This is a genomic window from Stenotrophomonas sp. Y-13 (assembly GCF_046267925.1).
Classification (GTDB): Bacteria; Pseudomonadota; Gammaproteobacteria; order Xanthomonadales; family Xanthomonadaceae; genus Stenotrophomonas; species Stenotrophomonas acidaminiphila_A.
This window is the reverse complement of sequence record NZ_CP176501.1, coordinates 3,286,515-3,340,694: the sequence shown is the minus strand read 5'-3', so window position 1 is coordinate 3,340,694 and position 54,180 is coordinate 3,286,515. Positions and strand designations below refer to the sequence as shown.

Below are 54,180 nucleotides of genomic sequence, written 5' to 3'. Positions count from 1 at the left end.
CGCCGGTGTACCGCGCGCCGCTGGAAGGCGACAGCGACGCCTGGCTGGAGCGGCGCTGGAAGGAGCTGAGCGGCGGCCAGGACGCGCGCGTCGGCAACATCCAGATCGAGGGTCGCAAGATCCCCGTGCGCGGGCGTGGCAAGAGCATCGTCTGGTTCGACTTCGCTGCACTGTGCGAAGGCCCGCGCGGGCCGTCGGACTACATCGAGATCGCGCGCGAGTTCAACACCGTGCTGCTGGGCGGCATCCCGCACTTCGACCGCCTGAACGAAGATGCCGCGCGGCGCTTCGTCAACCTGATCGACGAGCTCTACGACCGCCAGGTGAACCTGGTGTGCACCGCGCAGGACCCGCCGCCGCTGCTCTATTCCGGCACCCGCCTGGCCGGTGCCTTCGAGCGCACCGCCAGCCGCCTGATCGAGATGCAGAGCGCCGAGTACCTGGGTACCGCCCACCGCCTGTAACCCGTGGCCGCGTGCCGGGGCTGCCCCCGGCCGTGGCCCCGCCAACCCCGTTGTTCGCCGTCATCCGTTCTGTTCCGCGCCTGCCGCCGCGGCGGCCCATCCCGCAAGCAACGGAGTACGCAGATGAAGCACGCAAGCATGGCCTTCCGGCGTCCGCCGGTACGTTCGATGGCGTTCGCGCTGACGCTGCTGGCCGGGCTGCCGGCGCTCGCCGGCGAGCCGCGGTGGCCACCACCGGCGCCCGCCCCCGCCGTCGTGCAGCCCGACCTGCAGGCGCCCGTGCCCACGCGCCGGCGCCAGACCACCGCGGATTTCCGCGCGCCGGCAGCCAGCGTGTGCAGCGACATGCCGCGGATGCGCGAGGTGCCGGATCCGCAACCGCCGGCGCGGGTACGCGAGATCCCCACCCTGGTCGGCAAGGTTCCGCATCGCAGGGAACTGCACGAGATGGCGCCGCCGCCGCCGGCCCCCATGATCGCCGTCGACGCGGCGGTCAGGGTATCGGAGGTGGCGGACGCGCGCGCCGCGTCGTCGCCACCGGCGATGCAGCGCCCGGCCACGCCGGTGACCGCCGGCGTGGTCGACGACAACGCCGACTTCGGCGGCTTCCAGCAGTTCCTGCAGCGCCACCCCGAGGCGGCGCGGCTGGGGCGCGACGTGTCGGTGCGCCAGCGCCTGCGGGTGGTCGATGCGCAGGGCCGGCCGGTGCCCGATGCCGAGGTCGCGGTCTCCGCGGCCAATGGCGCGCGCATGTGGGCGCGCACCGATGCCGGCGGCCAGGCCTGGTTGCACCTGAATGCCTTCGACGACCGCGATTCGGCCAACTACCGGGTCGACGTGCGCCGCGCCGGGCAGCAGGCCCAGGCGCAGTTGCGGCGCGGGCAGAAGGACGTGCTGGAAGTGCGCCTGCCCACCGCCGCGGCGATCCCGCGCGCGCGCCTGGACCTGGTGTTCATGGTCGATGCCACCGGCTCGATGGGTGACGAGATCGACAAGCTGCGCGCTTCGCTGCGCGACATCGTGCGCGGCATCGAGCAACTGCCGTCGCGCCCGGACGTGTGCCTCGGCCTGGTCACCTACCGCGACCGCGGCGACGAATACTTCGTGCGCAGCTGGGACCTCACCGGCAACGTCGCCGCGTTCCAGCAGGTGCTCGACGGGGTGCGTGCCGGCGGTGGCGGCGACATGCCCGAGGCGATGAACGAAGCCTTCGCGCATGCGGTGCAGGCGCTGGACTGGCGCGGACCGGCCACCACGCGGCTGCTGGTGTCGCTGGCCGACGCACCGCCGCACATGGACTATCCGCCGCCGCACTACGACCAGACCATGCTGGCGGCGCTGGGCAAGGGCATCAAGGTGTTCAGCGTGGCCGCGTCGGGGCAGGACACCACCGGCGAGATCGTGCAGCGGCAGATCGCCCAGTACACCGGCGGGCGCTTCATCTTCCTCACCTACAAGGTTGCGTCCGACCCGGGCAGCGGGCCGGGTCGCGAAACCGTGCACGATGTGGCCGACTATTCGGTGGATACGCTGGACGCGCTGGTGCTGCGGCTGGTGCGCGAGGAACTGGCGCAGCTGCCGCAGGGGTGAGCGCAGCGCCGTCGGCCGGGGGGATCCTTTTCCCCGCGGGAGAAGCCGCCCGAAGCGCGGATCAGGGGGCGGCGTCGACGACGGTGAACCATCGGCCCTGACCGCCCTCACCCCGACCCCGCTCCCGCGGGGAGAAGGGCTTAGGGCAGCTCGATGCGGTTGTCCGGTGCCTGTTCCTTCGCCATCGGCGCCGTGGCCGGTACCCCGCCGCCGACGTTCATCATCCGCAGCGGCTGGCCGTCGTAGCGGAACTCCAGCGCCGACTGCACCCGGTCCAGCGCCAGGACCTGGGTACACAGGGACTGCACGTGCTGCTCCAGGGCGCGGGCGCGCGCTTCGATCTTCGGCTCCAGCTCCGCTTCCATCTTCCCGGTGCGTTTCTCGATGCGCTCTTCGCCGCCGGTGAGCAGGGTCCACAGCAGGCCGCGGGCGAGGGAGCCCTTGAGCGATTCGGCCGATGCCTGCACGCGCTGTTCGAAACCTTCGCCGAACAGCTCCTGCTCCCAGCGCCCGCGGCCGATGGTGGAGGCGACGAAGCGCTCGGCGTCCCTGCGCAGCGCGCGCACCTTGCGCGAATCGAAGTTGCCGGTCATGGAGCCGTACACCATGTCCAGCACGTCGAAGCTGATGCCCACCGATTCATTGGCGATGCCGGTGACCGCCGGCATCAACTGACGCACCCCGGTCTCCAGTACCCGCAGGCGTTGCGCGTCCGCGGCACTGACCACCTGCATGCGCCCGTCGATGCTCAGCTCGCCATCGTGGAACACGATCTCGCGCGGGCTGGCGTCGCGCTGCCGCAGCCAGATGCCGCCGCCGTCGACCAGCACGTCGTAGTCGGTGCTGACCCCGCACTGGGTGGACGACAGCGCCGGCGGCTTCACCGGGCCGGCCTGCGCGGACAGGCATGGCAGGGCGAGCAGGGCAGCGGCGAGGAGCAGGCGGCGCATGCGGGGAATCCATTCGAAGGGCCGACAGGATCGCCGGCCGCGCCGTGGCCGGGCGCCCGCCGGAAGTCATGGCGCTGCAACTGGGGTATCGGACGATGAATGCGTGAGGCGTTTTCCTACCCGCCAATTGGCCTCCAAAGGGTTGACTGCGCAGTCCTGATGAGCCGTCGGTCCCGTGCCGGCCTGCTGCTCCGGAGGCGATCGCTTGTGCCACAAGGGGGGCGCGGCCATCCACAATATTTGGCGTTGACCTGGCCGGTCACCCCCACTATCTTGTGGCCCGTCGGTTCTGGCGGGTTGCTCCCCGCCGGATTGAAAGGGAAGCCGGTGACGCCTTCAATGGCCAGTCCGGCACTGCCCCGCAGCGGTAATTGGGAACGAACCCGCCACCCAGCACTGAGGCCCGATGCCTTGGGAAGCGGCGGAAGTAGGAGGAGGCCCCCGCCTCCGCGCCCATGAGTCCGAAGACCTGCCGACAGCCGCGCGAAGCACAGCGCGCGGTGCCGGCTGCGGAGTCTTCGAGGGGAAGACGGCTGGCGACGCGGCAGCGCCGGTGGCGACCTCGGGTCGTGCCCGTCGCGGATGCTGCGACGCCGTCCTTCCATGCTTGTCGCCCGCCACCGGCCCCCCTGGTTCCTGCGAGGGCAGGCGCCGCGTGCACCACGCCATGAGGACGCATTGCCGTGACCGCCACCGATACCGCCGTTGCCCCTGCCGAGGCCGGCTTCGAACTGACCCCCCCGCCGACCGCCACCGCCATGAGCGTGACCAAGCGCAATGGCGGCACCGAGCCCGTGGACCTGAACAAGATCGTCCGCGCGATCCAGCGCTGCTGCGACGGCCTGCATGCGGTCGATCCGATGCGCGTGGCCACGCGCACCATTTCCGGCCTCTACAACGGCGCCACCACCCAGGAACTGGACGAGCTGTCGATCCGCACCGCCGCGCTGCTGATCGGCGAGGAGCCCGAGTACGGCCGCCTGGCCGCGCGCCTGCTGGCCAATTTCATCGCCAAGGAAGTATCCGGCCAGGAGATCCACGCGTTCTCGCAGTCGGTCGCCCGCGGCCACGAGGTGGGCCTGATCAACGAGCGCCTGCTCAATTTCGTGCAGGTCAACGCGCGCAAGCTCAACGATGCGGTCAACCTGGGCTACGACCTCAACTTCGACTACTTCGGCCTGCGCACGCTGTACGACCGGTACCTGCTGCGCCACCCGCACACCCGCAAGGTGATCGAGACGCCGCAGCAGTTCTTCCTGCGCATCGCCAGCGCGCTGTCCGAGGACGTGCCCGAGGCGCTGGCGCTGTACCAGCGGCTGGGCAACCTGGACTACCTGCCGTCCAGCCCGACCCTGTTCAACGCCGGCACCAGCCACGAGCAGCTGTCGTCGTGCTTCCTGCTGGATTCGCCGCAGGATTCGCTCGAGTCCATCTATGCCCGCTACGGCGACATCGCGCAACTGTCCAAGTTCAGCGGCGGCATCGGCGTGAGCTACACCCGGGTGCGTTCGCGCGGTTCGCTGATCAAGTCCACCAACGGCCATTCCAACGGCATCGTGCCGTGGCTGAAGACGCTCGACTCCTCGGTCGCCGCGGTCAACCAGGGCGGCAAGCGCAAGGGCGCGGCCTGCGTCTACCTGGAGACCTGGCATGCCGACATCGAGGATTTCCTGGAGCTGCGCGACAACGCCGGCGACGATGCCCGCCGCACCCACAACCTCAATCTCGCCAACTGGGTGCCGGACCTGTTCATGCAGCGGGTGGAGGCCGACCACCCGTGGTCGCTGTTCGATCCGCGCGTGGTGCCGGAATTCACCGACCTGTACGGCGAGGCGTTCGAGCGCGCCTACCTGCAGGCCGAGGCACAGGGCAAGGCGGTCAAGACCGTGCCGGCGCGCAAGCTGTACGCGCGGATGATGCGCACCCTGGCCGAGACCGGCAACGGCTGGATGACCTTCAAGGACAAGTGCAACAAGGCCAGCAACCAGACCCTGCGCGCCGGCAACGTCATCCACCTGTCCAACCTGTGCACCGAGATCCTGGAAGTCACCTCGGCCGAGGAGACGGCGGTGTGCAACCTGGGCTCGATCAACCTCGGCAACCACCTGGACGCGCATGGAGATTTCGATTTCGACAAGCTCGCCGAGACCGTGCGCCTGGCCGTGCGCCAGCTCGACCGCGTGATCGACCTGAACTTCTACCCGATCGAGACCGCGCGCCGCGGCAACCTGCGCTGGCGCCCGGTCGGCCTGGGCTGCATGGGTCTGCAGGACGTGTTTTTCCGCAAGCGCCTGCCGTTCGACTCGGACGCCGCGCGCGCGCTGTCGGCGAAGATCGCCGAGGCGATCTACTACCACGCGCTGGAAACCTCGTGCGAGCTGGCGCAGGAGCGCGGCCGCCACCCCTCGTTCAACGACACCCGCGCCGCCAGCGGCGAGCTGCAGTTCGATGCCTGGGGCGTGGTGCCGGCCGACGCCGCGCGCTGGGACGCGCTGCGCGAGCGCATCGCCCAGCACGGTCTGCGCAACTCGCTGATGATCGCCATCGCCCCGACCGCGACCATCGCCTCGATCGCCGGCTGCTACGAGTGCGTGGAGCCGCAGGTATCCAACCTGTTCAAGCGCGAGACCCTGTCCGGCGACTTCCTGCAGGTCAACCGCTACCTGGTCGGCGAGCTCAAGCAGCTGGGGCTGTGGACGCCGGAGATGCGCGACGCGATCAAGCTGGCCGACGGCTCGATCCAGAACCTGCCGCAGATCCCCGAGGCGCTGCGCGGCGTGTACCGCACCGCGTGGGAACTGCCGATGCGCGCGCTGATCGACATGGCCGCAGACCGCGGCGCCTTCATCGACCAGTCCGCCTCGCTCAACCTGTTCATGGAGAGCCCGAACATCGGCGCGATGTCGTCCATGTACATGTACGCGTGGAAGAAGGGCATCAAGACCACCTACTACCTGCGCTCGCGCCCGGCCACCCGGATCGCCAAGACCACGGTCAGCAGCTACACCCCGGCCGAAGCCGTCGCCTGCTCGCTGGAGAACCCGGAAGCCTGCGAGGCCTGCCAGTGAGGCAGGAGTGAATGAAGAGGAGTGAGGAGTAAGAAGGAGCAACGGCAAAAAGCCACCGTCATTTCATCTTTCTCTCCTTCGTCTGCGCCGCATGCTGGTCAGCATGCGGATGGTTTCCTCGATCAGACCGCGCGCGCCTGTTGTCTGGTCGTGGGGAAACCAATACAGGTCTTCGCACAATGTCAGCAGTGTTTCCACTTCGGACAGTGAGCCGTGTGCTATCGCAAGGAAGTGCGCCTTCTCTGCAGAACTCTCGCGGGTCCAGCCTTCGGCAATGTTGGCAGGAATGGAAATGGCGGCACGGGTGAGCTGGCTCCGCATCCCGTAAACCTCTTCGCGCGGAAGTCCGGGCACCAGCTGGTAGACGGAAAGCGCCAGCTTCATGGCTTTCTGCCAGAGAACAGTTCGTTGGTAATGCATGCGTTCCCGGGGGGCGAATCCGGCCCCAGCTTCGCCTTCCCGGGAAAGCCAAAAAATAAGGAATTTTCTTATGTCCTCGTCAGCCGATACCCTTGCAGTGACCCCTCTCGCTCCTCACTCCTCTTCACTCACTCCTCTTCTTCTCGACCCGGGCTTCGAACTGACCCTGCGCCCGATGCGCTACCCGCAGTTCTATGACATGTACCGCGATGCGATCAAGAACAGCTGGACGGTCGACGAGATCAACTTCCAGATCGACATCACCGACCTGCACCACAAGATGACCGCGGCCGACCGCCACCTGATCCACCGCCTGGTGGCGTTCTTCGCCACCGGCGATTCCATCGTTTCCAACAACCTGGTGCTGAACCTGTACCAGCACCTCAACGCGCCGGAAGCGCGCATGTACCTGTCGCGCCAGCTGTATGAAGAAGCGCTGCACGTGCAGTTCTACCTGACCCTGCTGGACAACTACCTGCCCGACCCGGAAGAGCGCTTCCGGGCCTTCGCCGCGGTGGAGAACATCGCCTCGATCAAGAAGAAGGCCGACTTCTGCTTCAAGTGGATCGACTCGATCCAGGGGCTCAAGCGCATCGAGACCCGCGAGCAGCGCCGCCAGTTCCTGCTCAACCAGATCTGCTTCGCCGCCTGCATCGAGGGCCTGTTCTTCTTCGCCGCGTTCGCCTACGTGTACTACTTCCGCTCGCGCGGGCTGCTGCCGGGGCTGGCATCGGGCACCAACTGGGTGTTCCGCGACGAAAGCTGCCACATGGAGTTCGCCTTCGAATGCGTGCGCACCATCCGCGCCGAGGAGCCGGACCTGTTCGACGCGGCGATGGAACGCCAGGTCTACGAGATGCTGGCCGAGGCCATCGAATGCGAGGTGCAGTTCGCCGAGGACGTGCTGTCCGGCGGCGTGGCCGGTATTTCCACCCGCGACATGCGCCAGTACCTGCAGCACTGCGCCGACAACCATTTCGTCAAGCTCGGCATGGACAAGCAGTACAACGTGCGCAACCCGCTGCCGTTCATGGAGCTGCAGGACGTGCAGGAGCTGACCAACTTCTTCGAGCGCCGGGTCTCGGCCTACCAGGTCGGCGTACAGGGCGAAGTCGCCTTCGACATGAATTTCTGAGGCCGGGCGCCGGGGTGGGGCGGCGGGGCGCAGGCGTCACGCCGCCGGTGCCTGGCGCTGCGTATCATCCGCTCCTGCCCCCTACTGCCGCGACCGTCGCCATGAATGCCACGCCCAGCATCGTCCCGCCCACCGAAGTGCGCATGGTGGAGATCGTCTTTCCCAACCACACCAACCACCTGGGCACCCTGTTCGGCGGCCAGGCGATGGCATGGATGGACAAGGCGGCCTTCCTGGCCGCCGCGCGCTATTCGCGGCGCACCGTGGTCACTGCGCATTCGGACCAGGTGGACTTCAAGCTGCCGATCCGCATCGGCGAGATGGTCGAAACCGTCGGACGGGTGGTCGAGGTCGGGCGCAGCTCGATGACGGTGCAGGTCGAGCTGATCGCCGAGGACCTGCACAGCGGCGAGCGCAAGCTGTGCACGCGCGGGCACTTCGTGATGGTGGCGCTGGATGCCGACGGGCGCCCGACCTCGGTGCCGCCGCTGCCGGCGCAGGCCTGAGCGGAGGGCCGGACCATGGCGGTGCGGCCGGATGACGCCGGCATCCACGTTCCGGGCGCGGCGGATGCGCGGCTGGCGGCATTCGTCGCCCGCCACCGGCGGCTGCTGCTGCTGACCGGCGCCGGGTGCAGCACCGATTCGGGCATTCCCGATTACCGCGATGCCGACGGCCAGTGGAAGCGCACGCCGCCGGTGGACTACCGCGCGTTCATGGCCGACGCGGCCGTGCGCCGGCGCTACTGGGCGCGCAGCCTGGCCGGCTGGCCGCGCTTCGGTTACGCCCGGCCCAATGCCACCCACCAGGCGCTGGCCGCGCTGGAGGCGGCCGGCCGGGTGGAACTGCTGTTGACCCAGAACGTGGACGGCCTGCACCAGCGCGCCGGCAGCCGGCGTGTGATCGACCTGCACGGGCGGCTGGATCAGGTGCGCTGCATGGGCTGCGGCGCGCGCTCGCCGCGCGAGGCACTGCAGCAGCGCCTGCTCGAGGCCAACCCCGGGTGGGCGACTGCACAAGCAGCACAGGCGCCCGATGGCGACGCCGACCTGGAGGGCGATTTCAGCGGCTTCGTGGTGCCGGACTGCCTGGCCTGTGGCGGCCTGCTCAAGCCGGATGTGGTGTTCTTTGGCGAGAACGTGCCGCGCGAACGCGTGGCCGACGTGCATGCGCACCTGCAGCGCGCCGACGCGGTGCTGGTGGTCGGCTCGTCGCTGATGGTCTATTCCGGGTTCCGCTTCGTCGATGCCGCGGCCCGGGCCGGGCTGCCGGTGGCCGCGGTCAACCTCGGCCGGACCCGCGCCGACGCGCTGCTGTCGCTGAAAGTGGAGCAGCCATGCGCGCAGGCGTTGGCGTTCCTGCTCGACGGCAGCTGGGCGGCGGCCAAGACGCAGTGATCCACCGCGCCGGTTGAATCGACCCGCCGGGCGGGAGTGCAATGGGCGCCCCCCACAAGCGGATCACCCCCACGTGAGTCTTCTGTTCTCGCCGCTGTCGCTCGGCCCCCTGTCGCTGTCCAACCGCATCGTCATCGCCCCGATGTGCCAGTACTCGGCCGATGACGGTCGTGCCACCAGCTGGCATGCCCAGCACCTGGGCACGCTGTCGCAGTCCGGCGCCGGGTTGCTGATCCTGGAGGCCACGGCGGTCGAACCCCGCGGCCGCATCAGCTGGGCCGACCTGGGGCTGTGGGACGATGCCACCGAGGCGGCGCTGGGCGAGGTGCTGGCCGCGGTACGACGCTGGTCGAAGATGCCCATCGGCATCCAGCTGGCGCACGCCGGGCGCAAGGCGTCCACCGCGCGGCCCTGGGACGGCGGTGGCGCCATCGCCCCCGGCCAGGCGCATGGCTGGCAGGTGCTGGCGCCGTCGGCGCTGCCGTTCAACGCCGGCGATCCGGTGCCGCAGGCGCTGGACGCGGCCGGCATCGACGCGCTGGTGGAGGCCTTCGCCGCGGCCGCGCGGCGCGCGGCGCGGCTGGGCCTGGAACTGATCGAGATCCATGCCGCCCACGGGTACCTGCTGCACCAGTTCCTGTCGCCGTTGAGCAACCATCGCGACGATGACTACGGCGGCTCGCTGGACAACCGCATGCGCCTGCTGCTGCGGGTGTTCGACGCGGTGCGCGCGGCAGTGCCGGCGGGTGTCGCGGTGGGCGTGCGGATCTCCGCCACCGACTGGGTGGACGGTGGCTGGGACCTGGCGCAGAGCATCGCCGTGGCCCGCGCACTGGAAGCACGCGGCAGCGATTTCATCCACGTCTCCAGCGGCGGCCTGGACCCGCGCCAGCAGATTCCGGTGGCGCCGGGCTACCAGGTGCCGCTGGCCAGTGCGATCAAGGCGCAGGTCGCCACGCCGGTGATGGCGGTGGGGCTGATCACCGAGCCACGCCAGGCCGAGGCGATCCTGGCCGAAGGCCATGCCGACGCCATCGGCATCGCCCGCGGCATCCTCTACGACCCACGCTGGCCGTGGCACGCCGCAGCCGAGCTTGGCGCGCAGGTACACGCCGCGCCGCAGTACCTGCGTTGCCAGCCGCACGGGCTGCGCGCGCTGTTCGGGTAGGTGCCGGGCCCGCCGGGCACTTCGGGCTTTCCCGGCAGGGGCTCTGCGGGGCAAGCCCCGCAGCGACGGGAGGCCCAGTTGGTTTCCCCGGAAAATTTCGTGCGTCGCTAGACTCCGTCGATGCGACCCGATTACATCCTCACCCTTTCCTGCCCGGACCGTACCGGCATCGTCTACCGTGTCTCCGGCCTGCTGTTCGAGGCCGGCTGCAACATCCTCGACGCCCAGCAGTTCGGCGACGAGGAAAGCGGCCGTTTCTTCCTGCGCGTGCACTTCGACATGGCCGCGGCCGGCGACGCGGCGGCGCTGCGCGAACGCCTGGCAGAACTGGGTGCGGAGTACGCCATGGACTGGCAACTGCACGACGCGCGCCGCCGCGCGCGGCTGCTGGTGCTGGTCAGCAGGCAGGGGCATTGCCTGAACGACCTGCTGTTCCGCGCGCACAGCGGCCAGCTGCGGGTGGACATCGCCACGGTGGCCTCCAACCACCCGGATTTCGCCAGCCTGTCCGGTTCCTACGGCGTGCCGTTCCACCACCTGCCGGTGGACGCGGGCAACCGCGTGCAGCAGGAACGGCAACTGCTCGACCTGGTCGAGCGCGAGCGCATCGACCTGGTGGTGCTCGCCCGCTACATGCAGATCCTGTCGCCGCAGCTGTGCCAGGCGCTGGCCGGACGCGCGATCAACATCCACCACAGCTTCCTGCCCAGCTTCAAGGGCGCCCAGCCGTACCACCAGGCGCACGCGCGCGGGGTCAAGATCATCGGCGCCACCGCGCACTACGTCACCAGCGACCTGGACGAAGGCCCGATCATCGAGCAGGACGTGGCCCGCGTGGACCATGCCATGACGCCGCGCGAGCTGGTGCGGCTGGGCAGCGACACCGAATCGCTGGTGCTGGCCCGCGCCGTGCGCCGCCACGTCGAGCACCGCATCCTGCTCAACGGCCACCGCACCGTGGTGTTCCGCTGAGCGGCGGCATCACGCCACGATGTCGATCCCGCCTTCGATCAGCGCGATGCGGGTGGCTTCGTCGCCCTCGGGCGACACCGGCCGCGTCAGCTCCCACAGGAACCGCACGCGGAAGCCGCTGATCGCCGCGTCCTGCGCGCTCCACAGTACGCAGTAGTCGCGCGCCAGCCCGCAGACGTGCACCTCGCTGATGCCGCGCTCGTGCAGCCAGCCGGCCAGGCCGGTGGCCGGGCGCTCGCCGCGCGGGCCGTGGTTCTCGCGGAACGCGCTGTACGAATCCACCTGGCGATGGCTGCCCTTGCGCAGGATCAGGTCGGCGCTGTTCCAGTCCACCTGCGGGTGCAGCGCCGCGCCCGGGGTGCCCTGCACGCAGTGGTCCGGCCACAGCGTCTGCGCATGGCCGTGCAGCGGGATCGACTCGAACGGCCGGCGGCCGGCGTGCTGGCTGGCGAACGACGCATGGTCGGCCGGGTGCCAGTCCTGGGTGGCCACGACGGTGGCGTAGTGGCGCCGCGCCAGCAGTGCGGCGATACCCGGCACGATGGCATCGCCCTGGTGGCACGGCAGCGCGCCGCCGGGCATGAAGTCGGGTTGCAGGTCGATCACCAGCAGGGCGGTGTCATTGCCGTACATCGCAGGTTCCGGTGCGGGGAACCTTGAAGTGTAACGCCGTGATGGGCGGTGCCGGCCCGCGGCACACGCCACCCGTGGCCGCGCGGCCTGCGCATCGGCCTGCATTGCGGCGTCGGCAGGCTGCCGGCAGGCGATCGGGAAGCGGTCGGGAGGCGGCGATGATCCAGTGGTGGGAACTTGGCCTGTGGCTGCTGCTGGCGGCGCTGCCCGGCGCGGTGATCGGCATCAACCGCGGGCGCCTGGAATGGGCCGCCGGACTGCGTACGCACATGCTCGTCTGCGTGGGCCCGGTGTGGCGGTGATCGTGTCCACGTTCGGCTTCTTCGCCGTGCCGGGGCGGCCGGGCATCGTGCTCGATCCATTGCGCATCGCCGCGCAGGTGGCCAGCGGCGTCGGTTTCCCCGGTGCCGGCACCCTCCTGTTCCTGCAGCGCGAGCAGGTGATCCGCGGGCCGGCCACCGCCGCTGGATTGTGGGCGGTGGCATCGGTTGGCCTGGCTGCGGGCGCCGGCCTTTATGCGGCGGCGATCATGGCGACGCTGCTGATGTGGGCAATCCTGGCATTGCTCAAGCCGCTGGAACAGCGTTACCTGCACCGTCGCGCGCACAGCGGCCGGTTGCGCCTGCGCATCGCGGCGGGTACGCCGCTGGCACGGGTGGAGAATGCCGCCAGCGACGCGGGCCTGCCGGTCCGGCGCATCACCCTGCGTCCGCGCGAGCAGGACAACGACATCGTCGACATCGATTGCGACCCGCCGCTGCCGCGCGCGCAGATGCTGGCCAGGGCGGAGCAGCTGGGCCGCGTCGAAAGCGTGGTGCCGGTGGAGCTGCCCGGGCTGGCCGAGGGCTGGGCACGAGGGCGCGGCGCCGGTTCCCAATGCGCGGCGGAGAGGGCCGCACCGCATCCGCCCGGACAGCTTCATCCGCGGGTCCAGCGTGGGTCTTCTGCGCCGCTGTGGGATCGTGCGGCGTGCCGCCCGCAACGCGCACCAATGCCTTGTATTTTCGGGGAAATCCCCTCTTCACGCATTCATCACAAATCTATATGGTGCCCGGTCGCGCGCGACTGACCGTGGCGTGCGTCGTGCAGGCCGGAGGGTCTGGATACCTGTCCCGGCAAGGGGCAATCAGGAGATGTGGTGATTATGGAAACTTCAATCCGGCCCCGCGTTGTGATCGCGGCTGTCCTTGGCGTCATTCTGGGAGCAAGCAGCTTTGCCAGCCATGCCGCGATCTCGAAGATCATTCCCGGGGGGCGCCTGATCACCGCCGCGCTGGGCTCGAAGAAGTGTCCGGAAAGTGCCGGCTCCCTGCGCATCGTCGAGCCGGACGACGGCATGGGGGCCTGGGCGTCGTACGGCCTGCCCGCACCGACGCGCATACTGCGCGTGCTGGTGAACGACTCCCGCTGCTTCTCCGTCCTGGACCGGGGCGTCGGCTTTGCCGCCGCGCAGGCCGAGCGCGCGCTGGCCCGGGCGGGCCACCTGCAGGACGACCAGAACATCGGGGCAGGGCAGATGCTGGGCGCCGACTTCGTGCTGATTCCCGACATCGTGTCGCAGAACCCGAACGCAGGCGGCAGCAATGTCGGCGTGCACGCGGCGTCCGGCCAGAAGCGTGGCCTGATGGCCGGCATGCTCAACGTCGCCACGCTTGGCATCGCGGGCAAGATGTCCAGCAACAAGCAGACCGCGCAGGTGGTGTTGACGCTGGTGGACGTACGCACGTCCGAACAGCTGGTCAGCGTGACCGGCGAGGCGAAGATCACCGATCGCGCGTGGTCGGCGATGGTCAATGCGTCGAATGCGCAGGGCAACGCCGGCGTGCGCCTGGGCAGCTGGGAGAACACCGAGATCGGCAAGGTCATCCAGGAGGCCTACGAAGAGGCCTTCGAGCAGATGGTTGCGGACATCCAGAAGCCACGCAGCCGGGTGTTCGCGCGGCAGCAACCGAAGGCGGCCCCGCAAGCCCCGGCAATCATGGCCGCGGTCGAACCGATGGCGCGCCTGGACGCGCCGGCGATCGCCGCGCAGGCCACCGCGGTGATGCCGGTGCTCGCCGCTGCGTCCGCCGCGTCGCTGCCGCTGCCACTGCCTGGCGAAGTCGAGGCAGTGCCCGGGCTGCCGGTGACGCCAACCGCCGTGCCAGCAGTCGCCGATGGGGTGCCCGACGCGCAACTGGCGCTGAAGCAACTGGCAGGTGCGGGTACGCTCGCGCTGCGCCGCACCGCGCGACTGCTCAGTGGCGCGAACAGCCAGGCGGGCACGGTGGCCGAACTGGCGACCGGCATGCTGGTGTTTCCCACCGGCAACATCCAGGGGAACATGCTCGAAGTCGAGGACGAGATGGGCAACAAGGGCTGGGTGCCCTCGGCGGTGGTGTCGGCGCCCTGAGCCCCATCCGCCGCGCCGCGACGGTGGGGCCTGCGCCTGGTCCGGCGCAGGCGGAGCCCACGCGAATCCCGCCCAGACGATGAATCCGTACAAGTGGTGCAGGCTGCAGCCGCTGAGCTGAGGGATGTGGCTGCCCCGCCACGTCCGGGTTGCCGGAGTACAAGCGTGGTCGGTTTGGCTGGCGTCGACATCCGGGCCGGATTTCTCCGTCCGTGGATCGCTGCGTGAACCGGCCGGCTGTCGTCGCTGGCAGCTATGCTGCTTTAGGGGATGAGTCGGCTGAGCGTTTGAGGTACAGCACCCTGTCTGTTGCCTTCAGCAGTGGGTGCAAAAGCCCCGTGTAAGATGTTGCGCCCTTGGCCCGGCGCCTGGCGGCGACCGCTCCCGTCGCGCACATGCACCACGCCGCCGCACGGGCTGTGCCCCGCAGACCCGTAGAAGCACCAGGACCATGCCGCATACCGAAACGCCCCGCGTCGAGGCCTCCAAGCCCCATAAGCCCTACGTTCTGGAGGGTTTGAGGCTGTCGGTCGCGCCGATGATGGATTGGACCGACACCCATTGCCGGGTGTTCCACCGCATCCTAGCGCCCGGCGCGCGGCTGTATACCGAGATGGTCCACGCCAATGCGGTCATCCATGGCGACCGCCAGCGGCTGCTGGGTTTCGACCCCAGCGAGCACCCGCTGGCACTGCAGCTGGGCGGCAGTGATCCGGCGTTGCTGGCGCAGGCCGCGCGCATCGCCGCGGACTGGGGCTACGACGAGGTCAACCTCAACTGCGGCTGCCCGTCCGATCGGGTGCAGGCCGGGCGCTTTGGCGCCTGCCTGATGCGCGAGCCGGAGCTGGTGGGCGAGTGCGTGGCGGCGATGGTCGCGGCGGTGGATATCCCGGTCACGGTCAAGTGCCGGCTGGGCGTAGACCAGGACAACGACTACGCCGCGTTCGCCGCGTTCGTCGACCGCCAGGTGCAGGCCGGGGCGGCGATGGTGGTCGTGCACGCGCGCAATGCGTGGCTGCAGGGCCTGTCGCCCAAAGAGAACCGCGAGGTGCCGCCGCTGCGTTACGACTGGGCCTACCGGCTGAAGGCCGAGCGTCCGGGCCTGCCGGTGGTGCTCAACGGTGGCCTGGCCACGGTCGAGGCGGCGCAGGCGCAACTGGCGCACGTGGACGGGGTGATGCTGGGCCGGGCCGCCTACCACGACCCGTATGTCCTGCACCTGCTGGAAGCGGCGCAGACCGGCGCGGCGCCGCGCAGCCGCGAGGACCTGCTGCAGCAGATGCGCCCCTATGTCGAGTCCCGGCTGCAGGCAGGGCTGGCGCTCAAGCACATCACCCGCCACCTGCTCGGCCTGTACCACGGTCAACCCGGTGGCCGTGGCTTCCGCAAGGTGCTCAGCGAGGGCGCGCATCGCCCCGGCGCCGACTGGTCACTGGTCGAGCAGGCGGTGCAGGTCACCCGCGACCAGGCGGCACGTGCGGCCTGAAGCATCGGGGCGTATTCATCTTGCTCATGTAGCTGAATGGTGCGGTTGCGGAGGGGGAGGGTTCAGACCGGATTCACCCCTAAAAATCAAGAATTTGCCTCGATTTCGTAAGTCTCGTGAAAAAACCCGTGGGCCTTTGTTTTCACGGATTTTGAACGATCCGCCGCAGTCCGATAGGATCACGTCATGCTTCCGGTTCCGCGTCACATTCTTGCCCTCGCCGCCGCGGCCGTCTTCACGGCCGGCACGCCGATGGCGCAGGCCTGGGCGCAGGACGGCCGGCCGCAGCAGATGCAGGGGGGCGAGCGGGAGATGCCGCGCGCCCGCATGCGCGACAATGCCGGTTCGCTTTCCGATGCGGTGCGGCGCGTCCAGCGCGAGACCGGCGGCCGCATCCTCGGCGCCGAGCGCGTGCCCTACGATGGCCGCGACATCAACCGGGTGAAGTACATGGACGACCGCGGCCGCGTGCGTTACATGGATGACGCGCCGCCGTCGCCCCGCGCCCCCCGGGGGCCGCGCCAGGCCGAACAGCCACCACGCGGCGATAACCCCTGAACGGCGATAGTTGTCCCGCAATCCGCTTACCCATGCCGGTGAACCGCCGGCCAAGCAACTAGGGAGAGTTCATGCGTATCCTTCTGGTCGAAGACGAAGCCCCGCTGCGCGAGACCCTGGCAGCCCGGCTCAAGCGCGAAGGCTTTGCCGTCGATGCCGCGCAGGACGGAGAGGAAGGGCTGTACATGGGACGCGAGGTGCCGTTCGATGTCGGCATCATCGATCTGGGCCTGCCCAAGATGTCGGGCATGGAGCTGATCAAGGCGCTGCGCGACGAGGGCAAGAAGTTCCCGGTGCTGATCCTGACCGCCCGTTCCAGCTGGCAGGACAAGGTCGAGGGCCTGAAGCAGGGCGCCGACGACTACCTGGTCAAGCCGTTCCACGTCGAAGAGCTGCTGGCGCGTGTCAACGCGCTGCTGCGCCGCGCCGCCGGCTGGTCCAAGCCGACCCTGGAGTGCGGCCCGGTCGCGCTGGACCTGGCCGCGCAGACGGTCAGCGTGGCCGGCAGCAATGTCGACCTGACCAGCTACGAATACAAGGTCCTCGAGTACCTGATGATGCATGCCGGTGAGCTGGTCTCGAAGGCCGATCTCACCGAACACATCTACCAGCAGGACTTCGACCGCGATTCCAACGTGCTGGAAGTGTTCATCGGCCGCCTGCGCAAGAAGCTGGATCCGGACGGCGAACTGAAGCCGATCGAGACGGTGCGCGGGCGCGGTTACCGCTTCGCGATTCCACGCAACGAGGGCTGATCCGCCACGCGCGGTACGGGCATGATCTACGGCCGTCTGTGGTTTTTCCGGCGCTGGCGGCCGCGTTCGTTGCAGGCGCGCCAGCTGCTGGCCGCCTCGGTGGGCCTGGTGGCCTTCCTTGCGCTGGCCGGCTATGCGCTGGATGCCGCCTTCGCCGGCACCGCGCGCGCCAATCTTTCCGAGCGCCTGAAGAACTACGCCACCGCCTACGCGGCCGGCATCGACTTCACCCGCGACCGCTCGCTCTACATCCGCGAACAACCGCCGGACCCGCGCTTCGACGTGCCCGGCAGCGGCCTGTACCTGCAGGTGGTGATGCCCGGCCACTCCGGCAACTCCATGTCGGCCGAAGGCCCGATCCTGCCGGACGTCAGCGGACGCATGCTCGCCCCGCGCGAGGAGATCTTCGAAGGCCCGCTGCCGATCACCCAGATCGACGGTACGCCGGGTGAGGTCTACCGCTACGGCATGGGCCTGGTCTGGGGTGGCGACGGCAGCCCCGAAAGCGAGTTCCCCTACACCATCTACGTGCTCGAGGATTCGCGCGCGCTGGGCAAGCAGCTGCGCGTGTTCCGCAGCGCGGTGTGGTTCTGGCTGGGCGTCACCGGCCTGATCCTGCTGCTGCTGCAGACGCTGGTGCTGCAGTGGAGCCTGCGCCCGCTCAAGCGCGTGATCAACGAACTCACCCGGGTGCAGCGCGGCGAGCGCGAGCGCATGAGCGAGATGCACCCGCGCGAGCTGGAACCGCTGACCGACAGCATCAACGCCTTCATCGAGAGCGAACGCGAGAATCTGGAGCGGCAGCGCAACACCCTGGCCGATCTCGCGCACAGCCTGAAGACGCCGATCGCGGTGCTGCGCACGCAGCTGGACAGCGGTGCCGGCGACGGTGCGCTGCGCGAGGAGCTGGACGTGCAGCTGCAGCGCATGAACAACCTGGTGTCCTACCAGCTGGCGCGGGCGGCCTCGTCCGGGCACAAGCTGTTCTCCGCGCCGGTGCCGATCGAGGCCAACGCCGAGGAGATCGTGCGCGGGCTGGAGAAGGTCTACGCCAGCAAGGGCGTGCTGTGCGAGTTCGAGATCCAGCCAGGCGTGAATTTCTACGGCGAGCCCGGCGACCTGCAGGAGCTGCTGGGCAACCTGCTGGAGAATGCCTTCAAGTGGGCGCGGCGCCGGGTGCTGTTGACGGTGCGCGCCATTCCCGCCGCGCCCGGTCGGCGCGCGGGCCTGGAACTGGCGGTGGACGACGACGGCCCCGGTATCGCCGAGGAGAACATCGCCAAGGTCCTGCAGCGCGGCGTGCGCGGCGACGAGCGCGTGCAGGGCCACGGCATCGGCCTGTCGATCGTGCAGGACCTGATCAAGGATTACCGCGGCGAGCTGCAGGTCAAGCGGTCGCCGGAACTGGGTGGCGCGCGTTTCGAAGTGACCCTGCCGCCGGGCCTGTGACCCGCCGCGGTTGACGGCCCGAGGGTGAGCGCTTCAGGGCGCGATCGGGGCTTTACCGACGAAAGCGCGTGCGGGGCGGGCCCCGCACCTACGGACGTTCCGGCGGCTGGGCAGCGAACGGCGAGGGGCCGTAAAAGCGGCGCAGGTGCGCGGCCACGTCCGGCATGTCCCGCTCCAGCAGGTGCGGGGCGGAGAAGTGGTACTCGGTGGCCACGGCGAAGAACTCTTCCGGCGCTTCCGCCGCATACGGATCGATTGCGGTGTCGTGGCCGGCGTCCACCTGCGCACAGAAGGCATCGTAGCGGCGCTGGAAATCGCGCGCCCATTGCCGCTGCCAGTCGCGCGGCAGCGGCGGCGTGCCGTCGAGCGCGCCATCGAGCACGTCGATCTTGTGCGCCATCTCGTGCACCGCCACGCAGAAGCCCGCCTGCGGGTCGGCGATGTCGGCCTGCACGTCGGCCCAGGACAGCAGCAGCGGGCCACTGTCCCAGGCTTCGCCGATCAGTTCATCGTCCCACTCGTGCAGCACGCCGGCCGCGTCCACGTGGTTGCGGCGTACCCGGAACGCATCCGGATACACCACCAGTTCCGACCACCCCTGCAGGCCCTGCTCGCCGAACTCCAGCAGCGGCAGGCAGCACAGCGCGGCCAGCAGCAGGCGCTGGCTGTCGTCCAGCGTCAGCCCGGCCACCGGGGTGATCGCCTTGCGGTGCAGGAAATGCGCCGCAAGGCCGCGCAGCCGCTCCTGGCGCCCGGCATCCAGCGCGTGCAGCCACGGGCATGCCTGGCACGTGCTGCGCCAGAGGGTTTCGTCAATGGAAGGCGGCGGGCGCCGCCAGCGGCGCAGGAACGACTGGATCAGCGGAACATACCCGGCAGCAACCGGTGCCACTTCGGCGCGCGCAGCCGCGGGATGATCTCCTCGTCGCTGCCGCCGCCGGCCTGCTGCGGCGCCGGCACGGCGTGCTTGGGCTGCGACGGGGGGGCGGCGTTGGCCAGGCTCACCGACGCCGCCGGTGCCGCCACGCGTTCCACTTCGCCCGGGGCATAGGTGCAGCCGTTGCGGGCCGGGGTGTCGATCGCCTCCGCGGCATGCGCGGCCACGGGGGCCAGCAGCAGGATCAGGCAATGGGCGGTACGGCGCATCGTCGACATCCGGGGGCGGTTGAGCTCCCGATTCTAGCCTGCTTTCCCGGCCGGATTGGAAGCCCCCATGGGCGGTCCGGGTGCCTTCACGCATAATCGGCCGATCTGTTGCGATCAGAAGATCCGTCGTGGACGACCGAGAACTGCTGGCCAAGCTGGGCCAGGGCGCCTTTTCCGGCGACGCCCTGGCGCGTGAACTGGGCCAGACCCGCGCCGCCGTCTGGAAGCGTATCCAAGGGCTGCGGGCGGCCGGCGTGGCCATCGACGGCCGTGCCGGCGACGGCTACCGGCTGGCGCAGCCGCTGGAACTGCTGGACCGCGCTCGCATCCTGGAACACCTGGCCCCCGCGGTGGCGGGCTCGGTCGCGGCGCTGGATATCGCCTGGACGGTGGGGTCGACCAACAGCGAATTGCTGCGGCGCAGCGCGCCTTTGCGCGGGGTCAAGGTGCTGCTGGCCGAGCGCCAGACCGGTGGCCGCGGCCGCCGCGGCCGGCACTGGGCATCGCCGCTGGCCGCCAACATCTACCTGTCGGTGTCGCGGGCGTTCGCCGGCGGCCTGTCGCGCATGGGCGGGCTCAGCCTGGCCGCGGGCGTGGCGGTGGGTGAAGCGCTGCATGCGCTGGGCTTCGCCGCGGCCGGGCTGAAATGGCCCAACGACGTACTGGTCGACGGTCGCAAGTTGGGCGGCCTGCTGGTGGAGGGCGGCGGCGAGTTCGCCGGCCCGGCGCGCGCGGTGATCGGGCTTGGCCTGAACGTGCGCATGCCCGGCGCCAGCGCCGCCGACATCACCCAGCCCTGGGCCGATCTGGATACCCTGGCCGGCGCGCCGGTGTCGCGCAACCAGGTGGTCGCGGCAGTGCTGTCGCAGCTGCTGCCGGCGCTCGACCTGTTCGAACAGCAGGGGCTGGCGCCATTCCTGCCACGCTACGCGGCGATGGACGTGCTGGCCGGGCGCGCGGTGCGCGTGGAGGAAGCGGGCACCCTGCACGAGGGCATCGCCCATGGCCTGGCCGAGGACGGCGCGCTGCGCTTGGCCATCGACGGCGGCGAACGCCATTTCCATGCCGGCGAAGTCAGCGTGAGGGCGCAATGAGCGACTGGTTGTTCGACCTGGGCAATTCCCGCTTCAAGTTCGCACCGCTCGACGGTGCCGTCGCCGGCAGCGTGCAGGCATGGGCGCATGGCGCCGAAGCGATGACCGCGGCCGCGCTGGAGGCGCTGCCGCGCGGCCACACCGCCTGGGTGGCCAGCGTCGCGGCGCCGGCACTGACCGCGACGGTCATGGAGCTGCTGCGGGCCCGCTTCGCACACGTGCAGGTGGCGCGGACGCTGCCGGCATGCGCGGGCGTCACCATCGCCTATGCGCGCCCGGAAAAGCTCGGCGTGGATCGTTTCCTCGCCCTGCTCGCCGCGGCCGCCACGCGACGGCCGGTGCTGGTGGTGGGCGTGGGCACGGCGCTGACGATCGACTTGATGGATGCCGACGGTCGCCATCTGGGTGGCCGCATCGGCGCCTCGCCCACGGTCATGCGCGAGGCCCTGCATGCGCGCGCGACACAGCTGCCGGCCAGCGGCGGCGACTACGCGGAGTTCGCCAATGACACCGCCGACGCGCTGGCGTCCGGGTGCGACGGCGCGGCGGTGGCACTGGTCGAGCGCAGCCTGCGGCATGGCGCCGACCTGCTCGGGACCGCGCCGTCCCTGCTGGTGCATGGCGGCGGCGCCCTCCCGCTGCTGCCGTTGCTGCCCGACGCCGAGTACCGGCCCGCCCTGGTGCTGGACGGGCTGGCCCGCTGGGCCGTGCACCAGGCGACGCCGGAGCGCTAGGATCGCGCCATGCTGATTCGCTTCCTGATCGTCGCACTGGCCATCCTCAACCTCGGCGTGGCGCTGTGGTGGATGACGCCGCGGCCGGCACCGGCCACAGCGCCCGACGTCCGCGAAACCGGCGTCGCGACGCTGGAACTGGTACCCATGGACGCCGTGGGCGCCGGCGCGCCGGCCGTACCTGCGCCGACCGGTGCTGCCGCAACGGCTGCTGCTGCAACGCCGGCGCCTACCCCGGCCACGGCGCCGGATGCGGCCAGGGCTGCGGCTACCGCCGCCGCTACGCCAGCCGCTGCCGTGTCCGCGCCGCAGCCGTCGCCGCAGCAGCAGTGCGCGAGTTTCGGGCCCTTCCCGAGCCGGGAACAGGCGCAGGCGGCGCAGGCCGCGCTGCGCGCGGACCTGTCCCGCTCGCAGCTGCGCGAAGTGCAGCCCAAAGCGGCCAGCTACCGCGTGCTCACCGCCCCGGCCGCCAGCCGCGAGGAGGCGCAGGCCATGGCCCGGCGCATCGTCGAAGCCGGCTTCAGCGATTACTTCATCATCGCCCAGGGCGAAGACGCCAACGCGGTGGCGCTGGGCCAATACCGCAACCGTGAAGGCGCCGAACGTCGTCTCGCCACCCTGGTGGCGGCGGGCTTCCCGGTGCGGATCGTCGGCAACGGGGTCGAGGCCGACGCCAGCTGGTGGCTGGACGTGGCCCATGCCGACACCGCCAGCGCGGCGGATCTGCACAAGCGCAGCGGCGCGGCGCAGCGGCAGGCGCTGGAGTGCGCGCGCCTGCGCTAGAATGCCGCCCGGGCGCACCGCGGGTGCGCCGCGTGGACCCTTGCCGCTTTAGCTCAGTCGGTAGAGCAACTGTCTTGTAAACAGTAGGTCATCCGTTCGATTCGGATAAGCGGCACCATCACTCGCTCCGCTGGCGTCCACAAGCGTCCTGCAGGCACAATCAACCCGCTGATATAGCGGGTTTTTTTGTGCCTGTGCGTCCCTGGGGGTCCATCACCATCCACGTCGGATCGGGGTACAACTGGGGGTACAAGAGGCAACATCGACTGTCTAACTGGAGGATGTACCCCTAATGGCTCGTAAGTCCTTGACAGACATGGCTGCTCGGAATGCCAAAGGAAAGGAAAAGTCCTACAAGTTGTCTGCGGGGTCTGGTCTCTATCTGCTCGTGATGCCCAATGGCTCCAGGTACTGGAGGATGAAGTACAGCTTCGCCGGTAAGGAGAAGCTGCTGAGCATCGGTGTCTATCCTGAGATCACCCTCAAGGAGGCGGTTGAGCAGCGCGCCGCATGGCCCTCTCGGCACATATGTCGACGGCATACGAGTGCGCTGGGTCGGTGCCGCAAAGCGTCTTGAATCAGCGCATTGGTTTTCAGACAGGCTTGCGAATCCCAGTTGCGATGAGGGTCATCAGCAGCAGCTGACTATGGTGGTGATCCTTGTGCCGTAGCGTCCTGATGACAACGCTCTGCTGACCCACGAAGACTGGCAGCTGTTTGGCCTGGCGCGCGAAGACGTGCTGGAGGAAATCAAACGACTCTCGCTGAAGGGGTTGCTCATCGTCCAGGCTGCTGGCGACGTGATCCGCATCAGTTGGAAACAACAAGACATGGAGGCGCTCTGCGATGTCCTCACTCAAAGCTGATTTCGACGAACTGCGCGAGCGCATCCGCCACGGGCGTGAGCTCGGTCATGCGAGCTTCGAGCCGATTTACTACCTCGTCTTCCCACCAGAGCAAATCCTCGAGGTGAAGCGGCAAACGCCCGCCTGGGTGGCCAAACTGCACCAAGAAGGCTGGGACGTGCACACGTTCTCCATCGCCGAACAGATCTGGGCGCTCCTCAAAGACGACCCGTTCTGGTCGCTCTGCGTGATGGAGGACAAGTCCGCTCCGCTGGATTGGCCGCGTACCAACAAGGCGCTGGCGGACATTCTGACGGCGGATAACGGCCTGTTGAAGCGACTTGAGGATGCCCTGCAGCCGCTCGAGGGCCAGCAGAACGCGCTGCTCTTGGTAACGGACCTTGAGGCACTGCATCCGTTTATGCGCATCGGCGCCATCGAAAGCCAGCTCCAGGGCAAGTTTCATGTGCCGACGATTTTTCTGTACCCCGGCGTGCGAACCGGCAAGCTGTTCGATGCCCATGGTCAGGCCCTGCGGCACAACACCAAGCTGCAAGACGCTAAGTACTACGACGCGGACTTCAGTAAAGAGAGTTTCACCAATCTCTACCCGTTCCTGCCGGCGCACTTTGACATCCTGCTGCACCTGCTCGGCGCGCTCGCAAAGTCCACCGGCGGCATCGGACTACGCTCTGCGATCAAGGTGATCCAGGATGTTCTGAAAGGTGAAGGCGGCTCCAAGGCAATGGCTGATCAGCCCGTGGGCTGGCTGGCCACCACGGTCACGCTTTACGACGAGCTGGAGAAGGACATTCGTCGCGCTTTCACGTCCATCCACCAGGCGGTTGGCAAGGTCCAGATTCGCTTCCCGGATTCGCAACTCCATCAGGACATTGCGAAGTCCGTCGCCGTGCTGCAGATCCTCGGTAACCTGCCGGTGTCGGTGCAGAACGTCGCGAGTTTGATGCACCCGTCCATCACTGCAGCATCGCAGCTCGATACGGTAAAGAAAGCTGTCGAAGAGATGCTGAACGACGTGCATGTGCCGCTCGGCGAAAAGGATGGCAACCTAGTGTTCCTCAGCGAGAAGCTGCGGGATATCGAGCAGGAGCGTGGTGCCATCGCACTGCGCGGGGTGGACGTGAAGCGCATTTTCAACGATGCGCTGCGCGAGTCCTTCGATCCGCTGCCTCGCGTCAGCCTCCACGGCACGATGGCCGTCGCAACGGGCCTCAAGATCCAGGCCGGCAGCGCCATCACCAGCCTGGCCGGTGATCAGAGCACCATCCAGACCGTTGTCGAGTTGGTGCCCGCCAGCGACTACGACACCGCCAAGAACCGGATGCTGGATGACTCCCGCAGCCGGGCCGGCCGGAATGTCATCGGGCTCCTGGCTCGCGCCAATTCCGAACTCGACGATCTGGCGAACGAAATCTATCGCTGTCAGCGCATCGCCGAACTGCACCGCAACGAGCCTGACCAAGAGGTCAAAGACTACTGCACCGGCCAGCTCGACCGTGCTGCCAAGCTCGCGACCCAACTGCAGAGCAAGATCAAGCAGACCCTGCAAGCGGGCTCGTTTGTTTTCCGTGGCCAGGCAACGGCGGTATCGGCACTGGATGCCGACCTGTTGGATGCCGCCAAGAAGCTGCTTTCCGACGTAGCTGACCAGGTGTTCGACCGGTACGTAGAAGCCCCAGTACGTGCCGGAACCGACACCGCCGAGAAATTCCTGAAGGTCGCCAACCCCGCTGCCATCAGCAGTGCCCTGGACCCGCTCGGCCTGGTGCAAACCGTGGCCGGTCGCGCCTCGTTCAAGACCGACCACAAGGCGATGATCAGCATCCGCGACTACATCGACAAGCGCGGTACCGTCGATGGCAAGCGCCTGCTCGACGATTTCAGCAACGATCCGTTTGGCTGGTCTCCCGATACCACGCGCTACATCGTGGCCGCCATGCTTATGGCGGGTGAAATCAAGCTCAAGGTATCCGGGCGTGAGGTCACGGCTGCAGGGCAGCAGGCGATCGACGCCCTGAAGACCAACAACTCCTTCAAACAGATCGGCGTCGCACTGCGTGACGAACGCCCGTCCATCGAAACACTCGGTCGAGCGGCAGAGCGGCTCACTGAACTGGTGGGCGACATGGTTATCCCGCTGGAGCAGGAGATCAGCAAGGCGGCGGCGAAGCACTTTCCGCGCTTCCAGCACGACTACGGCTCCTTGGCCGAAAAACTCAGCGGCCTTGGGCTGGCGGGCAGTGACCGCATCCGCACCTTGAACCAGGACATTGCCGACGTCCTGTTCACCGATGCCTCCGATGCGCCGCAGCGCCTGGGCGCCGAAACCTCCGCGATTTACGACAACCTCAAGTGGGCGCTGGAAGTGAAGCGCGTACTCGACAACGGGCTCGATGCCACCCTTCGGGATCTTCAGGCCCATCGCCGTGACATCGAGGCCTTGCCGGACACCGGCGTTCCAGGGGAGCTGCGCCGCGAACTTGCCGAAGACCTGGGAACCTTGTCAGAGCGCCTGGGTAAAGAAGACTTCTACAAACACACCGCCGATTTCAATTCGCAGCTCACCCATCTGAAGGGCCGCGTGCGCGATGCGGTCATCACGCTCTCCGATCAGCAAAAGCTGCGTTTGAAGGAAGGTGTCGAGGATCTGCAGCGCATCCCCGAGTGGGAAGAGCTCACCCAGGAGGAACGCGGCAACGCCGTGAACCGGCTGGACGGGCTCGCCCTGGCCGCCACACAGGATCTGGCCGGACTCAAGAAGTTGCTTGCCCGCGACTACGACATCAATAGCACCCTCGAAGATCTGAAGCGCTCCATCCAGCGCCAGGGGCAGGAACGCCTACGCAAGCGCATGGAGGAAGAACGAGCCAAGACCGGCGAGAAAGGTCCGGCCAAGCTCACCAAGTCGATCGCTGTGCCGGTAAAGATGACCTCGGCGGCGGACATCGACGCGCTGATTCAACAGCTTCATGAAATCAAGGCTCAACTCGCTCTGTATGCCGAGATCGAAGTGTCTCTTGTCGTGGGTGAACAGCCTGGAGCGGGTGGGAGCTAAGCATGGAGCTGACTACCGAATCCAGGCAGCACATCGAGCAAGTCGCAGGCGAGGCGCTCACCCAGCTCGACAGCATCGCTACGGCTGCAAAACGCAATCTGCACGATGGGCGAACGCTGGGCTCCGATGCATTGGCGAGCATCAATACGATGACGTCCAGTTCGGCCATGCAGAAACTGGATCAGATCAGTCAGGCCAACCGAGAGAGCTATCAGGTATTGGCGGCTGAGCCTGCGATCGCCCGTGTCGTCGTTGTGGATGAGGCAGGCGAAGAGCGCACCTATTACATCTGCCGAACCACGCCGGTTTCGGGATTCCAGAATCTGGCCAGTTACCGTGCCCCGGTCGGTCGCTTGGCCTCTTTGGCGATCGGGGCCGAGTTCACCCTGCCCAATGGCACCGTTGTCGAGGTCTTGGAGCGCACCCAACTCCGACCCGCCGCACTAGCCGATGGCTGGGATTCGCGCGACACCGTGGTGGAAGCTGAGCATTTCGGCCCACTCACCATCGAGTCGTTGCGAGCGCTACTGACTGAGGTTGCCGGAGAAGAAGCCACCGAAGACCTTCTGGGTCAACTGCTGGCCGAGGAAACCGTCAAGGCCAACATCATCGACGGCGTGCGCCGCAGCGTCATTACCAAGATGGGACTGCGCGATCAGCCTGTTCTGGATCAGTACCAGGATGAGATCTTCCGTCTTCCCCTCGACAAGCGCCTGCTGATTCTGGGCCCGCCCGGTACCGGTAAGACGACGACCCTGATCCGCCGCCTTGGCCAGAAGCTCGACACCGCCTTCCTGGAAGAAGCCGAACAACGTCTGGTTGAAATGGTGGCTACTGCCCAGGGCGTCGCGCACGCCAACAGTTGGCTGATGTTCACGCCTACCGAATTGCTCAAGCAGTACCTCAAAGAGGCCTTTGCTCGTGAAGGTGTTCCCGCCTCCGATCTGCGCATCAGAACCTGGCAAGACTACCGGCGCGAGCTGGCGCGAAATGCGTTTGGCATCCTCAGAACCGCATCGGGTGGTGGCACCTTTGTCCTGAAAGACAGCCTGCCAAGCCTGAGCGCAGAGGCGCTGGATCGCCCGATTCAGTGGTTCGACGATTTCAACACATGGCAGCGCAACGCCTACGTGCAAGAGCTGCATGAAGCGGTCAACATGCTCCGCGAAGCCAAGGTGCCAGAAGTCCAGAGCTTGGGCGAGCGGCTGAACAGCATCCTGGCGCAAGCGGGCGATGGCGCGTTGGCGTCCACCTTCGGATCGCTGGCAGCCGAGCTCCCCAAGGTACAGGCGCTCGTCGCCAGCCTGAAAGAAGCCTCTGACGGCAAGATCAAAGCTGCGCTCAACCTCCAGCTCAATCGCAATCGGGCGTTCCTGGATGAGTTGGCGCGCTTCATCGATGGCCTGCAGCAGGCCCAGACCACCGATGCCGACGAACAAGACGAGCTTGATGCCGATGAGGAAGAAGACACCACTGCACCGCGCACAGGTCGTGCAGCCGCTCTCAACGCCTACATGCAAGCGGTGCGAGCCCAAGCTAGGGGAGCCGCATCCAAGCGCGCGGTCAGCAAATCGTCTCGCAACGGCAAGATCATCGAGTGGCTGGCAGAGCGCGGCCTGACTGAGACCGATCGCGCGGAGGTGGGTGCGAGCCTATGGCTGTATGAAAGAAAGATCCGATTGTCTGTACTGTGTTTTGGTCGTCGCAGCATCCATCATCGCTGCGGTTGCTCGATGTGCTCTGTCTCCGGGCAGTGAAGACATCGACCCTTTTTAATTGATACTGCATTGGCATACGCACAAGGCCCGGCATCGTCCGGGCCTTGTGCGTTTGTGCCGTAAGAAGCGAGGAAAATACGATGCATCTGGTTGAAACAATGGCCTATGCGGGCGCTAAGCCGTGGCATGGTCTGGGCAATAAGCTTGAACAGCACCAGGCTATTGAGGTCTGGAAGCGTCAGGCAGGCATGGATTGGCAGATCGAGGACTCCGAGGTCCGTTTCATCACGGGTAGCAATGCCATCGGTGCCATCCACTCCTTCCCGGAGCAGAAGGTTCTTTATCGCTCCGATACCAGGGAGCCGCTGGCTGTCGTCTCTAAGCGGTTCAAGGTTGTCCAGCCGGGAGAGATCCTGGAGTTCTACCGTGATCTGACGCAGCACAGTGGCTTTGAACTGGAGACGGCGGGGGTGCTCAAGGGAGGCAAGAAGTTCTGGGCCATGGCTCGGACGGGCCAGAGCACTTCGCTGAAGGGGCGTGACCGGGTGGATGGCTATCTTTTGCTTGCTACTGCCTGTGACGGCACGTTGGCCACCACGGCACAGTTCACCTCGGTGCGCGTGGTGTGCAACAACACCCTGCAGATCGCTCTGGGAGACAGCAGCGGAGCCATCAAGGTCCCGCATCGTTGTCAGTTCGACCCGGATGCTGTGAAGCGCCAGTTGGGGATCACCGTCTCGACCTGGGACAGCTTCGTGGCTCGCATGAAAGCCCTCTGCGACCGTCCAGTTGACCCCGATACGGTCGATGGTCTGTTGCGACGGGTGCTTACCTACCAAGGCCAGGGCACCACCGCTGAGGTCGTCAACGAGCAGGCGCTGGCCAGTGTCCGTGCCCTGTATGAGGGCGGCGGTCGTGGCGCGTTGTTGCCTTCCAGCCGTGCAACGGCCTGGGGCGTACTCAACAGCGTCACGGAGTACGTTGACCACCATCGACGAGCTCGTAGCGATGATCACCGCCGTGATGCGGCATGGTTCGGTGCTGGAGCTCAGCTCAAGCAGCGCGCGTGGGATGAAGTTATGAAGTTGGTGGCCTGATGGACGCACTTGCTTACAACATGTCGGTATTGGGGGGCGGATCCTGCGAGGAGGAAAACAGGATCCGAATACGAGAGGACAGGGCAATTGCCAGGGCGCTGAAGATCCTAGAAAGGCGGGCTGGCGGTCCCAAAGACGTACTGGGTGGGGTGACAGAGAGTGCGCTGTTCTTTCAGCTGCATCTGGCTGGTGAGCAGCGCGAGCATTTCGAGGTTGCCTTTCTCAACACGCAGTTCCAGCTCATCGCAGTTGAGCGGCTTTTCTCAGGGACGATTGATGCAGCCGAGGTCCATCCTTGGATCGTGGTTCAGAGGGCACTTGCACACAATGCATCGGCGTTACTCATGGCTCACAACCATCCAAGCGGTAGCTTGCAGCCATCTGCATCAGATCGGGTAGTCACGGCGCGGCTGAAGGCTGCCTTGGACACCGTGGACGTGAGGCTGTTGGACCATTTCGTTGTCACCAGCCAAGAGGTGGTCTCGATGGCCTCTCAAGGCATGGTCTGACAGACCTGCAGCGAGCAGTGCTTTCGCCTCGCCCATCCAACTTGCCCACATCGATAGCTTGAAATGAAAGACCTGACCAAGGCCGCCCATCAAGGCGGCCTTTTCTATTCCGGAGATTGCCAATGAGCAAGCACACCGCGTTGCGTTTGGTTGATACGCGTTCACTGGATCGCCAGCAGTGGCTGGAGGTCCGCAATGGCGGCATCGGTAGTTCGGATGCCGCCACCGCCGTCGGGTTGAACCCCTACAAGAGCCAGCTGGAGCTGTGGCAGGAGAAGACGGGCCGCAAGCCAATGGAAGAGATCCCCCCTGGACAAGAGGATCCCCGCTACTGGGGAACCCTGCTCGAACCCATGGTTGCCACGGCCTACCAGGAGCGCACGGGGAACCGGGTACGCCGGGTCAACGCCGTTCTGCAGCATCCGACCTTCCCGCACATGCTGGCCAACCTCGATCGAGAGGTAATTGGTTCCCCGGCGGTCCAAATTCTTGAGTGCAAGACAGCAGGGGAGTTCGGCTCTCGGCTGTGGAAAGACGGGGTTCCCGAGTACGTGCAGCTGCAGGTACAGCATCAGTTGGCAGTGACGGGGAAGCAGGCAGCAGATGTGGCAGTGCTGCTGTGCGGCCAGGCGCTGAGGATCCACCGTATTGAGCGAGACGAAGAGATCATCAGCCGCCTGGTGGTATTGGAGGCCCGGTTTTGGGAGCACGTCATCAATGACATTGAGCCACCAGCCGATGGCTCGGAGTCAGCGGCCAGGGCGTTGCGGAGCTTGTACCCAGGCAAGGACACCGTTGTCGATTTCAGTCAGGACCCGGAATTGGTCGAGACCTTCAGCAACCTGGTCTCGTTCACTGAGGCAGTTGCCGAGCAGGAACAGCAGGTAGAACTGCTCAAGCAGACGCTGCAGCAAGCCATGGGGGACGCTTCCATTGCCCGGTTCGGTTCACTGGGGGAGGTGATCTACCGCCGCAGCAAGGATGGCACGTCACTGGACACCAAGCGGCTCGCAGCAGAACACCCGGAGATTGCTGCGGCCTACACGGTCGTACGTCCGGGTTCGCGCCGCTTCCGGATCAACACCACGATCAAAGAGGTCACATCATGCTGAAGGGATTGGCTATCACGCCGCCCGTGATTGGGCGTATTTCCATCGGCCGGGTAGTGGAGCGCAATGGCAAGCGGCTACCTGAGAAGGACGATCAGTTCACCCTCACCAGCCAGGTCCAGAATCGCGAGGGCTGGGTGCTGCATCCACTGGATGAGGATCTGCGGAAGGCATCGGAGGGTAACAAGCTGCGATCCATCCCGGTACGGCTGCTCTTCGACGACCCGACACTGAACCTACGGGCGGACTACTCACTGTTCAACCGAGAGAACGGAAGGCCGCTGTGCGTAGGCAACGGAGAGACCTGTCGACGTGCTGGGCCTGAAGGCGTGGAGACGTTGCCATGCCCGGGGCCGGATGCGTGCCAGTTTGCCAGTGGGGGCTGCAAAGCCTATGCCCGCTTGAATGTGGTCATTGGGGACGGGGAAGGTGATGCGATGGGCAGCTTTGTCCTGCGTACCACCTCCTACAACACCATCCGGACACTCGCAGCGCGACTGCACTACCTCAGTGCGGTGTCAGGTGGTCGGCTGTCCTGCCTGCCCTTGGAGCTGAAGCTACGAGGTAAGTCCACCACGATGAGTTACCGATCAGCGATCTACTACGTCGATCTGGTGGCTCGGAGTGGTCTGACACTGGAGCAGGCTGTCGCAGAGGCGGTGGACCGACACGCCGCAAGAGCTGCGGCGGGGATCGACCAAGCTGCACTGGATGAGGCAGCGAGACAGGGCTTCGCTAACGGAGCCTTCGAGGACCTGGACGAAGACGTGCCAGCTGTGGTCGAGGAGTTCTATCCGACAGGGCATGGCGAGGTTGCACAGGCTCCAGCGAACGGAAGTCTCAAGGACAGACTGGAAGCGCAAGCGTCACGGTTAGCGTCGTAGGTGAGCAGTACCTGTTCGGACTTGTATCAGGTACGAGCAAGAGGCAGTTCAGGTCCTGCGCGGACAGATGATGGAACGGACCAATTTGTGTGCGCAGATGACGAGATATGCCAGGGAGCGAAAGCTCCCTGGCATGTAAGCGATTGATTTTTATTTGACTTTGTCGGTTTTGAGCGTGCATGGAAAAAACCTGGATTTTTTTTCCCTGTACCCGCAACAGCAGCATATCGACACTGATCACGTCGGAGGCCAATCCCCTTCGATAGGAAACCGGCCGGATTCCTTCCTGAAACGTCCAACACAACGAAGGAATCAACAAATGAAGCACATGACGTCCAGTCTGCGCCAGGGCGTAGACAAAAGCATGCCTTTGGCTGAGGAGAACAACACTGGCTGGAAAGCAGGGTGGCCGGATAGCCCGACGCTCCGCTTGAAGGAGCTGATCACGCTGCTCCGCGTCAGCAGGAGCAAGGCATACGAGCTGATGAAGTCCGATCCGGGCTTCCCGAAGGGCATTCCGCTCTATGACAGTGAACTGTCTCCGAAGTTCTACTGGACGCATGAAGCCATGGCATGGGCTGAAGGCCGTGCAGTGAAGTTTCGTCGTGCGAAGGAGGAGAAGTGATGATGGCTAATTTTGCAATCCACTCTTCGCCGCTTGACGCGCTCACGCACGCTTTGAGTGAACAGTCGACCAAGGGGAAGGGCAGGCTGGAGCAGGACTTCAGGCAGGCCTATCCGATCCTGGAACAGCACATCGCAAAGAAGATGCGCAAGAAGATCCTGGTAGATCAGTTCAATGCTGCGTACAAGCATGAGCTGAACCTGATTCAGTTCCGAAAGCTGCTCAATGAGGAGCGTGCTCGTCGCCATGCGGAGGGCGATGCTGCTCGGTGCCAGAGCTGTGGCCATCTGTTGGTCGAGGCTGAAGAGCAGACCGCGTTTGGCACGGCAGAGGAGGATGCATGATGACTACCCATTGGCAGCGTTATGCCCCCAAATATCCCCTGGAAAGCTTCCATCACATTGCGCGTGAGGCTGGTCTTGAGCTCTTCCGCAACGTGCAGGTTGCGGAGCTGTTGTTGAAGTACAAGGAGCTTTCAGCCTCGGGCGCCGTTGTTCGTGAAGTGGTGTCCTTCTCCATCGATGCCAGGGCACGCTGGGTAGAGTTGGCATCAGAAACTGAGTCTTTGCTGCGCGACGGGGAGTACTTGAGCGATATCAATGACTTCGCGGCAAAGATCATGGAGATCGTGGCACGACTCGCTGCATCGATGCAGTACTTCAGTGGAGAGGGAGGTGACATCACCCTCGATACGATCAATCGTGCCTTCGAGATCGTTCGGTGGCATGTTGATGAGTACAAGCATCTGTTCTCACCTGCGTTCGTGGTATCGCAGGATCAGGCCGATGCTCAAGCTCTGGATCGGTATCTGCATGCAAAGTGGTGGAGAGGGATTTATTCGGATACGTGCGTTCCCAAGAACCAGGTTTTGCGCTGTGGACCTGTACGTAACCGAGCAAGGCTGAATGCAGCCATCTCCGTTCTTGAAGGCCAGGGAGCAATTCAGATCTGCAGTGGGTAGGAAAGCCGCAGGCTGCAGTCGAGGCCAGAACAGGTAGGTGTAGGGATGGCAAGCCGTCCCGGACAGGTAGAGCTATCGCAGGCAGAGTCATCATTGGTATGGCGCTCCATAGTCGTGAGTTGGAGCTAGATGTAGGCTTGTTAGTTATATTACTAACAAGTCATTTGAGGCAAGCAATTGAGGAGCAAAGTGGCCTCGACCTGGCTGGTAGGGCGGCTCCCAACTCCGCACTGATGCTCCTTTTTCAGCCGGGCGGCGAGAGGAACCCATGGGCTCTAATCATTACGTATCGTCGACTTACCCTGAGTTGTGTATGAAACTGTCCGTGTATGTACATGGGCATCCATTGCTTTTGGGGGTACAAAAAGGGGTGTTTCTGCCTCGTTTATGTGAAGAGTTCATTGACATTCAATGACTTACCCCGGTAGTTTGATTCGGATAAGCGCACCAATGCCCGGTTTCAAGGGCGTCCAGGCAATCGCCGAAACCACGTCGCGGCTGAAGTGCCGGTGTCCGCGCATACGGCCAGCGGGCGCACCCATGTTCGACGCTTGGCGGGCGATGCGTTTGCCCGCGGCGAACCGCGCGTCCGCATCTCCGGTGACTTCCGCACGGCCATCACACCATTCTCCTCAGGGCGCAGGGTCGGCTCACCACCGCCACCGCTCGGCGGCATCGTCTGCTCGTGCGACGGAACCATCGCCCGTGCGCACGGGCAATGGCATGGGATCCGTAGCGGTCCGAAGCCCCGGGCTGGCACGACGCGTCACTGCGCGCGCGACCACATGAGTGGATGCACGGCCCACTGGCCGGCACTGCGTACGACGTCTTCCAGCGGCGCGAACGCGATGGGCGTATCGTGTCCGTGTACCTGGTGGGCCGCGCGGGGTGCGCGCCCATCGCGGGGGCGACGGCGGGAGGGTCGGACGGCCCCAACCGCGGTGTCCGGCGGGGATGGCCGGCATCGTGACGCATGACCCACCGGAACAACCGTCGGTGGCGCCGGTCTGGCGCGCGCGCGGCGTCCCGGGTCGAAGGCCTTGGCAGAACCGCAACAGACACAGGAGCCGGAATCCATGAAACACGACACCTACAACCGCTGGTCGATCGGGCTGCATTGGCTGATGCTGCTGCTGTTCGTGCTGGCGTATGCCTCCATCGAACTGCGCGGAATGTTCGAGAGGGGCACCGCGGCCCGCGACCTGATGAAGAGCCTGCATTTCTCGATCGGCCTGTCGATCCTCGCGCTGGTGTGGGTGCGGCTGCTCACGCGGTTGCTGACCACCACGCCCCCGATCGTCCCGGCACCGCCGGCCTGGCAACGGTGGGCGGCCAGCTCGGTCCACGTGCTGCTCTACGTGTTCATGATCGCGCAGCCGCTGCTGGGCTGGCTGGTGCTGAGCGCCGCCGGCAAGCCGGTGCCGTTCTTCGGCCTGGTCCTGCCGCCGCTGGTGGCCGCGGACGCCACGCTGGCCGACACGCTTGAGGAGCTGCACGAGACCATCGGCACGTTCGGCTACTGGCTGATCGGCATCCATGCGTTGGCCGCGCTGGCGCACCACTACGTGCAGAAGGACAACACCCTGCGGCGCATGCTGCCTGGCGGTGGCCGCCAGGCCGATGCCGCGTCGGAGGCACCGCCCGCCTGAGGCCATGGCCTGGTGGAGCGGTGGCTGCATGGTGCCGCTCCACGCATCGTTGCCGGCCATGGCCACGTCGGCGCCCGTGCGGCGCCGGGCGTGCCGCTTTCCGTGCCGCCGATGCGCGGCCAGCGGATCCCGCTCCGCATGTGTACCCGGGATGCGCCGATACCTGCCCCGGCCGGATCGATGCGTCTGCCCGCTACGCCGCTACCGGGCGCTACGACGCCGTGACGGAAGCGCGGGTGTCAGCGGCCGTCGAGCACGGCGCCGATGGCGGCGACCAGCTCCGGATCCGCGGCCACGCCCTGCACTTCGCTGCGCGCGCGCACGCGGCCTTCCGCGTCGAGCAGCACCAGCACGCTGGTGTGGTTGATGCTGCCGTCGTCGCGGAAGCGGTAGCGCACATCCAGCAGGTTGGCGAGCGCGCGCACATCGCCCTCGGCCGGTTGCAGGAAGCGCCAGTCGTCGGGCGCGCGGTGGCGCTGCGCGATCCCGGCCAGCGCGGCGGGCGTGTCGCGCACCGGATCCAGGGTGAGCATGTCCACGTCCAGGCGCGTGCGCTGGTCCGCCGGCAGCTGCTTGTGCACGGCCTTGGCGCTCTCGATGATGAGCGGGCACATCAGGTGGCAGTTGCCGTAGAACATGGACACCAGCTGCGGGCGGCCGCGCAGCGATGCCCAGGGGACGGCCTTGCCGTGCTGGTCGGTGAGCGTGACCTGCAGGTGGTACAACGACTGCCCGGGCAGGCTGGCCGCCGGCGCGACCGGCGCGTCGGCGGCATTGAGCGCGGGCGACACGCCCAGCGCCAGGCCGAGCAGCACGAATGCGATGGGTCTGTTCATGGCTGGCTCCTTGCGCAGCGGAAACCGAGATTGCCCAGGGTGGCCCCGGGTTGAAGCGCGGACAGCAGGACGAAGCGCTTGACCACGCCGTAGTCGCCCGGGTCGTTGAAGGCCATGGCGCTGGCGCCGCAGTAGCGCAGAGCGTCGCCGTCGGCCTGGCCGCGGCGGTCGCCGCCGGCCAGCAGCGAGGCGAAATCCTCGCTCCACTCCCAGTGCGCGCCGTGCAGGGCGTGGATGCCGTGCACGTTGGCTGGTGCGCCGGCGGCGGCATCGGGCGCATGCGGCGTGCCGTCGTTGACCTGGCGCAGGCGCCAGCGGCGGTCATCGCGCGCATCAGCGCGGGTGGCATCGGCGGCGGCCGCGTACTCCCACTCGAGGAACGTCGGCAGGCGCGCCTGGTCGGCACGGCAATAGGCGTCGGCCGCGTACCAGTTCACATGGGTGACCGGTGCCCGCGGATCGAGCGCATCGCCGGGTGCATCCGGCCGCACCCAGTGGCCGAGGTAGCCGGGGCTGGAGAACACCGTTGGAACCTGGTCGCGCCGCCACTGCGGGTTGCGCGCCAGGAATGCGGCGAACTGCGCGTTGCTGACCGGGCGCGCCATCATCGAGAACGCCGCCACGTCGCGCGTGGCGGAGGTCTCCTCGAACCGCACCGAGGAACGGAACGGCCCGCCGGGAACGTTGCGGTAGCCGTCATCGGCCTCCACCGCAGCGGCCGTGGCCGATGCCAGGAGCAACACCAGGAGAAGCGTCCGTTCCATGTGCGGGGCCCTGCTTACTTGTACTGGCTGCCCTGCGGCACGCCTTCGGTGTAGTCGATGTCGTGCTGCTGGCCGGTGTAGATCTCCGGGTTCTTCTCGCCCTCGACCTTGAGGATGCCCAGCGAGCCCTTGTGGAAGGTACGGAAGATGCTGTGGTCGACCAGCACGAAGTTGCCGGGCACGTCGGCCTTGAACTCGACGATCGCCGAACCGCCGGCCGGGACCAGCGTGGTCTGCACGTTCTCCTGGTACTTCGAGCCGCCCTCGGTGTAGACCTTGTCGAAGATCTCGCCGATGACGTGGAAGCTCGACACCAGGTTCGGGCCGCCGTTGCCGACGAAGATGCGGATCTTCTCGCCGGCCTTGGCGGTCAGCGCCTTGTCGCCCTGCAGCGAATCGACCGAGCCGTTGAACACCACGTAGGTCGGGTGTTCGTCGATGGCCTTCTCCAGGCTGAAGGCCTGCAGGCCGGGGTCGCCGTGCGCGCCCTCGGTGTAGAAGTCGCCCTGCACCACGTAGAACTCCTTGTCCACCGGCTCCAGCCCTTCCTCCGGCTCGACCAGGATCAGGCCATACATGCCGTTGGCGATGTGCATGCCCACCGGCGCCATCGCGCAGTGGTAGATGTACAGGCCCGGGTTGAGCGTCTTGAACGTGAACTGGGTTTCCTTGCCCGGCAGCGTGAACGTGGCCTCGGCGCCGCCGCCCTGGCCGGTGACCGCATGCAGGTCGATGTTGTGCGAGAAGTGCGAGCTGTGGTGGTTCTTCAGCTTGAACTCCACCGTGTCGCCCTTGCGCACGCGGATGAAGCTGCCCGGCACGGTGCCGCCGAAGGTCCAGAAGTTGTAGCTCACGCCATCGGCCATGCGCATCTCCTTCTCGACCATTTCCAGGTCGACGACGACATGCGCCGGCGTCTTGCGGGTGATCGGTGGCGGCGCGAACGGCGGTGCGGTCAGCACGGCCTGGATCGTTTCCAGCGGCGCTTCGGCGACGTCTTTCCTGGCGGCGAAGGCATTGCCGGCGAAGGCGGCGGCGATGGCGCCGGCGAGTGCACAGGCGACGAACGGGTGGTGCAGGCGCTTCATGATGTTACCCCTTGAATGGCCTCTGGCCGATGGGTTCATGTTCCCGGCGCGGACCGCCCGCCAGCGTTGATCCGGATCAATCCGGACACGCTGGAATGCCTTGATTGCAGTGCAATTGCGCATGGCTTGACCCATGTCAAAAGCCCAGGTGGGCGCGTGTCCGCGCAGCACCGTGGAACGCCGCGCTCAGGGATGCCAGGTCGATGCCGTGCGCCAGCAACGGCATAGCGCCCACGCGGCGCCCAGCCAGGCCAGCAACAGCAATGCGCCGGCCAGGCGCGCCAGCCCCGGCAGCACGCAGGCCAGGGCCAGCGACAGCGACGCGGCCGCGAGCAGCCACCACACCCGTCGCTTGTGCCGCTCGTCGAACAGGCGGCCGACGCCGGGTACGCGGACACCACGCGGCAGCCGTCGGCGCAGCGCGATCCAGGCGAGGAAGCCGGTGATCTCCATCGCCATGCCCAACACCAGCGCGGGAAATCCCACCGCCACCAGCAGCGCGCCGGCCAGCAACTCGCGGCTCGGCAGCCACAGCGCCAATGCGCCGCCGCCGAGCGCCACGCTGCCCAGTGCCCAGAAGCGTCGCAGCATGCTGCCGCGGCGATGCGGCGCGCGCCGTTGCAGCGCGATCACCGTGGCGGCGAACAGCAGCAACGGCAACGTCGCCAGGGTGCGCGACCCTGCCGCGGGCAGCGTGGCGCCGAGGCCATCGGCCGCCGCGGCCAGCATCACCCCGGCAAGCAGGACCAGCCAGCCCCACCGCCATGCTGGCGCGATGCAACGCACGCCCTGCAGCATCGGCATGACCACGCCGCCCACCGCGGCCAGCAGCCCCAGCACCCAGCCCAGCAGGCCGAAGCCGGCGTGTGCGGCGGTCAGCGGCCGGGCCGGCACCAGCCATCCCAGTCGCATCGACAGCAATGCGGCGCCCAGGGCGAGCGTCGCCAGCAGCGATGCCGCGGCCAGGCCGATGCCGGTGCGTACGGTGCGCGCGCCGCTGCCGCGCGCCACCGCCACCAGTACCGCGCCAGCGGCCAGTGCCAGCGTGCCCAGCAGCAGGGGCACCGCGAGCACGCCGCACGCGGCCGAATGCGCGGCCATCGCCGGCAGCAGCAACATCACGCCCAGGTTGAACGTGGCGTGCAGCGGTGCGACGACGCGCGCCAGCGGCAGCGGACTGCCTGCGGCCACCGGCAGGAACTGCACCAGGCTGCCGAGCATCGCGTTGCCCAGCAGCCCCAAGGTGAATACATGCGCCAGCGCGAGGGTGGCCGGCGCACGCGGGGGCAGCAGCAGGTTGTCGCCCGCGAGCAGCAGCCACGCACCGGCCACTGCACCCCAGAGCAGGGACGTGGCCAGAAAGCGCAGCGGATGCGAGGGCGGTGGCGCCTGGGCGAACGCCAGGCCGCTCATGGTGACGGCGGGATATCCAGGAGGTGTCGCTCGGCGGCGTGGCAGACCACCAGGCGTGCGCCGTCGGCGAGGCCGTGCATGTCCCAGGCGAAGCCCATCTGTTCCAGCGTCGGCAGCAGCGGCGCCGGATACAGCGGGGTCAGCGCCAGCAGCCGTTGTCCCGCCGGCAGCGTGTGCAGGCAGGCGAGGATCCGCTCCATCGGTTGCGGGGCCGGCAGGCCGCGCAGGTCCAGGCAGGTCGTCGCCACCGCGCTCAACCGCCCAGCCACAGCAGCCAGCCCAGCGGATGATGCGTCCGCGCGATGCCGTAGACCTGCAGGAAGCACAGCGCCGCGGCAGCCACCAGGACCACGCGCGCGCGCGCCTCGCGTCCGCGCCGGAATGCGGCCATGCCCAGCCCCACATAGGCCACCAGGAAGACGAGCTTGGCCCACAGCCAGCCGTTGGCGAACAGCGCTGCCGGCAGCAGGGTCAGCAGCATCATCGCCGCGGTCAGCAGCACGGTGTCGATGCTGTAGCTCAGGTAGCGCACCGCGGCCAGCCGCGGCCAGCGCATGCCCGCCATCAGCGCCAACGCACGCAGCGCGAACAGCGTGCCGCTGGTCATCGCCGCGCTGATATGGACAAGCTTGATGTCCGGGTAGAACGCCAGCATCGCGCTCATCCGGGGCGCCCGTCCGCGCGCGGCGCCAGGTAGATCCGGCCGATGCGGGTGACCCATGGCGCCAGCGCCAGCAGCCAGCCCAACGCGGCAGCGGCCTGCCACGCCAGCGCGTCGGGCGCGATGTCGGCGACGATGCGCATCACCGCCACCGCCTGCAGCAACCCGAACGCGAACCACGCCACCTTCGGCATCACCAGCGGCCGCCCGGAGTGGCCTTGTGTCACCCGCGTCACCATCGCCACCAGCAGGCTGCCGAAGAAGCCGATGAACAGCGCGTGCATTGGCGCGCGGCCGAGGATGAAATCACCGCTCGCCAGGTACGTCACGCTCTGCACCAGGTACAGCGCGAAGGTCACCGGCAGCCATGCGCTGCCGACGAACAGCACCGCCAACAGGCCGGGCATGCGCCGCCGCGGCCACCAGCGCCATACTGCCCAGCCGGTCAACAGCAGCAGCGGCAAGTCGGCCAGCCACAGCCAGGCATAGCCGTGCACCAGTTCCAGTCCAAGGTGCACCAGCAGCAGTACCCAGACCGCCCCCAGCCACGGCAGCGGCCGCCATGGCTGGTAGCCGGGCACGATGTTGCCGGCGAAGAACGGGAACATGCGGTGCGCCACGGTCACGTACACCGGCAGCAGCAGGCCGATGCCACCGATCTTGATGCTGGCGAAGGCCCACGCGGGCGAGGCGCCGAGCACGAAGGCGATGAACATCGCCAACCCCAGCCAGCCCAGCAGCAGCCCGGCGAAGCATGAGCGCGCATGCCAGGTGCGGCCCTTCTCGTCGGCCAGCAGGCGGCCCAGGGTGAACAGCGCCGAGGTCCAGCCGGCCAGCGCCATCCACAGGCCCACGGTCAGCCCGGCCTGCCATCCCGCCGCGCCGAGTAGGATGGCCAGCTGCCCGCCCATCAGGCCCAGGCCCACCGGCACATAGCGCCAGCGTTCCAGCTCGGGCAGGCCCATCCAGCGCGGGAACACGGTCAGCAGGAAGCCGAAGATGAAGCTGGGCAGCACCAGGTACTGCATCACGAAGGCATGCAGCCAGCCGGCGGGGATCGCCAGCGCCGGCATCGTCCAGCCGCCCCAGCGCGCCGCTGCCAGCCACAGCGCCCACCACAGCATCGCCAGCAGCACGTTGCCGGCGCCGACGAAGAACATCAGCCGGTGCGGGGCGTGGGCGAGCCACACGGGCGAGAGGCGGGGCGGCGGCGTGGCTTCGGTTTTCATGGGGTGCAGCTTGCTACCGGGCGGTGGGCGGTGCCTTGACGTGGGTCAGGTCTGGGGCTGGTCTGGGGCCGGTCGCGGGCCGGAGGCTGGCAGCTCTTGCTCTTGCTCTTGCTCTTGCTCTTGGCTCTTGCGGTTGCGGTCGCTGTTGATCTTGCCGTTGCCCTTGGCGTTTGACTTCACCCGGCCGTAGAGCGAGCCGAGCACCGCAGCGGGACGAGGGGCGAAGAGGCGCACGTGTCTGAGCGAAGCGAGTTGTGCGCCGTCCCCCCGGCACGCGAGGAGCACAGGGGACCGGCGGGCGCAGCCCGACGGATCGCGTCCCGGCCCGTGCTTTCTCTTGGTTACTTCTCTTTGCACGAGCAAAGAGAAGTAACTCGCTCCAGCAAAGCTGGAGTGAAAGCTCTGCTCTCAAGCACCCGTTTTCATGCTTAGCCTTTGGATTTCCCGGCTATCGTCCGGGCACGGTTCGCCTGGTCGACGCTCTGGCCGGCCTTGGGGAGCCCAAGCAATGGCGGAAGCAGAATCAGGGGCTTTCGCTCCCCTTCGGGGCGCGAGCCACCTTCTTTGCTCATGCAAAGAAACGCGGCCAGAAGGGGGCACTTTTCAACAGCCGGATGGCTGGTCAACACGCCCCTGCCTCAGCGCTTTCCGTACCAGCGGCACTCCGGGTCCACTCCGCCGCCGGGATTTTTCGACGAGACCCAGCTGCGATGCAGCTGGGGCCGGGGCAGTCGCCTCACGGCGCCAGCCCGCTCACCGGGGCGAAGCAGTGCTTCGCCTGTTTCCGGTTCGCCCCTGTCTCGTCGAAACACGACGTGCTCGCCCGCTTCGCAGCCGAGTCCGGGGCAGGCGCTGTGCTGCGCTCGCCCGTCCGGCGGGGCGAAGCAGTGCTTCGCCTATTTCCGCCGAACCCATGCACGTCGCCCCTGCGGGGTCTTGTCCGTCGGCTCCGTCGCTGCGGAGGGGGACCCGGAAGTCAAAAGGGAAAAAGCAACAGCAAAATCACGGCAACGGCAACGGCAACGGCAACGGCAACGGCAACGGTAAAAGCAAAAGCAGCGGTCCGGTTGCCGTGCCAAGGCAGGAAGAGCCGCTTGCGCGGCCCTTCCCGTTGCATCGTGCGATGTATCCGATCAGGCCTGATCGGCCTCGCCCACCGGCAGCGCCGCCTTCTTCGGTGCCACCCACAGGCGGAACACGAACCACGCCAGCGCCAGTGCGCCGACGCTGAACAACGTGTCGGCCGGCACCCGCATCCACACCAGCATGTCCACGATCGGCTGCTGCATGAACTCGGCCGAGCGCGCATACCAGTAGCCGTGCTTGAGCGCAGCGCTGAGCTGCAGGATGCCCAGCGGCAGCAGGGTGAACGCGGCCATGCCGGCCAGGCCCAGGTTCAGCGCCCAGAAGCTGGCCTTGAGCAGCTTTTCGTTCCACACCACGTCCGGCTTGAGCCCGCGCAGGCAGAACAGCATCAGGCCGATGCCGAGCATGCCGTACACGCCGAACAGCGCGGTGTGGCCGTGGGTCGGGGTCAGGTTCAGGCCCTGCATGTAGTACAGCGACAGCGGCGGGTTGATCAGGAAGCCGAACAGGCCGGCGCCGACCAGGTTCCAGAACGAGACCGCGATGAAGAACAGGATCGGCCACTTGTACTTCGCCATCCACGGCGTGGCCTTGCCCATGCGGTAGTTGTGGTACGCCTCGAAGCCCACGTAGGCCAGCGGCACCACTTCCAGCGCGCTGAAGCTGGCGCCCAGCGCGATGACCGCGGTCGGGGTGCCGGTGAAGTACAGGTGATGCAGGGTACCGAGCACGCCGCCGGCCATGAACACGATGGTGGCGAACAGCACGGCCACGGTGGCCGACTTCACCTGCAGCATGCCCAGGCGGGTGAACAGGAAGGCGATGACCGCCACCGCGAACACTTCGAAGAAGCCTTCCACCCACAGGTGCACCACCCACCAGCGCCAGTACTCGACCATCGACAGGTGGGTATGCTCGCCCCACATCAGGCCGGCGGCGTAGAACAGGCCGATGGCGACCACCGACAGAAACAGCAGGCTGACGATCGACTTGGACTCGCCGCCGTTTCTGATCGCCGGCCACAGCGCCCGGCCCACCAGGGTCAGCCACAGCACCAGGCCGATGAACAGGAACCACTGCCAGAAGCGGCCCAGGTCCACGTATTCCCAGCCCTGGTGGCCGAACCAGAAGTTACGTTCCAGCCCCAGCTTTTGCATCACCGCGAACCACTGCCCGGCGAACGCGCCGACCACGATCACGATCAGGCAGATCCAGAGGAAGTTGACCCCCAGCCGCTGGAACTTCGGCTCATGGCCGGAGATCGCCGGCGCGATATACAGGCCCATGCCCAGCCAGGCGGTGGCGATCCACAGCACCGCCAGCTGCGTGTGCCAGGTGCGGGTGAGCGAGTACGGCAGCACGTCGGCGATGGCGAAGCCGTAGGCCTGTTGGCCTTCCACCTGGTAATGCGCGGTGATGGCGCCGAGCAGGATCTGGGTGAGGAACAGTGCGATCACCACCCAGAAGTACTTGGCGGTGGCGCGCATCGACGGGGTCACCTTGATCGCGGCCAGCGGGTCGGTCTTCGGCAGCACCGGCGCCATTTCGTCGCCGTGGTTGACCGCGTAATGCCAGCCGAGCAGGGCGACGCCGGCGATCAGGAACAGCACGCTGAACACCGTCCAGATGAAAGTGCTCGGCGGCGCGGTGTTGCCGACCAGGCTGTCGGCCGGCCAGTTGGCGGTGTAGGTGATGTCCGAGCCGGGGCGCTCGGTCACCGAGGCCCAGGCTGCCCACCAGTAGAACGCGGTGAGCTGGCGGCGGTGTCCGGCATCGGGCACGGTGTCGTTGCGCATGGCGTAGGCCTCGCGCAGTCCGGCAGTGGCCGGGTCGGCCGAGAACAGGCTCTGGTAATGCGCGGCGACCGTGGCGATCGCCGCGGCGCGGTCGTTGTCGACGATGATCGTGCCGTCCACGGCGTCGTAGGTATTGGGCCGCAGCAGGGTCTGCACGCGCTTGGCGTAGGCGGCCTGGGTGGCCGCGTCGAGCTGCTTGTAGCTCTCCGCGCCGGCCTCGCGCCGGGCCCACAGGTCCATTACCGCTTCGGCTTCGCGATGCAGCCAGTCCGCGCCCCAGTCCGGCGCGACGTAGCCGCCATGGCCCCAGATCGAGCCCAGCTGCTGGCCGCCGATCGACTGCCAGACCTGGCGGCCGGTCTCGATGTCCTTGCGGGTGAAGATGACCTGGCCGTCCTCGGTCACGACCTTCTCGGGCAAGGGCGGGGCCTGGCGATGGACCTCGCTGCCGACCCATAGCAGGACGGCGAACGAGGCGATGAGCAGGGCCGCCAGCCCCACCCATAGCTTGCGTGTCGAATTCATGATGCGGCTCTCCTGAGGATACCGGCGCATCATCGGCGTGGCCGCCAAGGGGCTCCATGACGCAGGTCAAGCATGCCGGTGATTGCGGTCCGGACACCCTGCCGAGAGCTTCATGCCGTTGCCGTTGCCGTTGCCGTTGCCATTGCAGTTGCAGTTGCAGTTGCAGTTGCCGTTGCCGTGATCTTGCTCTGCTCTTGGCTTTTGACTTTTCACGGCCGTAGAGCGAGCCGAGCACCGCAGCGGGGCGGGGGGCGAAGAGGCGCACGTGTCTGAGCGAAGCGAGCTGTGCGCCGTCCCCCTGGCCCGCGAGGAGCGCAGGGAACCGGCGGGCGCAGCCCGACGGATCGCGTCCCGGCCCGTGTTTCTCTTGGTTACTTCTCTTTGCACGAGCAAAGAGAAGTAACTCGCGCCCCGAAGGGGAGCGAAAGCTCTTGATTCTGCCCTTGCTGTTGCTTCAGCTTTCCAGAACTACACGACAACAGCCAAGGCGCAGAGCCAAAGCGGGAGCCTGAAAGCAGAGCTTTTACTCCTGCTTCGCAGGAGCGAGCCACCTTGACCAGCCATTCGGCTGTTGAAGAGCTCTTCTTTGCTCGTGCAAAGAAACATGGCCCAAAGAGGCGCTTTTCAACAGCCGGATGGCTGGTCAACACGCCCCTGCCTACGCGCCCGACGCGCTACGCGCGCCGGGTCCACTCCGCCAGCGGGATTTTTCGACGAGACCCAGCTGCGATGCAGCTGGGGCCGGGGCAGTCGCCTCACGGCGCCAGCCCGCTCACCGGGGCGAAGCAGTGCTTCGCCTGTTTCCGGTTCGCCCCTGTCTCGTCAAAAAACGACGTGCTCGCCCGCTTCGCAGCCGAGTCCGGGGCAGGCGCCGTGCGGCGCCCGCCCGTCCGGCGGGGCGAAGCGGTGCTTCGCCTGTTTCCGCCGACCCATGCACGTCGCCCCTGCGGGGTCTTGTCCGTCGGCTCCGTCGCTGCGGAAGGGGATCCGGAGGTCAAAAACCAAGGCTGAGGCAAAGGCAAAGGCAGAATCAACGGCAACGGCAACGGCAACGGCAACGGCTGCAATGACAGGAGCCCGCACGGGGCGGGCTCCAGGGGGCTTCGGGATGCGCGGAAAGCGTAACGCCAGGCAGGCTCAGTCGCGCAGGACCGCCAGCGCCATCGCCTCCAGCCGCGGCAGGTCGAGGATCTCCACGTCGCGCTGCTTGATGTGCAGCAGCCCGTCCTGCTCGAACCGGCGCAGCACCCGGCTCACCGTTTCCGGCGCCTGGCGCAGGTAGTTGGCGATATCGGTGCGGGCCATCGTCAGCTGGAACCGGCGCGGCGAGAAGCCGCGCGCGGCCAGGCGTCGCGACAGGCCGATCAGGAATGCCGCCATGCGCTCATCGGCGCTGTTGTCGCGCGCGAACAGCGAGGCCACGCCGATGTCGCGGCTCATCAGCTTGAACAGGTGTTGCTGCAGGTTGGGCAGGCGCGTGGCCAGCAGCGCGATGCGCGGGAACGAGAAACGGCACAGCATCACCGTGTCCAGCGCCACCGCATTGCAGGGGTAGCGGTCGCCGTGGATCGCGTTCAGGCCGATCACCTCGCCCGGCAGGTGGAAGCCCAGCACCTGCTCGTGGCCGTTGCGGTCGGTCTGGTAGGTCTTGACCGTGCCGGCGCGGACCGCGGCGATCGCGCCGAACGGGTCGCCCTCGCGGAATACGTGCTCGCCGGCGCGCAGCGGGCCGACATGCTCGACCAGCACGTGCAGGTCGGCCAGCGCGCCCTTGTCCATGCCCTCGGACAGGCACGCCTGCGAGAACGCGCAGGTGGAGCAGAACGTCAAGGCGTCGCCGTCGTCGGCGACGATGCGCGCGTCGGTACGCGGAAAGACCAGCGGCGAGCTCATTCGGGCACTCCCGTCGGGGTTACAGCGTACGCGAGAAGCACGGTGTCGCTGCGGCGGCGGTGGGCAGGTGGCGGTCGAAGCACATGGCGATGATACGCAACAGCAGGCGCCCCCGCGAGGTCGCCGCCAGGCCGTTGGCGGACAGCTCCACCAGCCCGTCCTGCTGCAGCGCCTGCAACCGCTGCAGCGCCGTTGCGAAATAATTCGGGAACTCGATCACATGCCGCCGCTCGATGTCGCCGAAGTCCAGGGTGCCGTGGCACATCAGCTGCTGGATCACATCGGCGCGGATCACGTCGTCTTCTTCCAGGCGCAGGCCGCGCCAGACCGGCAGGTGGCCGCGGTCGATGGCCTGCTCCCAGCTGCCGAGGTCGCGTGGGTTCTGGCTGAAGCTGGGGCCGATGTGGCTGATGGCGCTGACCCCCAGGCCGATCAGGTCGCTTTCGGCATGGGTGGTGTAGCCCATGAAGTTGCGGTGCAGGCTGCCATTGCGCTGGGCCACCGCCAGGCTGTCGTCGGGCAGGGCGAAGTGGTCCATGCCGATGTAGACGTAGCCGGCCTGGCCGAGCCTGTCGATCGCGCACTGCAGCAGCGCAAGCCTGGCCTCGGGCGCGGGCAGCGCGCTGGCGTCGATGCGCTGCTGCGGGCGGAACATCGACGGCAGGTGCGCATAACCGTAGATCGCCAGCCGCTCCGGGCGCGCCTGCAGGGTGATGTCCAGGGTGCGCGAGAAGCCTTCCAGGGTCTGCCGCGGCAAGCCGTAGATCAGGTCCACGTTGACCGAGCGCAGCCCATGCCGGCGGCAGGCGTCGATGACCGCCAGGGTCTGTTCCACGCCCTGGATGCGGTTGACCGCGCGCTGCACCTCGGGGTCGAAGTCCTGCACCCCGAGGCTGGCGCGGTTGAAGCCGGCCGCGGCCAGTTCGCCGATCTGCCCGGGGCTGATGAAGCGCGGGTCCAGTTCGATCGAGCAGTCCAGGCGCGCGGCCGGGGCGAAGGAGAAATGCCGGCGCAGCACGTCCATGGCCTCGGCGATCTGCGCCGGGGCGAGGAAGTTGGGGGTGCCGCCACCGAAGTGGACCTGCTCGACGTCGCGGTCGCGGTCGAACAGCGCGGACATCATCGCCATCTCGCGGTACAGCCGGGTCAGGTAGGCGGCACCGCGTGCGGTGTCGCGGGTGATGATGCGGTTGCAGCCGCAGTAGAAGCAGGGGCTGGCGCAGAACGGGATGTGCAGGTACAGCGACAGCGGGCGCGGGATCGGGTCGCCGTTGCTGGTCGCCGCCATCTCCAGCAGGTCGATTTCCTGGAACCCCGGGGTGAACTGTGGGGCGGTCGGATAGGAGGTGTAACGTGGCCCCGGTGCGTCGTAGCGCCGCAGCAGTTCGGGGTCGAACAGGGGAGACGGAGTGTCCATTGCGGCAGCCTAGGCAGGCACCGGCGGCTTGTCCTTGACGTGCGTCAACCGCGCCGTGCCGGACCCCTGTCGCACATGGCCACGGAGGGCGCCGGTTCGCCCCGGCCCGCACGGCGGGCGCGCCGGCCGCGGCGTGCAGGCTGCTGCGTTGCCGCAGGCGACGGTCACATGCGCCCGGTAAACTGCTTTCATTTGCAACCGGAGGAACCATGGCCACTCATCGTCCCGTTTCGCTGATCGGTGTGCCCACCGACGTCGGTGCCGGCCACCGCGGCGCGCGCCTGGGACCGGAGGCGCTGCGCATTGCCGGGCTGCCCGAGGCGCTGGCCGCGCGTGGCGTGGCCGTGCGCGACGTCGGCAACCTGCAGGGGCCGCGCAACCCATGGACCGAACCGGTGGGCGGGTACCGTCACCTGGACGAGGTGGTGGCGTGGAACCACGCGCTGATGGAGGCGACCCTGGTCGAACTGCGTGACGGGCGCCTGCCGATCATGCTCGGTGGCGACCACTGCCTGGGCATCGGTTCGATCACCGCGGTGGCGCGCTGGTGCCGCGAGCAGGGCAAGCAGCTGCGCGTGCTGTGGCTGGACGCGCATTCGGATTTCAACACCTCCGAAGTCACCCCGTCGGGCAACATCCACGGCATGCCGGTGGCGTGCCTGTGCGGGCTCGGCCCGGAGGCGCTGACCAGGCTCGGCGGCGACGCACCGGCGATCTCGCCGCAGCAGGTGCGGCAGATCGGCATCCGCTCGGTGGACCAGGACGAGAAGCGCCTGATCAAACAGCACCAGGTGGACGTATACGACATGCGCTACATCGACGAGAGCGGCATGAAGCGGGCGATGGAGGCCGCGCTCGAGGGCATCGATGCCAATACCCACCTGCACGTCAGCTTCGACGTGGATTTCCTCGACCCGAGCATCGCCCCGGGCGTCGGCACCACGGTGCCGGGCGGGGTCAACTACCGCGAGGCGCAGCTGGTGATGGAGATGATCGCCGACACCGGATTGATGGGCTCGCTGGACATCGTCGAGCTCAACCCGTTGCTGGACCGCCGCAACCGTACCGCCAGGCTCGCGGTCGACCTGGTCGAGAGCCTGTTCGGGAAATCGACCCTGATGCGCGATTGACGGCGGCACGACGTCGCTGAACCCGCACCGGCGGCGTTCACGCCCGCTGCACGTGAATGCCGCCAGATTCCTCTCCACACGCGGCGTCGCCACCCGGCGGCCGCCAGTCGAGCAGAGGAGAAACCTGATGAAGCGAGTACTGATGCTGGCCCTGCTGGCCATGTTTTCGGCGGGAACGCTCAGCGCCTGCAACACCGTCGCCGGCGCCGGCAAGGACATGCAGAAGGCCGGTGAGAAGGTCGAGGACAAGGCCCACGACTGCAGCGACGGCAAGTGTTGATCCCCGCCGCGGTCCCTGCGGGCCGCGCCATCCAAGAGCCACCCAGGAGATAGACATGAAGCGCATGGTTGCCCTGATGATGCTGTCGCTGTTCTCGATCGCGGTGCTGTCCGGCTGCAATACCGTTGCCGGTGCCGGCAAGGACGTGCAGAAGGCCGGCGAGAAGGTGGAGGACGCAGCCAAGCGCTGACCCACGGCGATTGGTGTACGTGGAGAAGGCCGGCATCCTGCCGGCCTTTTTCGTTGCCGGATCCGGCGCAAGCTGAAGCGCCGTTCAAGAACATCAGCGCTTGCACACAAATCGTCGATGCCCTGCCAACATCCGCGCCTGCATGCTGTCCGTGCGGCGGAGCTGCCGCCATTCCCCCGAAGAAAAGCAAGGAGACACGCATGAACAAAGACATCATTTCCGGCAAGTGGAGCCAGCTCAAGGGCAAGGCGCAGGCCAAGTGGGGCGATCTGACCGACGACGATTTCAAGGTGGCCGAGGGCAACGCCGAGTACCTCGCCGGGCGCCTGCAGGAGCGCTACGGCTGGGCCAAGGACCGCGCCGAGAAGGAAGTGCGCGATTTCCAGGACACGCTGCACCGGGATCATCCGGACTGGCGCTGAACCAGCGCGCCACCTCCCCCCGCAGCATCCGGACGGGCCGCATCACGCGGCCCGTCCTGCGTCTGCACGATCAGCGCCAGCGCGGCGGCGGGTCGGGCACGAAGCCATCCGGGAACGCGCGCGGCGTGGAATCCCGGCGCTGGCCTGGCACGATGCCCATCCGTACCAGGCGCGCCCACGTGTCGTAGCGGACCTGGGTGACCTGGATGGGCGCGTGGCTGGCGCGCTCGAAGACGGTGGCGTGGCTGGCCGATGCCTCGCGCCCGCCATGGCCGGTGCCCAGTTGCTGGCGTTCGCGGCCGGCGGCAGCGGCCGCCGATGCCGGTGCGTCCATCGCGCGCCCGGCCCGTGCATCCTGCGCGTGCAGTGGCGCGGGCCGTGGCGCCGGCGCCGCGGCGATGGGCAGCGGCCGCGCTTCGGCGAACACCGCAATGCCGACCACACCGACATCGGCCGGTCGGCCGGTGCGGCTGGCGTAGCTGTCGCCGCGGTCGGTGAACACGAACTGCGCCACCTCCGCCGATGACTTGCGCCAGCCGGTGATTTCGCTGTCCTGCCAGGGCTCGAGCACGTAACCGGCCTGGTCCGGCGCCGCGGTCTGGCCGCTGATGGCGTTGACCCCGTCCACCGACAGCACCACCAGCACGCGCTCGCCGCTGAGGTTGCGCAGGCGCACCGCATAGCGGTGCCCCGGGGTGCCGGCGACCCACTGCTGGCCGCGATGCAGGTACGGCGTGGCTTCCTCGCCGCTGTCGCGGTCGACCAGCGACAGCGCCACCGGCATCGGTGGAGGCAGCGGTGGCGCCGGGCGGAAGCCGCACAGGGCGAGGATGGCAAGCAGGCAGACGGGGAAGCGGTACATGGCGGGCTCCGTTGGCGGGGACGCGGCCATGAACGGATGGGTGCGGGCGGCGGGGTTGGCGCGCGGCGGTTACACTGGGCCGGTTAATCCGTCCGTCACGTCTGCGTTCATGACTACCCGCGTCCTTACCGGCATCACCCCCTCCGGCACTCCCCACCTCGGCAACTACGTCGGCGCCATCCGCCCGGCCATCGCCGCCAGCCGCGCGCCGGGGATCGAAAGCTTCTTCTTCCTGGCCGACCTGCACAGCCTGATCAAGTCGCAGGAGCCCGAGCGCACCCAGCGCTCGACCCTGGAGATCGCCGCCAGCTGGCTGGCCTGCGGCCTGGACCCGGACTCGGTGTGGTTCTACCGGCAGAGCGACATCCCGGAAACCACCGAGCTGATGTGGTTCCTGACCGTGGTCGCCGGCAAGGGCATCCTCAACCGCGCCCACGCCTACAAGGCGGCCGTGGACAAGAACCGCGAGGAGCAGCTGGACGACGATGCCGGCATCACCGCCGGGCTGTTCATGTACCCGGTGCTGATGGCCGCCGACATCCTGATCTTCAATGCCCACAAGGTGCCGGTCGGCCGCGACCAGATCCAGCACATCGAGATGGCGCGCGATTTCGCCCAGCGCTTCAACCACATCTACGGCAAGGAGTATTTCACCCTGCCGGAAGTGATCATCGACGAGCAGGTGGCGACCCTGGCGGGCCTGGACGGCCGCAAGATGAGCAAGAGCTACCACAACACCATCCCGCTGTTCGTCCCGCGCGAGGAGCTGAGGAAGCTGGTGTTCTCGATCGTCACCGATTCGCGCGCGCCCGGCGAACCCAAGGACACCGAGGGCTCGGCGCTGTTCCAGATGTACCAGGCCTTCGCCACCCCGGAACAGACCGCCGCGTTCGCGCAGGCTTTCGCCGCCGGCATCGGCTGGGGCGATGCCAAGCAGCAGCTGTTCGAGCGCATCGACGGCGAACTGTCGCCGCTGCGCGAGCGCTACAACGCGCTGATGGCCGAGCCGGAGAAGATCGAGGCGATCCTGCGCCGCCGCGGCCAGCAGCTGCGCGAGCAGTTCGCCATCCCGCTGCTGAAGGAACTGCGCCACGCCGTGGGGCTGCGCGACCTGTCCAGCGCCGGCGACGCGCCGAAGGCCGTGGCCGCGGCCAAGGCCGCGCTGCCGCTGTTCAAGCAGTACCGGGAGAAGGACGGCCGGTTCTACTTCAAGCTGCTCGACGGCGAGGGCCAGCTGCTGGTGCAGAGCGAAGGCTTCGATTCACCGCGCGACGCCGGCCAGCTGATCGCCGTGCTCAAGCAGGCCGAGCAGGGCGATGCGCTGCAGAGCGAGCTGTTCCGCCTGGAGGCCGGCGTCGAGCCGGTGCTGGCGGCATTGCGCCAGCTGCGCGAAGCGGACTGACACGGACACGGCGCCCGCGCCGCCCACCACCCGCCATGGCGCGCGCCCGTCCGGCGCGCGCCGCACATGGAGCTGACGATGGCCTGGTTGTCGTTGTTGCTGTTCCTGCCCTGGTTCGCGGTGATGGCCGCGCTGTACTGGTGGTTCCCGCGGCATCCGCGGCACCGCGCGCGTACCGTGTACGACACCGCCATGCTGGTGCTGGCACTGCTGGTCAGCATCGGCCTGATGCATTGGGGCTACCGCATCGGCGCGGCCGAGATGGATGCCGACAGCCTGTGGCGGCAGATCCTGGCGGTGCTCTATGCCTATGGCGGCTTCCTTGCGGTGATGGTGCTGGCGCTGCTGCTGCGGCCGCGGGTGCTGCGCCACGCCTGACCTGGGGTGGCCGCGGGTGCGACGACGGTCGCGATCCGCGGGTTCCGGCGCGACGAAAGCCGTATTGCCGTGCAGGCCATGCCGGTGACAGCATCGGGTGTGCATCCCGGGAGCCAGCGCATGCGTGCCGAACACGATATCCATGTCATCGACACCGCCTTCCAGCGCGACCACTTCGATGCCGCCTATCTGCTGGTGAACAACGGCCGCGGCGCCTTCATCGACTGCGGTACCAGCCATGCGCTGCCGCGCCTGCTGGCGGCCATCGCCGACGCCGGGCTCGGCGTGGACACCATCGACTGGGTGATCCTGACCCACGTCCACCTGGACCACGCCGGCGGCGCCGGTGCGCTGATGCGGCAGCTGCCCAACGCACGCCTGCTGGTGCACCCGCGCGGCGCGCCGCACATGATCGACCCGGCGCGGCTGGTGGCCGGCGCCACCGCGGTCTACGGCGAGGCGGAGATGGCGCGCAGCTACGGGCAGATCGTGCCGGTGGCGGCCGAGCGCGTGGTGGTGGCCGAAGACGGCCATCGCCTGTCGCTGGGCGGACGGGAACTGCTGTGCGTCGACACCCCCGGCCATGCCCGCCATCACCTGTGCGTGTGGGATGCGGCCAGCCGCAGCTGGTTCACCGGCGACACCTTCGGCCTGTCCTACCGCGAACTGGACAGCGCCCGCGGCGCGTTCATCATCCCCACCACCTCGCCGGTGCAGTTCGAACCCGATGCGCTGCACGCCTCGATCGAGCGGCTGATGGCGCGGGCCCCGCAGGCGATGTACCTGACCCACTATGGCCGCGTGCAGGACGCCGCGCGGCTGGCCGCCGACCTGCACGCGCAGATCGACGCGATGACCGCCATCGCCCGCGCCTGCGATGGCCGCGGCGACCGCCACCGCGCGCTGGTGGCGGCGCTGGGCGCGCTGTACCTGGAGCGCGCCCGCGCGCATGGCTGCCGGCTCGACGACGCCGGCGTGCTGCGCGTGCTCGAGATGGACATCGAGCTCAACGCGCAGGGGCTGGCGTGCTGGCTGGACCGCGCGAAGCCGTAGCTGCCGGGCGCGCCCGGCACGGGGCATCGTCGTTGCAGCTTCATGCGCGGCAAGCCCCGCATCTACGGGTAAAATCCCGCAATCCTCCTGTTGTCTGGTACCGCCGTGAATCCGATGCGCATGCTGTTGCTGTCGTCCTGCCTGTTCGTCGGCGGCATTGCCAGCGCCGCCAACGATCTGCCCGGCGGCGGCATCGACCCGGCGGCGCTGTCGCGGCATGTGCGCATGCTGGCCTCGGACGAGTTCGAAGGCCGCGCCCCCGCCACCGCCGGCGAGCAGCGCACCGTCGATTACCTGGTCGAGCAGTTCCGCCTGGCCGGCGTGCAGCCGGGCGGCAAGGACGGCAGCTGGGTGCAGGAGGTGCCGCTGGTGCGCGCGCAGGTCGACGGCGCGGTCGACGCCAGCCTGCGGCTGGCGGGCAAGCGCCTGCCGCTGGCCAACGGCGAGGACGTGACCCTGCAGAGCCTCAGCCCGCTCGGCGCGGTGGATCTGAAGGACGTGCCGATGGTGTTCGTCGGCTACGGCATCGACGCGCCGGAACGGCGCTGGAACGACTACAAGGACGTCGACCTGCGCGGCAAGATCGCGGTGGTGCTGATCAACGACGCCGATTTCGAGGCCGACGCACCGGGCGCATTCGACGGCAGGGCGGTGACCTACTACGGCCGCTGGACCTACAAGTTCGAGGAAGCCGCGCGGCGTGGCGCCGAAGGCGTGCTGATCGTGCACGAGACCGCGCCGGCGGCGTATCCGTGGGCGACGGTGAAGGCCTCCGGCACCTCGCCGCTGTTCGACATCCAGCGCAGCGAGGCCGATGCGCGCGCGCTGCACACCCCGCTGCGTGGCTGGATGCAGCGCACGCTGGCCGAGCGCATCTTCGCCGCGGCCGGGCTGGATTTCGACGCGGAGAAGCGCAGGGCGATGCGCGCCGACTTCCACCCGGTGGAACTGGGCGACGCACGCCTGTCGGCGCGCTTCAAGGTCAAGCGCGAACCGGTGGTCACCCGCAACGTGGTGGCGAAGCTGGAAGGCGCGACGCATCCGGACGAATCGGTGATTTTCTCCGCGCACTGGGATGCGTTCGGCAT

General features: G+C 67.5%; 55 protein-coding genes, 1 tRNA gene and 1 riboswitch (2 of these 57 running past the window's edge). Of the genes, 38 read left to right on the top strand and 18 right to left on the bottom strand.

Annotated features, from left to right (window positions below; genetic code table 11):
• Positions 1-464 carry the final stretch of a cell division protein ZapE gene (gene zapE, locus ACJ7VY_RS15180; RefSeq protein WP_312345218.1) on the top strand. The gene continues 631 nt to the left of window position 1, outside the view, so 464 of the gene's 1,095 nt are visible here — the last part of the coding sequence; the start codon falls outside the window, past its left edge; the stop codon is at positions 462-464.
• A 123-nt stretch (positions 465-587) separates the two neighbouring features.
• Complete coding sequence (locus tag ACJ7VY_RS15175; protein ID WP_409475970.1) at positions 588-2,054, top strand: vWA domain-containing protein; 1,467 nt, start codon at positions 588-590, stop codon at positions 2,052-2,054.
• Positions 2,055-2,194: 140 nt separating this feature from the next.
• On the opposite strand, the gene ACJ7VY_RS15170 is transcribed toward ACJ7VY_RS15175, so the two are convergent.
• On the bottom strand, positions 2,195-3,004 hold the full coding sequence (locus tag ACJ7VY_RS15170; protein ID WP_240212466.1) for a DUF2884 family protein: 810 nt from the start codon (positions 3,002-3,004) through the stop codon (positions 2,195-2,197).
• Positions 3,005-3,271: 267 nt separating this feature from the next.
• A riboswitch (cobalamin riboswitch) is annotated at positions 3,272-3,496 on the top strand.
• Positions 3,497-3,762: 266 nt separating this feature from the next.
• Here ACJ7VY_RS15170 and ACJ7VY_RS15165 point away from each other — a divergent pair.
• Positions 3,763-6,072 carry a ribonucleoside-diphosphate reductase subunit alpha gene (locus ACJ7VY_RS15165; protein ID WP_409476825.1) on the top strand — a complete coding sequence of 770 codons (2,310 nt, stop codon included), beginning with the start codon at positions 3,763-3,765 and terminating at the stop codon, positions 6,070-6,072.
• A 63-nt stretch (positions 6,073-6,135) separates the two neighbouring features.
• Here ACJ7VY_RS15165 and ACJ7VY_RS15160 read toward each other — a convergent pair whose 3' ends face one another.
• On the bottom strand, positions 6,136-6,456 hold the full coding sequence (locus ACJ7VY_RS15160) for a four helix bundle protein (protein WP_409475969.1): 321 nt from the start codon (positions 6,454-6,456) through the stop codon (positions 6,136-6,138).
• A gap of 211 nt (positions 6,457-6,667) precedes the next feature.
• Between ACJ7VY_RS15160 and ACJ7VY_RS15155 the strand changes: the two genes are divergently transcribed.
• The 5 genes from ACJ7VY_RS15155 (at position 6,668) to purU (ending at position 11,164) form a co-directional block, all read left to right on the top strand.
• Complete coding sequence (locus tag ACJ7VY_RS15155) at positions 6,668-7,627, top strand: ribonucleotide-diphosphate reductase subunit beta (protein WP_409476824.1); 960 nt, start codon at positions 6,668-6,670, stop codon at positions 7,625-7,627.
• Between the two features lie 101 nt (positions 7,628-7,728).
• Positions 7,729-8,133 (top strand): acyl-CoA thioesterase, encoded by a 405-nt coding sequence (locus ACJ7VY_RS15150; protein WP_104939837.1) that lies wholly within the window; start codon positions 7,729-7,731, stop codon positions 8,131-8,133.
• 15 nt (positions 8,134-8,148) lie between these two features.
• Positions 8,149-9,024, top strand: a complete 876-nt coding sequence (locus ACJ7VY_RS15145; protein ID WP_409475968.1) for an NAD-dependent protein deacetylase — start codon at positions 8,149-8,151, stop codon at positions 9,022-9,024.
• Between the two features lie 73 nt (positions 9,025-9,097).
• A complete protein-coding gene (locus tag ACJ7VY_RS15140; RefSeq protein WP_313255117.1) occupies positions 9,098-10,192 on the top strand; it encodes an NADH:flavin oxidoreductase/NADH oxidase in 1,095 nt (364 codons plus the stop codon).
• A gap of 120 nt (positions 10,193-10,312) precedes the next feature.
• A complete protein-coding gene (purU, locus tag ACJ7VY_RS15135; protein ID WP_409475967.1) occupies positions 10,313-11,164 on the top strand; it encodes a formyltetrahydrofolate deformylase in 852 nt (283 codons plus the stop codon).
• A 9-nt stretch (positions 11,165-11,173) separates the two neighbouring features.
• On the opposite strand, the gene pncA is transcribed toward purU, so the two are convergent.
• Positions 11,174-11,797 carry a bifunctional nicotinamidase/pyrazinamidase gene (gene pncA, locus ACJ7VY_RS15130; protein ID WP_409475966.1) on the bottom strand — a complete coding sequence of 208 codons (624 nt, stop codon included), beginning with the start codon at positions 11,795-11,797 and terminating at the stop codon, positions 11,174-11,176.
• Between the two features lie 158 nt (positions 11,798-11,955).
• Between pncA and ACJ7VY_RS15125 the strand changes: the two genes are divergently transcribed.
• The 7 genes from ACJ7VY_RS15125 to ACJ7VY_RS15095 all read left to right on the top strand — a co-directional run bounded on the left by ACJ7VY_RS15125 (position 11,956) and on the right by ACJ7VY_RS15095 (position 18,437).
• Positions 11,956-12,099: an MgtC/SapB family protein gene (locus ACJ7VY_RS15125; RefSeq protein ID WP_202626457.1), complete on the top strand. Its 144-nt coding sequence runs from the start codon at positions 11,956-11,958 to the stop codon at positions 12,097-12,099.
• Positions 12,096-12,866: an MgtC/SapB family protein gene (locus ACJ7VY_RS15120; RefSeq protein WP_409475965.1), complete on the top strand. Its 771-nt coding sequence runs from the start codon at positions 12,096-12,098 to the stop codon at positions 12,864-12,866. Before ACJ7VY_RS15125 ends, ACJ7VY_RS15120 begins: the two co-directional genes overlap by 4 nt.
• Positions 12,867-12,941: 75 nt before the next feature.
• Positions 12,942-14,189 carry a CsgG/HfaB family protein gene (locus ACJ7VY_RS15115; protein WP_409476823.1) on the top strand — a complete coding sequence of 416 codons (1,248 nt, stop codon included), beginning with the start codon at positions 12,942-12,944 and terminating at the stop codon, positions 14,187-14,189.
• Positions 14,190-14,727: 538 nt separating this feature from the next.
• Positions 14,728-15,675: a tRNA dihydrouridine(20/20a) synthase DusA gene (gene dusA, locus ACJ7VY_RS15110; RefSeq protein WP_409475964.1), complete on the top strand. Its 948-nt coding sequence runs from the start codon at positions 14,728-14,730 to the stop codon at positions 15,673-15,675.
• Between the two features lie 186 nt (positions 15,676-15,861).
• Complete coding sequence (locus ACJ7VY_RS15105; protein WP_409475963.1) at positions 15,862-16,233, top strand: PepSY domain-containing protein; 372 nt, start codon at positions 15,862-15,864, stop codon at positions 16,231-16,233.
• A gap of 71 nt (positions 16,234-16,304) precedes the next feature.
• Positions 16,305-16,988, top strand: coding sequence for a response regulator transcription factor (locus ACJ7VY_RS15100; protein ID WP_004136763.1), 684 nt, complete (start codon positions 16,305-16,307; stop codon positions 16,986-16,988).
• A 21-nt stretch (positions 16,989-17,009) separates the two neighbouring features.
• Positions 17,010-18,437 carry an ATP-binding protein gene (locus ACJ7VY_RS15095; protein WP_104939823.1) on the top strand — a complete coding sequence of 476 codons (1,428 nt, stop codon included), beginning with the start codon at positions 17,010-17,012 and terminating at the stop codon, positions 18,435-18,437.
• 88 nt (positions 18,438-18,525) lie between these two features.
• On the opposite strand, the gene ACJ7VY_RS15090 is transcribed toward ACJ7VY_RS15095, so the two are convergent.
• The gene (locus tag ACJ7VY_RS15090) at positions 18,526-19,329 is read right to left on the bottom strand and encodes a zinc-dependent peptidase (RefSeq protein WP_104939822.1); all 804 of its coding nucleotides are present in this window, start codon (positions 19,327-19,329) and stop codon (positions 18,526-18,528) included.
• Positions 19,296-19,583 (bottom strand): hypothetical protein, encoded by a 288-nt coding sequence (locus ACJ7VY_RS15085; protein ID WP_161614855.1) that lies wholly within the window; start codon positions 19,581-19,583, stop codon positions 19,296-19,298. Before ACJ7VY_RS15085 ends, ACJ7VY_RS15090 begins: the two co-directional genes overlap by 34 nt.
• Positions 19,584-19,711: 128 nt before the next feature.
• Here ACJ7VY_RS15085 and birA point away from each other — a divergent pair, with 128 nt between their 5' ends.
• From birA to ACJ7VY_RS15060, 5 genes are all read left to right on the top strand, one after another.
• Positions 19,712-20,677 (top strand): bifunctional biotin--[acetyl-CoA-carboxylase] ligase/biotin operon repressor BirA, encoded by a 966-nt coding sequence (gene birA / locus ACJ7VY_RS15080; protein WP_409475962.1) that lies wholly within the window; start codon positions 19,712-19,714, stop codon positions 20,675-20,677.
• Positions 20,674-21,411, top strand: coding sequence for a type III pantothenate kinase (locus tag ACJ7VY_RS15075; protein WP_409475961.1), 738 nt, complete (start codon positions 20,674-20,676; stop codon positions 21,409-21,411). The genes birA and ACJ7VY_RS15075 overlap by 4 nt, the downstream gene beginning before the upstream one ends.
• A gap of 9 nt (positions 21,412-21,420) precedes the next feature.
• Positions 21,421-22,194 carry an SPOR domain-containing protein gene (locus ACJ7VY_RS15070; protein WP_240212455.1) on the top strand — a complete coding sequence of 258 codons (774 nt, stop codon included), beginning with the start codon at positions 21,421-21,423 and terminating at the stop codon, positions 22,192-22,194.
• A gap of 42 nt (positions 22,195-22,236) precedes the next feature.
• Positions 22,237-22,312: transfer RNA gene (locus ACJ7VY_RS15065), tRNA-Thr, on the top strand.
• 174 nt (positions 22,313-22,486) lie between these two features.
• The gene (locus ACJ7VY_RS15060) at positions 22,487-22,771 is read left to right on the top strand and encodes an Arm DNA-binding domain-containing protein (RefSeq protein WP_409475960.1); all 285 of its coding nucleotides are present in this window, start codon (positions 22,487-22,489) and stop codon (positions 22,769-22,771) included.
• 16 nt (positions 22,772-22,787) lie between these two features.
• Here the strand turns inward: ACJ7VY_RS15060 and ACJ7VY_RS15055 are convergent, their stop codons facing one another.
• Positions 22,788-23,054 carry a hypothetical protein gene (locus ACJ7VY_RS15055; protein ID WP_409475959.1) on the bottom strand — a complete coding sequence of 89 codons (267 nt, stop codon included), beginning with the start codon at positions 23,052-23,054 and terminating at the stop codon, positions 22,788-22,790.
• Between ACJ7VY_RS15055 and brxC the strand changes: the two genes are divergently transcribed.
• From brxC to ACJ7VY_RS15005, 10 genes are all read left to right on the top strand, one after another.
• Complete coding sequence (gene brxC, locus ACJ7VY_RS15050; protein WP_409475958.1) at positions 23,041-26,115, top strand: BREX system P-loop protein BrxC; 3,075 nt, start codon at positions 23,041-23,043, stop codon at positions 26,113-26,115. The genes ACJ7VY_RS15055 and brxC overlap by 14 nt on opposite strands.
• A gap of 2 nt (positions 26,116-26,117) precedes the next feature.
• Positions 26,118-27,872, top strand: coding sequence for a hypothetical protein (locus ACJ7VY_RS15045; protein ID WP_409475957.1), 1,755 nt, complete (start codon positions 26,118-26,120; stop codon positions 27,870-27,872).
• 101 nt (positions 27,873-27,973) lie between these two features.
• Positions 27,974-28,930: a DUF932 domain-containing protein gene (locus tag ACJ7VY_RS15040; RefSeq protein WP_409475956.1), complete on the top strand. Its 957-nt coding sequence runs from the start codon at positions 27,974-27,976 to the stop codon at positions 28,928-28,930.
• Positions 28,930-29,439 (top strand): RadC family protein, encoded by a 510-nt coding sequence (locus tag ACJ7VY_RS15035; protein WP_409475955.1) that lies wholly within the window; start codon positions 28,930-28,932, stop codon positions 29,437-29,439. Before ACJ7VY_RS15040 ends, ACJ7VY_RS15035 begins: the two co-directional genes overlap by 1 nt.
• A 122-nt stretch (positions 29,440-29,561) precedes the next feature.
• Positions 29,562-30,551 (top strand): YqaJ viral recombinase family protein, encoded by a 990-nt coding sequence (locus tag ACJ7VY_RS15030; RefSeq protein WP_253133812.1) that lies wholly within the window; start codon positions 29,562-29,564, stop codon positions 30,549-30,551.
• On the top strand, positions 30,545-31,432 hold the full coding sequence (locus ACJ7VY_RS15025; protein ID WP_409475954.1) for a hydrolase or metal-binding protein: 888 nt from the start codon (positions 30,545-30,547) through the stop codon (positions 31,430-31,432). The genes ACJ7VY_RS15030 and ACJ7VY_RS15025 overlap by 7 nt, the downstream gene beginning before the upstream one ends.
• Before the next feature lie 319 nt (positions 31,433-31,751).
• Positions 31,752-32,057, top strand: coding sequence for an AlpA family phage regulatory protein (locus ACJ7VY_RS15020; RefSeq protein WP_235641857.1), 306 nt, complete (start codon positions 31,752-31,754; stop codon positions 32,055-32,057).
• The gene (locus ACJ7VY_RS15015; protein WP_235641856.1) at positions 32,057-32,401 is read left to right on the top strand and encodes a hypothetical protein; all 345 of its coding nucleotides are present in this window, start codon (positions 32,057-32,059) and stop codon (positions 32,399-32,401) included. Before ACJ7VY_RS15020 ends, ACJ7VY_RS15015 begins: the two co-directional genes overlap by 1 nt.
• The gene (locus ACJ7VY_RS15010; protein ID WP_409475953.1) at positions 32,398-33,018 is read left to right on the top strand and encodes a DUF3987 domain-containing protein; all 621 of its coding nucleotides are present in this window, start codon (positions 32,398-32,400) and stop codon (positions 33,016-33,018) included. The genes ACJ7VY_RS15015 and ACJ7VY_RS15010 overlap by 4 nt, the downstream gene beginning before the upstream one ends.
• A gap of 1,076 nt (positions 33,019-34,094) precedes the next feature.
• Positions 34,095-34,667, top strand: a complete 573-nt coding sequence (locus ACJ7VY_RS15005) for a cytochrome b (protein ID WP_240212454.1) — start codon at positions 34,095-34,097, stop codon at positions 34,665-34,667.
• Positions 34,668-34,906: 239 nt separating this feature from the next.
• Here the strand turns inward: ACJ7VY_RS15005 and ACJ7VY_RS15000 are convergent, their stop codons facing one another.
• The 11 genes from ACJ7VY_RS15000 to hemN all read right to left on the bottom strand — a co-directional run bounded on the left by ACJ7VY_RS15000 (position 34,907) and on the right by hemN (position 47,375).
• Positions 34,907-35,503, bottom strand: coding sequence for an SCO family protein (locus ACJ7VY_RS15000; protein ID WP_240212453.1), 597 nt, complete (start codon positions 35,501-35,503; stop codon positions 34,907-34,909).
• Complete coding sequence (locus ACJ7VY_RS14995) at positions 35,500-36,267, bottom strand: SUMF1/EgtB/PvdO family nonheme iron enzyme (protein ID WP_409475952.1); 768 nt, start codon at positions 36,265-36,267, stop codon at positions 35,500-35,502. Before ACJ7VY_RS14995 ends, ACJ7VY_RS15000 begins: the two co-directional genes overlap by 4 nt.
• A 14-nt stretch (positions 36,268-36,281) precedes the next feature.
• Positions 36,282-37,355: a copper-containing nitrite reductase gene (nirK, locus tag ACJ7VY_RS14990; protein WP_161614847.1), complete on the bottom strand. Its 1,074-nt coding sequence runs from the start codon at positions 37,353-37,355 to the stop codon at positions 36,282-36,284.
• A 186-nt stretch (positions 37,356-37,541) separates the two neighbouring features.
• Positions 37,542-38,768 carry a hypothetical protein gene (locus ACJ7VY_RS14985; protein ID WP_409475951.1) on the bottom strand — a complete coding sequence of 409 codons (1,227 nt, stop codon included), beginning with the start codon at positions 38,766-38,768 and terminating at the stop codon, positions 37,542-37,544.
• Entirely contained in the window at positions 38,765-39,016 is a 252-nt protein-coding gene (locus tag ACJ7VY_RS14980; protein ID WP_409475950.1) for a DUF2249 domain-containing protein, read from the bottom strand. Before ACJ7VY_RS14980 ends, ACJ7VY_RS14985 begins: the two co-directional genes overlap by 4 nt.
• Positions 39,017-39,021: 5 nt before the next feature.
• Positions 39,022-39,432, bottom strand: coding sequence for a SirB2 family protein (locus tag ACJ7VY_RS14975; protein ID WP_409475949.1), 411 nt, complete (start codon positions 39,430-39,432; stop codon positions 39,022-39,024).
• Positions 39,429-40,658: an NnrS family protein gene (locus tag ACJ7VY_RS14970; protein ID WP_409475948.1), complete on the bottom strand. Its 1,230-nt coding sequence runs from the start codon at positions 40,656-40,658 to the stop codon at positions 39,429-39,431. Before ACJ7VY_RS14970 ends, ACJ7VY_RS14975 begins: the two co-directional genes overlap by 4 nt.
• A gap of 976 nt (positions 40,659-41,634) precedes the next feature.
• A complete protein-coding gene (locus ACJ7VY_RS14965) occupies positions 41,635-41,775 on the bottom strand; it encodes a hypothetical protein (protein ID WP_409475947.1) in 141 nt (46 codons plus the stop codon).
• A gap of 16 nt (positions 41,776-41,791) precedes the next feature.
• Positions 41,792-44,065, bottom strand: coding sequence for a nitric-oxide reductase large subunit (locus tag ACJ7VY_RS14960; RefSeq protein WP_409475946.1), 2,274 nt, complete (start codon positions 44,063-44,065; stop codon positions 41,792-41,794).
• A gap of 1,137 nt (positions 44,066-45,202) precedes the next feature.
• Positions 45,203-45,958 carry a helix-turn-helix domain-containing protein gene (locus ACJ7VY_RS14955; protein WP_104939804.1) on the bottom strand — a complete coding sequence of 252 codons (756 nt, stop codon included), beginning with the start codon at positions 45,956-45,958 and terminating at the stop codon, positions 45,203-45,205.
• 19 nt (positions 45,959-45,977) lie between these two features.
• Positions 45,978-47,375: an oxygen-independent coproporphyrinogen III oxidase gene (hemN, locus tag ACJ7VY_RS14950; RefSeq protein ID WP_409475945.1), complete on the bottom strand. Its 1,398-nt coding sequence runs from the start codon at positions 47,373-47,375 to the stop codon at positions 45,978-45,980.
• A gap of 209 nt (positions 47,376-47,584) precedes the next feature.
• Between hemN and rocF the strand changes: the two genes are divergently transcribed.
• The 4 genes from rocF (at position 47,585) to ACJ7VY_RS14930 (ending at position 49,397) form a co-directional block, all read left to right on the top strand.
• The gene (gene rocF, locus ACJ7VY_RS14945) at positions 47,585-48,505 is read left to right on the top strand and encodes an arginase (protein WP_409475944.1); all 921 of its coding nucleotides are present in this window, start codon (positions 47,585-47,587) and stop codon (positions 48,503-48,505) included.
• Positions 48,506-48,632: 127 nt separating this feature from the next.
• Positions 48,633-48,785, top strand: coding sequence for an entericidin A/B family lipoprotein (locus tag ACJ7VY_RS14940; RefSeq protein WP_054667986.1), 153 nt, complete (start codon positions 48,633-48,635; stop codon positions 48,783-48,785).
• Between the two features lie 55 nt (positions 48,786-48,840).
• Positions 48,841-48,975 (top strand): entericidin A/B family lipoprotein, encoded by a 135-nt coding sequence (locus ACJ7VY_RS14935; protein WP_054667984.1) that lies wholly within the window; start codon positions 48,841-48,843, stop codon positions 48,973-48,975.
• A gap of 200 nt (positions 48,976-49,175) precedes the next feature.
• Complete coding sequence (locus ACJ7VY_RS14930; RefSeq protein WP_054667983.1) at positions 49,176-49,397, top strand: CsbD family protein; 222 nt, start codon at positions 49,176-49,178, stop codon at positions 49,395-49,397.
• Positions 49,398-49,467: 70 nt separating this feature from the next.
• Here the strand turns inward: ACJ7VY_RS14930 and ACJ7VY_RS14925 are convergent, their stop codons facing one another.
• Positions 49,468-50,259, bottom strand: coding sequence for a hypothetical protein (locus ACJ7VY_RS14925; protein ID WP_312345337.1), 792 nt, complete (start codon positions 50,257-50,259; stop codon positions 49,468-49,470).
• A gap of 109 nt (positions 50,260-50,368) precedes the next feature.
• Here ACJ7VY_RS14925 and ACJ7VY_RS14920 point away from each other — a divergent pair, with 109 nt between their 5' ends.
• The 4 genes from ACJ7VY_RS14920 to ACJ7VY_RS14905 form a co-directional block, all read left to right on the top strand.
• A complete protein-coding gene (locus ACJ7VY_RS14920) occupies positions 50,369-51,661 on the top strand; it encodes a tryptophan--tRNA ligase (RefSeq protein ID WP_161615356.1) in 1,293 nt (430 codons plus the stop codon).
• Positions 51,662-51,739: 78 nt separating this feature from the next.
• A complete protein-coding gene (locus ACJ7VY_RS14915) occupies positions 51,740-52,039 on the top strand; it encodes a hypothetical protein (RefSeq protein WP_161615355.1) in 300 nt (99 codons plus the stop codon).
• 120 nt (positions 52,040-52,159) lie between these two features.
• A complete protein-coding gene (locus ACJ7VY_RS14910) occupies positions 52,160-53,092 on the top strand; it encodes an MBL fold metallo-hydrolase (protein ID WP_312345343.1) in 933 nt (310 codons plus the stop codon).
• A gap of 114 nt (positions 53,093-53,206) precedes the next feature.
• Positions 53,207-54,180, top strand: the 5' portion of a protein-coding gene (locus tag ACJ7VY_RS14905) for a M28 family metallopeptidase (protein WP_240212553.1). Its footprint extends 679 nt past the window's final position; 974 of the gene's 1,653 nt are visible here — the first part of the coding sequence; its start codon is at positions 53,207-53,209; its stop codon lies off the right edge, out of view.

What these genes read in the sequence shown, in the direction of transcription:
- ACJ7VY_RS15020 (WP_235641857.1), top strand. Translation starts at nt 31,752, where the DNA reads ATGAAGCACATGACGTCCAGTCTGCGCCAGGGCGTAGACAAAAGCATG.
- ACJ7VY_RS14975 (WP_409475949.1), bottom strand. Translation starts at nt 39,432, where the DNA reads ATGAGCGCGATGCTGGCGTTCTACCCGGACATCAAGCTTGTCCATATC.
- ACJ7VY_RS14985 (WP_409475951.1), bottom strand. Translation starts at nt 38,768, where the DNA reads ATGAGCGGCCTGGCGTTCGCCCAGGCGCCACCGCCCTCGCATCCGCTG.
- ACJ7VY_RS15040 (WP_409475956.1), top strand. Translation starts at nt 27,974, where the DNA reads ATGCATCTGGTTGAAACAATGGCCTATGCGGGCGCTAAGCCGTGGCAT.
- ACJ7VY_RS14960 (WP_409475946.1), bottom strand. Translation starts at nt 44,065, where the DNA reads ATGAATTCGACACGCAAGCTATGGGTGGGGCTGGCGGCCCTGCTCATC.
- ACJ7VY_RS15025 (WP_409475954.1), top strand. Translation starts at nt 30,545, where the DNA reads ATGCTGAAGGGATTGGCTATCACGCCGCCCGTGATTGGGCGTATTTCC.
- ACJ7VY_RS15035 (WP_409475955.1), top strand. Translation starts at nt 28,930, where the DNA reads ATGGACGCACTTGCTTACAACATGTCGGTATTGGGGGGCGGATCCTGC.
- ACJ7VY_RS15005 (WP_240212454.1), top strand. Translation starts at nt 34,095, where the DNA reads ATGAAACACGACACCTACAACCGCTGGTCGATCGGGCTGCATTGGCTG.
- ACJ7VY_RS15060 (WP_409475960.1), top strand. Translation starts at nt 22,487, where the DNA reads ATGGCTCGTAAGTCCTTGACAGACATGGCTGCTCGGAATGCCAAAGGA.
- ACJ7VY_RS15115 (WP_409476823.1), top strand. Translation starts at nt 12,942, where the DNA reads ATGGAAACTTCAATCCGGCCCCGCGTTGTGATCGCGGCTGTCCTTGGC.
- ACJ7VY_RS14910 (WP_312345343.1), top strand. Translation starts at nt 52,160, where the DNA reads ATGCGTGCCGAACACGATATCCATGTCATCGACACCGCCTTCCAGCGC.
- ACJ7VY_RS14925 (WP_312345337.1), bottom strand. Translation starts at nt 50,259, where the DNA reads ATGTACCGCTTCCCCGTCTGCCTGCTTGCCATCCTCGCCCTGTGCGGC.
- ACJ7VY_RS14935 (WP_054667984.1), top strand. Translation starts at nt 48,841, where the DNA reads ATGAAGCGCATGGTTGCCCTGATGATGCTGTCGCTGTTCTCGATCGCG.
- hemN (WP_409475945.1), bottom strand. Translation starts at nt 47,375, where the DNA reads ATGGACACTCCGTCTCCCCTGTTCGACCCCGAACTGCTGCGGCGCTAC.
- ACJ7VY_RS14970 (WP_409475948.1), bottom strand. Translation starts at nt 40,658, where the DNA reads ATGAAAACCGAAGCCACGCCGCCGCCCCGCCTCTCGCCCGTGTGGCTC.
- ACJ7VY_RS14915 (WP_161615355.1), top strand. Translation starts at nt 51,740, where the DNA reads ATGGCCTGGTTGTCGTTGTTGCTGTTCCTGCCCTGGTTCGCGGTGATG.
- ACJ7VY_RS15145 (WP_409475968.1), top strand. Translation starts at nt 8,149, where the DNA reads ATGGCGGTGCGGCCGGATGACGCCGGCATCCACGTTCCGGGCGCGGCG.
- ACJ7VY_RS14940 (WP_054667986.1), top strand. Translation starts at nt 48,633, where the DNA reads ATGAAGCGAGTACTGATGCTGGCCCTGCTGGCCATGTTTTCGGCGGGA.
- ACJ7VY_RS15070 (WP_240212455.1), top strand. Translation starts at nt 21,421, where the DNA reads ATGCTGATTCGCTTCCTGATCGTCGCACTGGCCATCCTCAACCTCGGC.
- ACJ7VY_RS14965 (WP_409475947.1), bottom strand. Translation starts at nt 41,775, where the DNA reads ATGCAACGGGAAGGGCCGCGCAAGCGGCTCTTCCTGCCTTGGCACGGC.
- ACJ7VY_RS15000 (WP_240212453.1), bottom strand. Translation starts at nt 35,503, where the DNA reads ATGAACAGACCCATCGCATTCGTGCTGCTCGGCCTGGCGCTGGGCGTG.
- ACJ7VY_RS15150 (WP_104939837.1), top strand. Translation starts at nt 7,729, where the DNA reads ATGAATGCCACGCCCAGCATCGTCCCGCCCACCGAAGTGCGCATGGTG.
- ACJ7VY_RS15045 (WP_409475957.1), top strand. Translation starts at nt 26,118, where the DNA reads ATGGAGCTGACTACCGAATCCAGGCAGCACATCGAGCAAGTCGCAGGC.
- ACJ7VY_RS15100 (WP_004136763.1), top strand. Translation starts at nt 16,305, where the DNA reads ATGCGTATCCTTCTGGTCGAAGACGAAGCCCCGCTGCGCGAGACCCTG.
- ACJ7VY_RS15030 (WP_253133812.1), top strand. Translation starts at nt 29,562, where the DNA reads ATGAGCAAGCACACCGCGTTGCGTTTGGTTGATACGCGTTCACTGGAT.
- rocF (WP_409475944.1), top strand. Translation starts at nt 47,585, where the DNA reads ATGGCCACTCATCGTCCCGTTTCGCTGATCGGTGTGCCCACCGACGTC.
- pncA (WP_409475966.1), bottom strand. Translation starts at nt 11,797, where the DNA reads ATGTACGGCAATGACACCGCCCTGCTGGTGATCGACCTGCAACCCGAC.
- brxC (WP_409475958.1), top strand. Translation starts at nt 23,041, where the DNA reads ATGTCCTCACTCAAAGCTGATTTCGACGAACTGCGCGAGCGCATCCGC.
- ACJ7VY_RS15165 (WP_409476825.1), top strand. Translation starts at nt 3,763, where the DNA reads ATGAGCGTGACCAAGCGCAATGGCGGCACCGAGCCCGTGGACCTGAAC.
- ACJ7VY_RS14955 (WP_104939804.1), bottom strand. Translation starts at nt 45,958, where the DNA reads ATGAGCTCGCCGCTGGTCTTTCCGCGTACCGACGCGCGCATCGTCGCC.
- ACJ7VY_RS15125 (WP_202626457.1), top strand. Translation starts at nt 11,956, where the DNA reads ATGATCCAGTGGTGGGAACTTGGCCTGTGGCTGCTGCTGGCGGCGCTG.
- ACJ7VY_RS14930 (WP_054667983.1), top strand. Translation starts at nt 49,176, where the DNA reads ATGAACAAAGACATCATTTCCGGCAAGTGGAGCCAGCTCAAGGGCAAG.
- ACJ7VY_RS15075 (WP_409475961.1), top strand. Translation starts at nt 20,674, where the DNA reads ATGAGCGACTGGTTGTTCGACCTGGGCAATTCCCGCTTCAAGTTCGCA.
- ACJ7VY_RS14920 (WP_161615356.1), top strand. Translation starts at nt 50,369, where the DNA reads ATGACTACCCGCGTCCTTACCGGCATCACCCCCTCCGGCACTCCCCAC.
- ACJ7VY_RS15170 (WP_240212466.1), bottom strand. Translation starts at nt 3,004, where the DNA reads ATGCGCCGCCTGCTCCTCGCCGCTGCCCTGCTCGCCCTGCCATGCCTG.
- ACJ7VY_RS15105 (WP_409475963.1), top strand. Translation starts at nt 15,862, where the DNA reads ATGCTTCCGGTTCCGCGTCACATTCTTGCCCTCGCCGCCGCGGCCGTC.
- ACJ7VY_RS15010 (WP_409475953.1), top strand. Translation starts at nt 32,398, where the DNA reads ATGATGACTACCCATTGGCAGCGTTATGCCCCCAAATATCCCCTGGAA.
- purU (WP_409475967.1), top strand. Translation starts at nt 10,313, where the DNA reads ATGCGACCCGATTACATCCTCACCCTTTCCTGCCCGGACCGTACCGGC.
- ACJ7VY_RS15155 (WP_409476824.1), top strand. Translation starts at nt 6,668, where the DNA reads ATGCGCTACCCGCAGTTCTATGACATGTACCGCGATGCGATCAAGAAC.
- ACJ7VY_RS15160 (WP_409475969.1), bottom strand. Translation starts at nt 6,456, where the DNA reads ATGAAGCTGGCGCTTTCCGTCTACCAGCTGGTGCCCGGACTTCCGCGC.
- ACJ7VY_RS15015 (WP_235641856.1), top strand. Translation starts at nt 32,057, where the DNA reads ATGATGGCTAATTTTGCAATCCACTCTTCGCCGCTTGACGCGCTCACG.
- dusA (WP_409475964.1), top strand. Translation starts at nt 14,728, where the DNA reads ATGATGGATTGGACCGACACCCATTGCCGGGTGTTCCACCGCATCCTA.
- nirK (WP_161614847.1), bottom strand. Translation starts at nt 37,355, where the DNA reads ATGAAGCGCCTGCACCACCCGTTCGTCGCCTGTGCACTCGCCGGCGCC.
- ACJ7VY_RS15095 (WP_104939823.1), top strand. Translation starts at nt 17,010, where the DNA reads ATGATCTACGGCCGTCTGTGGTTTTTCCGGCGCTGGCGGCCGCGTTCG.
- ACJ7VY_RS15085 (WP_161614855.1), bottom strand. Translation starts at nt 19,583, where the DNA reads ATGCGCCGTACCGCCCATTGCCTGATCCTGCTGCTGGCCCCCGTGGCC.
- ACJ7VY_RS15175 (WP_409475970.1), top strand. Translation starts at nt 588, where the DNA reads ATGAAGCACGCAAGCATGGCCTTCCGGCGTCCGCCGGTACGTTCGATG.
- ACJ7VY_RS14995 (WP_409475952.1), bottom strand. Translation starts at nt 36,267, where the DNA reads ATGGAACGGACGCTTCTCCTGGTGTTGCTCCTGGCATCGGCCACGGCC.